Below are 53409 nucleotides of genomic sequence, written 5' to 3'. Positions count from 1 at the left end.
TCTGTCTGTCGCCACCGACCGAAATCGACCCTTCGGCGTCATCAAGCAGGTATAAAACTAAGGAATTGCTCAAAGTAAATTCCTTGTTCACGGATATACCTGAGAGTTAGCATCATATTATCTGCTGCAAGGTGGTTGGAAGTGCACGGCGCCTTACCTCTTTCCCTCCTAGCACTCGCTGCAAGATCGCAACTGGCAATACGCCTTTTTCCGATAGCAAATATAGCATTATAAATTTCGACGAGTCGCGGAGCTAGCGCGTAACAATTCGCGACAGAGCAGCAGCCTTTAGACTAAGCACAATTTTTAGTTAGACATTAAAAATACGAAGCCATTTCGGAAACAAAACAAAGAAGAACTTGGATAAATACGATAACCTAGGACAACATTCTTTATAACATCAGGGGCGGGAATTAATTATCAAATGGCTTGCTACCCAAGACAATGATGAAAATTCGAAATCTATTTTAAAAAAACATGATCACAAACTTAATAGACTCTCGAAGTCATTCCTGATAAATTCAGCTCGAAAAAAATCAAATTGACACGTGAACGGATGTTGAAGTGATTGATAAATCCTTGATTTGCGAACTTTGCGCTAGCGATAACGAACTTCGACTAGAAATTCAAGAACGAGGGGTACACGCTAAGCGCTGTCCGACATGCGATAAAAAAGATGTCAAGACACTTAGCGCAAATGACCATAGGCTTAAAAGGATAGTGAGAGCACTTGTTAGGGTTAACTACTCAGAGTGGGATTACAATAACCACATTGGTGGCAGCTCACTCTACTCTCTGCTATGCCGGGACAAATTCGTATTTGATTTTGACGAGGCTACTGAGCATCCTCTTCCAGACGAGGTCTGGTGCCCAATCGAACAAGAGTTAGGTTGGTACCCCAAGTCCGCGGAAGATATTACCTTAGGCGGGGGATATTGGGATGGCGGCATTCTCAGTTCAGTACGCGGAAACCATAGTGGTTTTGTGCCCGGTTTAGTAAACCAAGCTCTCAAAGACAACTATTTTGAAGTAGAGTCGGTAGTAAGGAAAAAAATAAGAAAACTTTCTCCTTATTTGGTACAGGTTATCTCAGCCGGCGCTGAGTATTACAGAGGGCGTGTAGGCGTAAGCATGCGGCTCTCTCCGAAATTCGTCGAGCCTGGCTACCCACCAGAGTATAAATATCAGCCATATCGATCAATCGAGATTGAACGCCCGCCGCTACATCTTGCGACTGAGGGGCGATTCAACCGAACAAGAGTTTCAGTATTATATCTAGCATCTGACGCTCTTACTGCTGTTTCTGAGTTGCGCCCCCATCCTGGCCATCTCATCTCCACCTCAAAGTTTCGTTTAGTACGCGACCTGACGATTGCGAATTTTTCCAGCTTTGATGTGAGGAACTTTCTTAGCGATGAAAAACTTGAAATATTGAGGGACTTAATGTCCATCGCAGACATCTTGAATGTTCCTGTTCAACCCGAACATAATTATCTCTATAGCCTTACGCAATTATTTGCAGACTCCCTGAGACTTGAAGGATTCGAAGGACTAGCATTTCAAAGTAGTGTGGGAACGGGGGTTAATCTGACCTGCTTTTCGTCCGATGCATTTACTCCAATAAAAGGGAGTGAAGCAGTATGTAAGATTACTTCTCTAACATATGAGACAATTGAAATGCCGGTACTTGGCGATGATTATGATAAGCAAGAATACGAGCCTGATGAAAATAGTCCACTCTCGACACTTCTGCATAGCATGACAAAGAAAAAATAGCAGAGCTTTTTAATATCTTCGCGGAAATTTGGAAAATGACAGCTGGTCCAAATCCGCTGTGGAGGTGTACGATTAGCTTTAAAGAGCCAGGGCATTTTCACTACGAGGAGCAAACCTCTTTCCTACAGACCTTATACGACCATATCAAAAATGTGATGAGAGCTTGCAGTTTACTGATTTCTTGTGCATGTGATTATCGAGAGCCTTAATAAACAAAGTACTTTCCCAATAGTGCAGGCTCGAATTTTCGAACGCGTGTCCATGGTGCATAACATTGAGATTTCACAATGGAAGGAGTCATGGTCAGGACGGAACCTTAAGGAATGTGACCAGTCAGTACCACCGTCGTTGGCGTCCACTTTTATTCCGTTTAGAAGGGTTTTAATGTTGGCCGTTATGGGGCGATGGCGGTCAGTCATGACCTGCCTCTATCGATCCATAACTGCCTCTCGTGAAAAGTTGCACTGGGGCAGAAATTGTTTGCCGATGAATATCGGAGAGAATTAAAAGCTAAGAACGACGGGGTAATACTGCGAAGAATTGCAAGAAAGAATGGAAGTGGCCCACGATCGTCTTTCCTAGCGCAGCCCTACTCCATTGATACTCCATTCGCGATGAACCCAGTCATCTGATTAAAATCCCTATTTTGAGTTTCTTAGTTTGCAGCAAGCTGAATCTAAAAAAACGATTTCATGCGAGCAATTAACTCCGCATCCTCAAGATCATCCACATATTGAAGTATGTCATTGAAGAACTTCTCTGCGTATTCGATCAGTGGATTTTGATCGACTACATCCTTCGGCATCATCTGTTTGAGCTTGGCTAGGCGATCACTGGGGCTGGGGTGACTGTGATTTTTTGGAACAAACGAGCAAATATTCGACAACCGTGATCTCATTCTGTCTCCAGCTTTGTCTATAAACGACATGTAAATGAAAAGTAGCTGAACAGGATTGAAGCCACGGATGTATTCCTTTAATTCGCGTTTTTCCTCTATTGTGGAGTCCTCAGCTACAACTGAATGTGACTGCGTTGCGCTGATTTCCATCTTCAGCATCGATGCCGCAAATGCGTCAGCCTCATATTCAAATTGATGACGAGCTTGTATATTATCGACAGCGGGGTCCACTCCAGCCAATCGCTGAGGATGGCGATAAAAAAGATGGCCAAGCTCATGTTTAAATATGAATTCCACTTGATCCGCTGTAAGCCATTGCACTGATGTTGCACTATCAACTCCGTATATCACAGAGTATGAAAATATATTGTTGGCGGGAACATTGCGAATGAAGTGAAAAATAATTGCCGCGATTTCGTCCAGCGCACGTTGAGTTCGTTTTGGTCCCGCGAAATTTTCGCGCGTTGTAAAAAAGTGCACTAAAAATCTGTTCATAAACTTAAGTATTGGCTCTAGCGCATAGTTCATCGATATATAATAATTTCCGTCATATACTATTGAGCTAGCATTGAAGACTGTATTTTTAACGGGTATACATGCCACTTTGTCGAGCCGGTATTCTACTAATACCTCCTTTGGTATTTTGCTGAGTGCGTTTAAATAGCTCAAACGCATCCAGTAAGGAAGTAGCGTATCTTCTTTCCAAAAGTTGTAGTCTATCGTATCAGCTATGTGGCTTATTGCAGTTTGTAATGCTATTTCGTGGGCGGCTGCGATTTGTACGTCTCTGATAGATTGTGGGAGTTCCCAAGCGAAGGAAACCAGAGAGCGCAACCCAAAGAAAATCAGATCTTGTGGGTCCGCTTTTACTTTTCCTAATGATTGATTTATATAATTTATTTGTTCTGGCAAAAGAGAGGGTAGCTTGGAGTAGTCTAAAACCTGTAGTTGATCGAGGTCTAAGATCGTCTTGGGTTTGGAATAATCAGAGAAGCCCATCGCTTTGATCATGGCATCAACATTGGCGAGCAAATCGTAGATTTGTTTTTGATTTATGACGGGTATGCAGAGGTCGTTGTCGTCTGCCATGCGATCTATATATTCGTTGCCTGTTTTCTGTGTCATACGTGCTCCATGTAAGAATTTGCGTAAAGACTAAATGGTCAGGTCGCCGTGGCTAACGGAAGTCGTATAAGGGATAGACATTAAACTTCAATCGTAAAGCATACATGGCTTCATAAATCTATCCTAAACGAATTTGTCAAAATAAATGCATCAAAAAAACTGGGTGGTGGTTAAACACTGCTTTCACCAGCCTCTTGATGTGAGCGAGCGATCCTGGTTGTTGAATTTTAATTCTGGCTCTGCTGGGTGATAGCTCTTGCTCTATCTCAGTTCATCAACCTAGGGAGTAATTACCTTAGAAGACTCACATAGTCTTTCGATTGCTATATCCAAGCATTTTTTCACGCTTATACAAATGAAACTGAACTGCGAAAAATCTGGCTTGATAGTAGCTTTGGTTTTGCCTTCTGTATCTTTCTCGAAGTAGCAACCTACACTGACAGCAGTCGCATGTGCTCCGATGAGGCTAAGCCCTCTGTAGGAAACCTGATAATCAAGCAAAAGGCCAGAGTCATTGGCTGCGTCATATGTAGACCATTTCTTGCCATCTGTCAGTGAATCGAAAAGAAGTTCCATATTTTCAATTTCTATGCTTGTAAATGTACTCTTACCCTCCTTAAGCACTCCTTTTACTTGTGTCCTTTGTTCTTTTTCGGTCCACTCTTTCCAATCTTTTAGTCTCTCTGGCTTTCGCCACAAAGCAGCTGCGTAGAAAAGGCATTCGTATGCAGTACGCAAGACCGAAACTGCGGATGAAGCCATACCCAGATCAGCCAGTCTGATGGCACCCTGACAGGCTTCAAGAGTTCTTACCCACAATCCTATTGCGGCCCACCAAAATTCATCCTCACGTTCCAGTGCAGTAACCTCTAACACATCCAGAGCGTTCATTACATGTTGCTGTAATTCGAGAAATTTTGGAGAGAGATCGTGCCGTTGCGAAGCTCTCATCTGATCAGCCTCGGCTGATAAAAAACCAAAATTTCTGAAGTCATCCTTATATGGACTTTGCATAAGCCTCCCGTCGTAAAAATCAGCAAGGAATTTTACTGGAAAAATTTGGTTTCCTATTCGCTGGTCGCATGTTCAGCCTCTGTGGGAGGCCATAACCTGAAGCCTACTATGACAACAAGGTGACAGACTACTGTCGGGTACTTTGACATCACTTTGTTCCAGCATTTTCAGGAAATTTACCCTTGATCCCTTAGATACCTTACGGTGCTTTCAGCTTCGCATGACCAAACAGGAAGTGGGCTGCTTGGAGACTCATCTGAATGACCACTCTTGGCTGTTAATTCAACCGGACGACGCAGCAGACTGACTAAGTTGTTCAGTGAGCATATTTCGTATTTAGTGCTTAGTGTTTTCCGAGGACGGCTATTTAGGTGCCAAACCACTTCATTGGGCGTGTCTCGCGAGTGATCAGCTAGGTCGGTTCCTTTCGGGAAGTACTGCCTTAACAACCTGCTGGTGTTCTCATTCCTACCCCGTCGCCATGGACGATGATGATCGCAGAGGTAGACCTTGAGACAAGCATCGGCTCATAAATATCATGAGCGAGTAGAGTTGTAGGGCAGTCGTGGCCAAGTCGGCATCAGTTGTTAACAGCTATGCGTCGACCGCCCACCCAGCAGTCGCGCTGTCAAAGAATACGACCTCGACCTCACCTAGCTGATCTCTGAGAGTTCGATATGCTCCATCGCAATACCGCTGGTTGCCTGCATAGACCGAGCATGCAACTCGGTTCACATTCGCTCGACCAAGTCGTTGGAGTAAGTGCATTTCCTGCTCCCCTAATCCCCATCCGAAGAGGGTGAGACTTCCGGTCAACGAGGGGATGACCTCTCGATACACGGTAGAGAGGTAGTAGCTGTTCTGGATCGCCGATAGTTTCTGTGCCGCAGTTCCTTCGCTCACAAAAAGAGGGATATAACGGCCCCTGATCCACGCATTTAGAATCGCCTCGAGAAGTCCAGCACCCTGGTCATGTATTTTGCTTTCGTTGTCTACAACGTCACGACACAGCGCCAAGCTGCCGTGGGGGTAAAAAACAAGAGTATTTGTCCGCTCCCGAAAGGGTTCTCTAAAGCGTGCCCAGTCATCATCAAACTGCCCATTTACGAAACAGTCCTTGAATTGGTGACGGTCTGGAACGTCTAGTCCGTATGTCATTGTCCAGTAAACGAGAAGGTCGTAATTCAGCGACAACACCGTACTGAACTGCTTCAGGAAGCCATACATGCTTGGCAAACGAGAGGCCACTTCACCATGATCTGGATGCACTTCGCGTACGGTTTCGATGAGCGCTCGTCGAACATCTTGGTAAACCCGACGCGTTAGACCATCTGGGATGGTGAGAGCAGCATTGACCTTGGTCGCGTGCCAAACAAGCCTCAGCACCAATTCAAAATCCACCGTATCAAACGACCTGAAGAGTTCCTCGACCTCCGCAGTGAACAGGTTGAGCCTGCGTGCTTCTTCTAATAGAGACCCGTAACCGAAGCCAGTATCGACTGCGATACTTGCACCGTTGCCGATGATAGCGGTGCCCCGCTCAAAATCGCCCGCGATATCTTCCCAATGATGAATTTCGTATGGCATATGCCCTTCCCTGGAACTCGACCTTTTTAGATCTGATTTCGGTGTGTGATCTTGAAACTCAGCGTCATAACATATACCAGCATACGCTGGGGTGGCACTTGGCCGCCAGTATGCCTCGGGTCGAATCCATGTGATACGCCTTTGCTCATAAGCCAGAACTCCGAAGCCGGAATGTAGGAGTGCTCGACGGCTCAAAAGCGCTTCGTACAAAAGCCAATCCCGCGCGCAATCGCTGTTGGAAAGCTTAAAGATAATTGAGCTTCGTGCCGAACGCTTTTGGGCGAGCGGTCACTCACGAGAGACTGCTTTTGGCCGATTCTGTTGAAAAAGTCGGTTATCCAAAACTGCTTGGCCATTGCCTAGTGAGAACGCCATTTTTGCACGCTGCTGCGTGAAATCTGCGTCTGGAAACCTCTGCCAAAAGTAAAGATTTCAATCTCGGACGCGTACTTTTCTGCCGTGGAAACCATGATCGACTTTTTCAACAGAATCGGCCGTTTTCTGACCTTCGTTTAGCGGTTGAACTGCCAGGGTTTTCCTAAGCGAAGAGTGAGTAATTGCATGGTCAGCAAATAGTAATAGCGCGTCGATTCAGTGCGCGGGTTTAGGTGGTGATTCAAAAACCACGCAAGGTGTTTTCTCTGCCAAGTCCATGGATTGTCGCATTGCCAGCGCTCAGCGATTGCTGTTTGGATAGCCTTCGCCTGACGTAGGTGGCGTTGGCGCGTGGTATGCGACCCGGTCAGGACGCCCGCCAGGAACAGATCCATATCGAATGCCGTGCTCATGCTCGACTACCAATGTAGGCGGCGGCCACGACGATACGGTTGTGCCCCAGCTCATAGCTGATTTGCACTCGAGCCTCCTGATCGAGGCGTCGGTCGAGTTGGTGGCAATGGCCACCGTTGATAGGCGCGGGATGCTGGGTGATTTGCTCATAGCGTTCGCATGCAAAGGCCGCCCGTAGTTCATGAAAGCCTTTGAGGTTGTGTTTATGGAGGAGGTCTCGAATGGGACGGACGGTGCCCTGTATGAAATCCAGGTAGCTTTCGTGCGGGGCTAATAGGTTGTGGCTACCGTCAGGCGAGACCTTTTCGGCAAACCTCAGTGCGTCACGAATATGATCATCTGCCGTAATCCAGCGAGGTGCCGACGCACCTGAACGGCCACCTTTGGTGCCATCCTGGATGTTGATCTTGCCGTACTGTTCGGCCTCACGTTTTAGACGGGGAAGGTCGGCCAAAATGGCCTCGCGCAAACGCATACCGGTGGCTCGCGCTAACTGAGCGATGGCCGCGGCGCGCGGCTGCTGGTGTTCGCAAAGCACCTCTACGATCCGCTTCACCTGTTCGCGGTTTTGGCCTTGCGGCACTGAATAACGAACACTGGTGCGCCGCATTCCCAGCGCCTTACTCGGGCTCGGCACTTTCACATACTGATCACCGCGAAGCGCGGCCATGGTCCGATTCACACTGGACAACCGGTTTTGCGCAGTCGCGATGGCCAGCTCACCTCGTTCAACTTGTTGGCGCAGATGTCCGGCGTAGTCCAGCAAGGTCTGCCGATCAATTTGTCGCGCATCGTTAAACCCTGGTCCATCCTCCGACCGACACCAGCGCACAAACGCCTGCCAGCGATCACTGTGCGCCTTGACCGTGCCGTAATGCCCGCCGCCAAACAGATCTTTCAACGCCTGTGGCCCGGCATAACTCAGTTGGCGGCCGTAGCCAAAATTGCGCCCGTCCCGTTTACCGACCAACGCCATGATCAAACTCCTCTCGAAGTCAAAACGTTGAAGCTTCTCCCCACGTCATCCCGCCAAGAATGTTGAGTGTTATCAGGGATCAAGGCCCCTGCGACCTGTGAGGGTTGTCCACTAGCGCGGGACTGGCGGCTCTTTACGACCGGGAGCTTGGGCATCTCATGATCTGGCCTCCTGAACACCGTTACCGGTGGGCGGGTGGAGGCTGCACTGGCTGACGAGACCAGTGCCGCGAGATCCTGAGTCAGGTGAAGGCAGTGAAGCGATGACCGGGGCATGCCTGACTGCCAGTCAGGTGCAGTCCATTCCGTGGACTGCGGCACCATCATCGGCATCGCTATTGCTGGTGACTTTTCGGTGTTTGTCACGCCGATTGTCACGAGGGGGAAAGCCGCAAAGGCCCGTACGAGCAGGGCTGCAGCAGTGTGAGATGCGCCCGTCTCTTTCCGGGAGAAAGAGACGGGCGCAGGTTGGCGCAAGGAAATGGCCAAGCGGATAGGTTGCTGCAAGGCAGCTATGAAAGGGGGAAGTTGCCGCAGTGGGCACACTGGTAAAAGTAGGCATCCATCACATCGCTGTGAGCGTGCGAGCCGCCGGACGCTAATCGCACTTTGGGAGAACCACCACGGTGTGGCGTAGCCTTAAAGGTTCTGGCTACCTGGGTTGCTGTCAACGACAGCACTTGCCCGATCTTTTCTACGCCTGTGGATAATTTGGGTCAAGGCTCGAATTTTCGGGAATTCTGCGGCTGTGGATGAAATTATCCACCGGTGGAAATCTATGGTTTTCCACAGACAATTTGCGTGGGCTTTAGATTTTTTAAATGAGGTCCATCCAAGCAGGGCGGCTTTGCAGCCCCGCTTGGATGGACCCGCGTGGAAGGGCGGACAACGGTGATCTCACAGGCTTACCCACGTTTGGATGCGCCACGGCTATTTTGTAGGGCCGTGATGTTGTCGCCGACTGGGTGAGCGAATTCGTGGGGTGTCACATGCCCATGGCGGTTGGCGTCGATGTAGTTGCTCCACCACGCCATGATCAGTCTGCGCTGCTCCAGAAATTCAGCTTTGTGGATATACGCGGCGCGCACGCGGTTGCGTTCCTTGTGGCTCATTTGTCTTTCGATGGCTGCGTCGGTCCATAACCCGGACTCCAGTAGGGCGCTACAGGCCATGGTCCTGAAGCCGTGGCCGCACACGTCCTTGCTAGTGTCATAGCCGACGTTGCGGAGCATGGTGTTCACCGTGTTCTCGGACATGGGCTTCCAGTACTTATGGTCGCCCGGTAGCACCAACTCTGAAAAGCGACTGAGGCTGCGCAGGCGCTCCAGTATTTCGATGACCTGCGGCGATAGCGGAACCATTTGAATGTCGCCGTTCATCTTGGTCCCTCGTGTGGAGTTGCGTACCCCTTCAATCGGTGCGCGTGTATCGGGGATTTCCCACATGGCGCGTTGGAGGTCGAACTCACTCCATCGCGCGAAGCGCAGTTCGCTGGAGCGGACGAATACATGCAGCGTGAGCAGGACGGCAAGGCGCGTCAGCTCGCGGCCGTTGTAGTTGTCGATGCGGTTTAGCAGTTCGGGTAGGCGATTGAGGGATAGGGCCGGGCGATGGACTGTGCGCGGCGCGTGAATCGAGCCTGCCAGATCCAGTGCAGGATTCATGGTGATCTGCCGAGCCCTTTTGGCCCCGCGCATAATGGTGGATAAGTAGTTCTGTACCCTTAACGCCACATCCATGGTGCCGCGTTCCTTGATGCGCTGGGTGATCTCTAGCAGGTCATGGGTATCGAGTTCAGCGATGGGTCGTTGGCCGATCAGCGGAAAGACGTGGGTACGTAGTCGGCTCATCACGGTTTTTGCGTGTCCTTCGGTCCAGCGACGGGACATGTCGGCGTGCCACTCCAGAGCAACGGTTTCGAAAAGCAGTGCCGCCCGCTGGGCTACGATCTTGGCCTTCTTCTTTTCTTCCATTGGGTCGAGGTTGTCGAGCAGCAACGCCTTGGCTTCGTCTCGCTTACGTCGTGCGACGGAAAGGGTAACGATGGGGTAATTGCCGATGATGAGCGTACCTTCCTTGCCGCTGGGCTTGGTGTACTTCAAGCGCCAGGTCTTCACGCCATTGGGTTTGACGAAAAGGTACATGCCGCCGCCGTCGAACAGTTTGTAGGCGCGTTCGCGGGTTTTGGCCGTGCGGCATTGCAGGTCGCTGAGGGGGATCGCTAGACGTGGCATAGGGGTACGCGCTCCTGACCGGGAAATCGCAGTACCCCTAACATACCCTCGGGGAAGGGGGATTTTGTTGGATCCCGACAGAGGGTCCTGGAACGAAAAAACCCGCCAAAGGGCGGGTTTTCGGGGCTTCCAGAGCATTCGGTGGAATGCAATGGAGCCTAATGTGGTGCCGGCACCAGGAGTCGAACCCGGGACCTACTGATTACAAGGAAGGTGCTTTCAAGAACAGAAACAAGAGGTTAGCGATTTTTCTATTACGTCAGGTTGTGCCCGATCCTGCTGGTTTAAGGAGAGGGGGTGAGGCTTGTTACGTGTAGTCGATCCGCGGATCCTCGCTGTTTTACGCACTGCCTGTAGGCGGCGCTTCACCGGCACGTCTTCTGCGCAGATTCGCTTGCGCGTTCATAACGACCACGGAGAACGGCCGATCAGTGCGGTCTGTAACTGCCAAGCCAAAGGCGAACATACTCGGCTGGGGATCGTCCTTTTTTAGCGTCTTCATTGCTTTTTCCAGATGCGCATTCGCCTGGATGCCTACGGCACCCTTAAAGCACTGGTCCAGGCGGGCTACCTCTTCCAAAATTAGCCTAAACACTACCTCGCCAAATCCGAATGCTTCTTGGAAATCCGGAAAATAGCCTTTGTGAATAACATCATTGCGAAATTTTGACTGAGTGGGAGAAAGCACGGTCGGCTGTTTGCCTTCCTGCAACGTTCTCATGCCAATGTACATTCCAAGCTGGCGCTCTGACTGGGAAACGACTGTCTTCCACGTCGACTCTATCTCGTCGGTACTCACATTCGCGTCTGTCAGTTGGACCCGGATGGAAAACTCATACAGCCGCTCCAATGCAGCGGCAAAGCTGCTCACAGATTCCCGCAGATAGCCGTCCGCTAAGGCTTCTAAACCACTTTGGAAAAGTAACTCAAATGGAAGGTTATTGAGAATTGCTACAAGTTGATGCCCTTCCGGGCAGGTGGATCGATACAGATTTTTATCTTGAACGAGCACTGCTGTATTCCGAAGCACCACGCCGTCTGGTCCAAAGCCACCGTCTTTCATTGAGGCAGCGAGCGCGCACTCACCGCAGGGAATCATTAGTTCCACATTCGTTACTCCATTATCGGCGGGCGACGCTAACTTTTGGATTAGCCGAGCCTACATATCTCAATCAGCGGAAGGCGAAACCAGTGGAATGCTGTGGTCGTAGACGTCCATCATCTTCGCGTCACGATGGCCGCTCGCTTCCTGTTTGTCCGCCCTGGTGCCAGTAGTGTCAGTTATACCCCGCCTTTTTAGATCGTGCAGGGCGAAACGGTCTTCCGGTTCGATGTTTCCGTCCGCGATGGCCAGAGTAATAAATCGTTGCCAGGCAGTATCGAGGCTCGATTTACGAAGTGGGCCACCGTGGCTGGCCACAATGATGAAGCGTTTTGACGCCGCGATCGGAATAGCCGTTTTACGGCTTTCCCAAATCCTCGCCCGTAAAGCCTTCGCATCTTCCCAGACAGTGCGCAGTCGCGGTGTCCATCGAACAATATTGTCCCGGCTGCCCTTGCGGCGATTGGTCAAAAGCCCTTCCTGAAGCTCGTTCGCATCCGTGAGTGTCACCACCTCGATGCCGCGTAGCCGGCAAAGGTAGGCGAGCTCCATGACGCTGGCCAAGTACTCAGGACAGCTTCCTGGTTCGTTACGTGCCAGTCGCCCCCGCGCTGTCGCACGGTCGATTAGGACGTCCATTACGTTCAACCGTGGCAACCGGCGTTGTTTTCGTTCTATGGGCGCTTCGATGCCGAGGGCTGGATTCACTTCAAGGAAACCCCGATTACGTCCCCATTGCAGCACGCGGCGCAGATAACGCAGTGCGTGCGCCGCCTTTGAGGGCGTGCCCTCGTCTGCGATCCGATCGACAATTCGTTGCACCAGGGCGGCGGTGAATTTCTTCACAGCGAGATCGCCAAGCGGCTTGCCCAATTTGGTGGGAATGTTCAGTAGAACGTCGCGGGAGTAGCAGTAGTCGGTGTGGGTTTTGGGGGCAAGCTTTTTATAGCGATCACTTTCATGGAACTGTTCGCACACATAGCGAAGCGTGCCTCTGTCGACATTGGAAGCTTCGTCCATTATGCGGTGCAGTTCAGAGAGTGAAACGTCAGCAGGCGCCACATTTTTTCGGCGTTGTTTTCCCGTTTCATCGTAATGAAGGGTGTACCAAACCCCGCTGCCGCGCTGGTCGAAATAAATGGCCGCCGGAAGGGCGGCCTGGTCGATGTGGGTGGGGATATGCGGATTGTGCTTCCGCTTCCGAGCTTTCCTCATAGGATATCGGCTTCGTATCGCTCTGCTGCGACCGGCTTCATGCCGGCAGCTTGGTTGATTAGATCTAGCGTCGTCCACGGCCCCGTGCGGCCGCGAAAAAGCCGGACACCTTGTTCAATCAGCGTCTTCTCTACGTCCGATCGGCGCTGGTAACCGGTGATGCGCTGCAGGTCTTCAAATATCAAGACATTGCTCGACATGGTCATCCTTCGTTTTGGTGACGCCTTAGCCAGTGTAGTTCTTGCGCTGAGGCGTTGTGGTTAGAACATTGCTGTCCATCTACTAGCAGTGCTTCAGCGTGAATAGCGCTTGCCTCGCGACATCCGTGCAGCAATTCTTTCCGCCATTAACGCGGCCCATTCATCAGCTTTCCGTCTCTGTCGAATGCGGCTACAGCTTCGATGTGTGCGCGTCGATCGCGCTTTTCCGCAGATATCGCAGATGCTCGGCAGATCGAGCCGGTGGCTGGCCATTGTCGGCCGTAGACGAGGTGCGTTAGCCTCGGCGACGCTGCCGTTGTGGGATTGGTCTTGCATGGTTCTCTCCTTTCAGGGGTGGCAGGTGCCATGGGGTTGCAGCCCCATGGCACCGACTTCTCGGTCGCTTAGCTGAGAATCCAGATCATCAAATCCGGTACCTGCACCGCGACGATGGCAATCAACACCACCGTCAAGACGGCGCCTATCAACTGCCCAATCAGTGCTCCGCGTTGGGTTTGTTCAAGCTGCTCTGTGTTGCGCATGGTTCTCTCCTTTCAAATGTGCCGGTTGCAGCCGGCGTTATTGGTAGCTGTCTGGCGATCGCACCAGGTGCAGCACCAGGTCTTCGAATTCGTTCGTGTCCTCGCTACATGACTGCCAGTCCAAAACCGCTTGGATTTGCAGCCGGGAGCAATTCAGCACCAAGATCTCGCGCTGACCATCGGTAGCCCGTACCTCCAAGATGTCGACCAATCCGTTCGCACCGTAGGCTTCAGCCTGCACCGTGTTCCCAAGCTCGTTGAGCAGCTGGGTGATGCGATCCTGCAGACTTTGCGTATCACTACGATCAGTGCCGGCGACGATTTGAATCTGCATGGTTCTCTCCTTTCCTAGCTGTCGACGCGGGTTGCAGCCCTACGCCTGAAACATCCAGCACTTGACCGTGAGTGACTTGGTGATCGTGTTGTTATTGCGCGTGGCCTGGTAAGCGCGCACCGCGCTGTCGACGGCTTTGTTCGATTCCAGGAATTTGCGGCAACGGGATTCCTTCAGGCGATCGCGCAATTCGCTGACGTCGGCCAGCTTTTGGCGGTGTTCTGCGGCGCGCTCAACGAACTCGTTGAGGTTGATAGCGATGACGTTGTCTTTCTTGCTGTGATTGACCACCGGCCCGTCGGCATCAAGCCCCTGCAGGTACTCGTAGACTTCCCAGAATTCCGCGACAACAGGGTGGTCTGCGCTGATCGAGCTCTGGCGCTCGATGGCCATCGAGACAATGCAACGCTGTGTTGCGCTGATCTGGGCATCGGTCAGCGGTACCAGCGAGCGAATGCAGTCCACCAGGCCGAGCAGCTGGGCGTGGTTTTTTACGATGCGCTCAACGCGGATGTACCCTCGCAACTGATTGCCACAGTGCTGGCATGCCGCTTTTTCGTTATTCGCTGGATATTCGTTGTCGCAGCTGATGCAGTGGGTGTGTAGCCGGCGCAGGCGCGCTTCGTGGGCCGGGATTTTGTCGGCAAGGATGGACATGACGTCGCTTTCTCGCTTCACCGCCTGCAGCAGGAAGTAGCTCAACTTGGAGCCATCTAAGGCCGTCAGTCGATCAGCTGCCGCTCGGCTCTCTGGTGTCACGTTCGGCCGCACAAAATGCAGCTTCACGATCCGCGTCATGATGGCTTCGGACGCAATCACTGGCGCGTTCTGGCTGATAGCGATCGTGCCTCTGAATGGTGGCTCGTAGGTTTCGTTACCGGCGGTTTTAACTCCTTTGGTCGCCAGTGTGCCGCCGCCGAAGTAGTCCTTCAGTTCGTCCCATTCAAAGTTTTTTGCGTGTGATTTGTCGTCGCCGCTCCGATCCGATTCAAGCAAAACCACAGGCATGCCGGATACTTGGCCCATCAACCGGCTGCGGCCGGCTTTGGTGGATTTGGACGGGTCGAATCCTTCGTAGCCGGCGCGGCCGAGCAACTTCCAAAGCAGGTTGAGCAGGGTGGTTTTACCGGCCCCGGCCTCGCCGGTGGCTTCCAGGAAGGGAAAGGACTGGTAGCGAGCGCGGATCTGCTCGGCGAACAGCGAGCCGAACCAGAAGGTCAGCGCGACAACGCCCTGTGCTCCAAAGCATGTCCACAGCAGTTTCGCCCATTCGTCGCTGTATTCCTTCGGGTCGCGTTGAATCCGCACCGGCACCGCACGTTGCAGGGTTTTTAGGCGCAGCTTGCCGAACTCGAAAAACTCTTCGTCATTGACGTCGACCACCTGGCCATCTTTTACGGCCAGGTCGCCGTACACGTAGCAGCCGTACTCCTTGCTGTACCCAACAAAGTCGATCGTCTGAACCGTTTTGATCGCGAACAGTTGGTCCTTCATGATTTTGTCGAGCTGTTGGCCGCTGCCGGTGAACACTGCACCGGCGGCCATGCCGAGCAGTCGCTTCTTGAATTCGCTCGCGGCCGCGACCTGGCCACCGGTGAAAGTGTTCTTCACTGAGCCGCCGTCGTGGGGGAAGTCGACGCGAAAGAAATACCAGGATTCGTCCGTGATCTCATTGCGCTGGAAGTACAGCGCCTGGGGATAGCAGTTGGCGATCTCAACCACGCAGCCGGACATACGCAACGCTTTTTCACGCATCGCCTTGTTGTTCAGCTGCTGCTCTTCGTGGTTCTCGCTCGTTTCCAGCGCCTGCATGGCGTTGTTGAACTTGCTGATGTCCAGCTTCCACCAGTACAGACGAGACTCAAACCCGAAGTGGAACTCTTCGCGCTCGCGCCAGTTGTACATCAGCATCGCTTTCTCGGAAGCGCTTTCCGCAATCAGTAGGGCGCCTTGGTGGCGAGCCTCGTTCAGATCCGCTTCTGTGCGCCTACGCCGTTCGGCTTCGTCACCGATAAAGGCCCACCGCTGATGCAGGTCATTCCAATCCACTTTCCGCGCGTCGCGCTGCGGTATTTGCGCGGCGGTGCATTCAAAGCCCATGGATCGAGCCATGGCGACCCATTTAAGCGTGTAGCGGTGCGCGCCAGGCTCGTTATCCAGAGCCCAGACCAATCTTGGCAAGTTGCCGGCCCGATCAGCTGCAAGTGCTTTCAGCGAGGCCTCGGGAAAGGCGTTTGACGACATCGCTGCTACCGCGTCGATCTCGTTATGCTGCAGAGCGATCGCGTCGAAAATCCCCTCAACGATCCAAAGCTCCGAGGTCTGTGTGAGGTCGACGTAGGGGGAGCACCACCAATACCCTTTGTATGATTCGCCCGGCTTGAAGCGTGCCTTCTTTTTACCGAAGCGCTGAGGCTGGTCGATCAGGCGTTCCCAATACCCGCCGTGCTCGAGCGCAAACCGCACTGTGGCCGAGCCGATATTCAAAACGCGATCGAAGTAGTTCTCCTGGGTGAACAGACCCGCCACCAGATCGATCTTGAAGCCGCGAGCGAACTCCATGTAGGCGCGGGCGCTTGCGGTCGGTTGGTCATCTGTTGCCGGCGCACGTTTGCTCCAGTCGTCAAACAGATCGGCATACAACTCTTTGACGTGCCACTGCTGACCACACTTGCTCTCGCGGCCACACTTGATGAAGAACGGGTTTGCAAAGCTGGAGTACAGCTCTTTCTTGTTGCAGGCCGGGCAGGTGCCACCTCGCATGAAATCGGTGCCGACCCGGTGTTTCAGGCCGTAATCGAACTCAAGTCGGGTCAATACGTCGGCCCGGATTTTCTCTTCCATCGTCATGCCTGCTTTCTGATGGCGACCCGGAGGGCGCCGAGAGTTGTCTTTTGAGCCGCCAGTGCGGGGTAGGCCGAGAGAATGGCGCTGGTGCGCAGACCATCAGGAACGCAGCGAAACTGATCCGAATACCAGTGCTCCTGAATGCCCATTCGCAGGCGCTCACGGAGCTCCTGCAGCAAGGCTTCGGCGAGGCTTTCGCTCAGGCTCATCTGTATGGAAAGTGCTGTGTTCATGGCTTTCTTCCTGATTTCGGGCGCAATTCACCCAAACCCACACGCAAACGGTGGAGCGATTCGGTCAGTTGTTGAGGGTTTTCGGTCGGGGCTCCGAGGCCTGGACCAGGTACTGGAATATCAGCGCGACGGGGATGGCGTACGATTTGCCGCTGGCTGGATCGGCGAAGACTGCAACCGATTCACTGCTGTTTTTCAGATCAAGGCGTCGCTGGCCAGCGCCTGCGCGCAGTTGTCCGTATGCCAAGCCCGTCAGGTTCTCGGCAAGAAAGTTGGGTACATCCAGAGTTGTCTGCAGGTGGGCGACCGTTCGGGTAAAAAGCTGTTGATCGTTGCCAAGGTGCTCTGCCTGGTGGCGCTGCATGTAGCAAAGCGCGGCGTCTTGCATAGAGGCGCGGTATTCCCGTTCGGGATTTTGCTCGCTGATCAATGTGTTCATCAGGCCGTCTCCAGTCCAAGTAGGTCCATTTGCTGCTCGCCTTCCTTTTTCATTGCCTGCCGGCGAATAGCGACGGGAGCCACTGGCAAACAAACAGCCGGGTTCGGCATGCCTGATGGGCTCATTTCGTGAGTCATTTCAAACTCAGCCCGGACCGACCAACCGCATGCCTCGTTGATGCATTGCAGGTAGGCAATACGCAAAAAGATATGCGTGCCCTCACTGGTCCGGATGCGCATGCGCTCACGGCAGTGCGGACATACCAGCTTATAAGTGCTCACTTTTTTCTCCCTGCCGCTAATCGCGGCCCTCGGCTGACGCCGAAAAATGGCGACGCTTCCAGCGCCTATTTCGATTCCTAGCTGCCCGGGTTTTCCCGATGCAGAACGATCACGGCAGTGATCTCTTCGTGTCTGGCTGCTACGTGCGCACGGTGCGCCGCAAGAATGGCCTGCACTTCGTCGTCCTCGATGACGCCGTCTTGGAGTGCTTTGGAAATGATCGCGTCGACGAGGCCACGCTTTACCGCTGTGTTGATCGAGCGGGCATACAGGTCGAGGTTGTCCAATTGCTCGGCTTCGGCAACCGGAACGAACACACCGCCGTACAGGTTGCAGACGAAGTCAGGAAGGTGAGTGGTCCCGGTCTGCAACTCCAGCAGGCAGATCTGCTCGTCAGTAAGCGGCCGGCTGCCCGCGTTCTCATAGGCATGGTTGTCGAACTTTTTCACCGACATACCCAAGCGCGGGGCTGCGCAATCACGACCGCCCGGATACGCACAAATCACTGCGCTTACGACTTGCCGACGGGTTTCTAGAACGGTGCGTTTCATCTTCTGGTTTCTCGCGTAGCCAAATGCCATTAATTTGAAATCACACCGTCTTTGATTCTGAGGAGCACAGCTGCTCGTCGGGCCTCGCCTCGCACGCCCTTCTTGCGACCGTTCAACAAATCGCTGACCAAATTTTTGTTCAGGCCGTGTTCACGACAGAAATGCGCAATGGTTATCCCGTTGCGGTCAAGTTCTGCGCGGGCTTGCTCGGCTGTAAGGAGGACGGGCATAGTGTTCATCTGTGTTCAATCGTGTTGTGTGTGCCATCATTATGCCCAAGAAATTGGCTGTGTAAAGCGGCACATGCCAAAAATTTGTGTAACTGGAGACTCCTTGGAAAAAACTTTGGGCGAGCGGCTCCGGGAAGAGCGCGACCGGCTTGGCATTAATCAAAACCAGCTGGCAGATATAGGTGGGGTGAAACGCAATTCCCAAGGAAATTACGAGAACGATCGCCAGCGGCCTGATACTGCTTATCTGCTGGCTGTCTCGAAGATTGGTGTGGACGTGGTTTACGTGCTTTTCGGGCGACGCGACACAGCTGTCAGTACCCACACCACGATTGAAAATGAAGTGCTGAACTGCTTTCGCTCGTTGAGCCCTGGCGATCAGATTGCTGTGCATCGGATCGTTACAGGCTTGGCCGACATGACAGCTAAAGAATCGCAAAGCTCGCTCCCGCTTGAGTGAGATAGGGCCGCTCCGTCCGGTGGCGCTACGGGGGATCGGGTTCAGTTGATGCATCAAAATGCCAAGTTTTAGACGATCCTCTGCGGCTTTTAGGAGTTGTAAGCATGTTGGATCGTGGCGTTTTGGAGCAGCTTGAACAGGACGTTCAGGAGAGCAAAGCTGCTCAGCATTTGACGCAGATGGAGTGCATATTGCTGAGTATGTACCGGAGGATGTCCGAGGCGGATCAGAGCCATCTTCGGCGTATCGCGGAAATGATGGCGCAAACGGATTATCGCTGAACCCGCTTGCCGCATCCCGGCAGGTCATGTCGGGATGCCTGCAGCGGCTGATCCGCTTTTCGCTTGCAGTCGCTTGTACTCCCTATCCACCGCCCGTTGTGCTGACGCCTTGCTCTCGTAAAGGTGGGTCAACCGCTTAGGTTTGCTCTGATCACCCTCGCTCAACTTCTGCTGCTGACCACTCTTCGCGTCTCGGTACCACGCCACAAGTCCTGTGTAGTCGCCGGCATCGTCCGCCAGTTCGGCTACTTCGTCGCCCTCAGGAAGCATCGATTCGAGCTCGAGGCTAGTGGTGAACGAATCAGACGTGAAACTGTGTTTAACGTTGCCGCCAAGCCAGATCACGTCCGCAATTTCCTGCTTGATACCGATCAGCGAATAGGTGAGCTCTGGTGTCAGTTCTGGCCGGCCGCGTGCCAGCGAGTAACTGAGCGTCGCGCTTCCGCGTTGCAGCTTGTTCCACTCAGCACGGGCAGCCACCAGAGCGCTTTTCTGATCCGTGTATGAGTGACGCAGATCCTTGATGTTGTCGCCGCCTCCAGAGATAGCCTCTTTTTTCTCCGCGCTGTTGACGTCGTAATAGAACGCCCGCACACCCGTGTAGCTGTCTCGGTCTGCCTGCAGGAATCGATGCTGATCACCGTCGCGGCGGGTCAGGGTGATGTGTGGCAGTGCCAAGCCGCTGGCACTTGTGCCGTTGCCGATCGGCATGAAAAGCAGCTTGCCCGCTTTTACCGTTGCGATCGCATCGTGCTCTTGCCCCAAGCGAGAAAGCAGATTCGCGTCTGACTCGTTGGCCTGATCAAGGTGAACCACCTGGATGGCACTGAGCGCGGCGCTGACCAAAGGACCAAGGCCGTAGGCACCGGCAATGGCTTGCACCACGGTCTCGATCGTCTCGTTGTGCCAGCTTCGCTCCCGTTTGGCTTTCAGCCCTGCTGTCAGATCCACGCTGCGAGCCCGGATGTTCAACTGATCTGGCGCGCCACTGTGCTCGGTTTCGTCGACAGTGTATGTGCCTTTATCGACCAGTCCGGTGTCGCCCCAGCCAAGCCATAGCCGTAGCGTCGCACCTTTCGGTGGGATTGCCAGGCGACCATCATGGTCCGATAGGGTGACGTCGAGCTGGTCTGCGGTGAGCCCGCGGTTGTCAGTGAGCTCGATGCTCATCAGGCGCTTCTCGATCGCCGCTGTGATGTCGCGTCCGTCGACCTCCAGCCGACAGATTGGACGGGGGTAGGCCCTCGCTTCGCGGATGGAGGCCTGCGCGTCGCTCAGATAGCCGTCGACCCGACTCAGTGCTTGGTCGATCACAGGATTTTCCTCAGGATATTGCCGGCTGTACTCACGCCGGCGCCGAGCAGATCAACCCGGCCGTCATCGATCCGTTTGAGCGCGATGGTGAATTCGATGCGGCGTGCTGCGCCATCCGAGAAGAACAAAGTTTTGTTCTCTGTAATGTTGTCGATCACCCAGATACCCAAGATCCTGCCGGTGCCTTCGATCAACGGCCATGCTTTGCCGGTATCGGCCATCGCGCGGAGCGTGTCGAGGCTCAGCGGCGTCCCGGCGAGTGCCGGCAAGAGAATGCCTGGCATGCTGATTGAATCTTCACCACGGCCCAGAAACTGGCGGGATGGGTTAGTGCCTATACGCGACGTCGAGCCGTGACGCCATTCCGTCTGCCGCTGCAGCTCCTGGTACGCCAAGGTTTCGAGACTGAAGATGAACATGCCGAGAGCCATCATCATTGCCGTTTACTCCTGGTCAAAGAGGGCGCTGCGCCCCTTCGCTTGTTTTGCATGTTGGCGTTTGTCGAGTTCGGCAGACACCGCACGTGCGATCGTCGCCGCGTCCATTCCCGGGGCAGGGTGAATGTTGATAACAATTTGTTGGGGGGCCATCTGCACCGCTGCAGGAGCTGCAGCGGGAGCGATCGGTGGGCGGTTATCGATAGCGATCGCTTGCTGAGCGCCGCCGATACCGACAGCCATTGCGCCGGCTTGAGCCAGTTTTTTGCCCATTCCGACAATGGATTCCAGCATGCCGCCGCTTTCAGGCTTCGCTCCCACCACGGACGCGGCGGGCTTGAGTGCAGCAGCTGCTGCTCCGGGCAGGGCTGCGGCAGGTGTCAGCGCTGCTGCAGCCACACCAGGCACGGCAGAGGCTGGGTTTAACAACGCTCCAGCGTTGGTAACGGCACCGATGGTCACGGTTCCCGCCTGTGTCATAAGCTCGCCCACGGCTTTGACTGCTTCCATCGGGCCGCTCTGGCCGTCATTTACACCCTGTGCCAAGCCGGCCATCGTGAAGCCGCCTAGCTCGGCAAAGACACGGGAGGGGCTGTGGATACCGAGCTTTTCCTTGAACCAGTCCACCGTGCTGCTGCCAGCATCCGAGATTGCGGTCTTAACCGCGCCCATCGCCCCGGTAATGCCATTGACGAGGCCTGAAATAATCATTCCTCCGAACGCGGTGAACCTGCTCGGAAGCTCAACGCCCATGTAATTCATCACGGCCGAGAACGCTTGGTAGAACAGCCCAATCGGGCTGAAGTTGACGATCGTGCGCAGGATTCCGCTTATGCCACCACTGAATCCGAGTTTTATCTCTGCCCAGGCGCTGACGAAGTAGGCCTTCACCTTGTCCCAATTTGAGTAGATCAAGTACGCCGCAGCGGCAATCGCCGTAATTGCCAGGCCGATCGGATTGGCCAGGAACAGTCTTCCCAACCACATGAATGCCTGACCCACGAAGGGCAGCACCTTGGAGCCCAAATTGAAGAGCAGGCCGATCACAGAGGGCAGTCGGATCCCTATAAGGGAAAGTCCATACCGAACGGCGAGGAAGGGGCCGAGGGTGGTGGCCAGTGCCAAAGCCACAGTGCTGAAGCCGATCGATAGCGCCGCAATGCCTGCGGCAACCTTCAGGATGCCCAACACTAAACCCGGGTTTGCGGTCGCCCAGGCGTTAACTCGCTCGAGGACACCGTTAAATCCGGTGACGAGCTGGATCAGGGCTGGTCGCAGAGTGGCGCCAAGTGCGCTGCTCAGGTTGAACATGCGGTTCTGAGACATCTCCCATCGGGCTGACAACTGGTCCGCACGAATGTCTCCTTCGCGCTGCATCGAGCCATCGCGCTTCGGTGCGTTATCTGCGCCGTTAACCAGGTCAAGCTGCCGACGATACTCTTCGATGTTGGACGCAAGCTTCGCGGCGTCATCGCCATATTCTTTGCCAAAGAGCTGGGTCATCACACCCAACTGCTGATTTTTCGGCAGCTTGTTCACCGCCTCGAGCACTTTCTGAATGGTGCCCGTGGCGTCCTTGCTCATGCCGTCCTGAACCGCTTTCGCCTCTAAACCGATCGATTTCAGGCCTGTGACAAATCGCTTTGGCTGCTGGGTAGCGATAGCCAATTCGCGAATCATTGCGTTCGTAGCGGTGGCAGCGATTTCTGATGAAGCCCCGAGTGTCAGGAATGTCGAGCCCAACGCAGCGGCGTCTTTAAACGACATTCCCACCGACGCCGTAATGCCTGCCGTGCGCTGCATGACGTCGATGATGTCGCCGCCTTTCGACATTGCATTGTCGTCAAGGTAGTTGATCGCGTCCCCGAGCTGGCTCACGTTTTTGATTGGCAATTTATAGAGGTTGGCGATGCGCGCCAGGCTTTCACCGACCTGATCTGCGGGCAGTTCAAACGCGGTCGCTGCAGTTGCCGCGACTCGCGCAAATTCCAGCAAGTCATCTTTACCCTGGATGCCCATTCGCGCGCCGCCTTCTACCAGGGCGGCGATGTCGGTAGTAGCCATCGGGATTGTTTCGGACATCTTTTTGATCGCGTCTCCCATTTCGTAATACGTCTGGGTGAGCTGACCGTTATCGTCGCGGGCGCCGGCGACCTGCTTCGCTACGCCTGCCATCGCGTCTTCGAAGCGCGAGTAGTTCTTGATCATCCCGAGGATGGGCATGCCTGTCGCCGCACCAACTGCTCCCGCACTTGCGCCGGCGACGGCGGCATTGCCAGCGAGCTCTCTTCCCTTGGAATAATTTCGCTGTGCTTTAGAGACTCGTTCCTGCTGCTTGGCAAGGGCGGCGAGACGTTCCCGCTGAGTTTGAATGGCTTTGTTCGCCGCCTCGATCTCGGTTTTCAAGCGGCGCTCGGTGGTACCGAGATTGCGGGTGTCAGCACCGGTTGATTTCATGAGGGGTATCAGGCGCTGCAGCTCCGATCGTTGCGCCGTGTGTTTGTTTGTCAGCTTTTCCACCGAGGCGGAGGCATTAACGAACGCCTTCTGAAAGGCTGATGTAGGGGCGTCCATCTTCTGCAGCTGCTCGCGCAGGCCGCGCAACTTGTCCTGCGCCTTTGCCAGCTCCTCAGACGACTGGCGGACGGCTTCGCGCTGGCGGGTGTAGCTGGAAATATTGGACTGCTGGGCGTTGAGCTCTTTCAACTGATCCCGCGCCGCCTTCAAGGCGCGGGACGTCGCAGTGCTCCCAGCGCTGATTTGCTTGAGGGGCGCGGTGACCTTGTCGATCGCCGACAGCATAAATTCCAGCCGCAGCTTGTCAGTCATCTTTCGCCCCACTTCGCTTGCGAGCGCGTTCGCGCCATTCCATCAGTTCGGTCAGGGGGAGCGGATCCATCTCCACTGGCCCCCAGTGAAAAATCACGGCGATGTCCGCCATGGCGTCATCTACGCAACGAGGGATGCATCCACCTTCGCCGACTTCGGCAGCAAAAAACCGGCAACCTCGGTGGCCATCTGCACCAGGTCAGCCGGATCCATTTGGCCGATATCGTGATCAGTCAGGGTTGGTGTGGTGATTCGCGGCAGTACCTTGCGCAACGCGAGCACGTCCATCTGCAGCAGATCGGTCAGCGAAACGCCGCGCAGTTCACCGGAGACGGGTTTGCGAAGTGTCACCTCGGTGATTTCGGTCGAGCCTCGAATGATCGGCGTGTCCAGGGTGATGACTGGACGGTTTGGGTTCTTCAAAACTGGTGCTTCTGCAGCTTCGTTCTTTTGGGCAGTGCTCATGTCGCATTCCTTCAATAGATTGGGGCCAGCGGAGCCGGCGGGGAGGGCTGGGTTTACAGGCCGATCGCCTTACGATGTTCTGCCAGCATGTCTTTGCCGTTGACCTTGAAAATGAAGTTGAGCAAGTCGATTTCGATCTCTTCATTGCCATCAATGGTCAGCTTGTAATAGCTGCAGGTGGTGGTGAACTTGTGCTCGGTGTCTTCACCGCTTTCCGAGTCGCCCATGTCGATCTCTTCATGCCGGCCGCGCACAACAACCTCGACAGCCGACACTTCGCCGGTGTCGTCGCGCTGGATCGATCCGGCCCAGCGCAGCATCACACCGTTGGCCGACACCGCACCGTATTGGCGCAACGCCGTCAGATCCCAGCCACCGAGGGTCCATTCGAGCTGGATCCCGTCGTCGCCATGACCGAGGTCGACCTTTACCGCACCGTCCATGCCGCCACCTCGGAAGGCCTCGAGCTTTCGGGCAAGCTTGGGCAGGGTGACGCTCTTGCATGCACCGACGTAGCTGACGCCGTCGTTGTACAAATTCATGTTCTTGAGCTTTTTGGGCAGAGCCATATGGGCGCTCTCCTAAAGGCGCGGCCGTTGCCGCGCGGATGAATGATCAGGCGTTTACGCGACTGGCGAAGTCGACCAGGTAGCGGTCGGTAATGCGCTGGCGAAGCCCCAGATTCTCCAGAGGCGGCACTGGCGTGTAGTCGTAATCGAGGTACAGCTTGCCGGCCTTGAGGGTGTCCTTGTCGTTGGCGGCTTCGTCGTACCAGCACTCGCCACCGATCAGGTAGCCAAGGCGTACCAGCTCGCGGAGTTTGGCGTTGATACCCTCAACAATGTCGCGCACCAGGCTCGGGTGCATCGGCTTGTCGATCGCCCAGAATTGCCCCTCTGCCATGGTGTCAGCCAGCACCTGGGCGGTGCGGGTGTAGTTCTCGAAGGCGAACAAAGGGTCGTCGCTGCAGGTGCGCGAGCCCCAGAAGCGGAAACCGTCGCGACGAATCAGCGTGGTAACGTCCGCCGCGTTCAGCAGGCCCGCATCGGTGGCCGGATTCTGCAGATCCCAGTAAATATCGCGGCTCAGTCCGGACACGCCGTTAACGGCCACGTTGGACAGTGTTTTGTGCCAGCCAACCTGCTCATCGAGCTTGGCGCGCAGACCCAATGCGCGGGCGATCGCCGACGCCGGCGCATCGGCATTCAGGGAGGTGTCCCAGTTCACGAAGTCGGGCCAGATGGTCATCAGCTCGCGCGCGCCGAAGTTTTCTCGGTAGGCGGTGGCCTCGGAGACGGTGCTGCAATCCCAGGCGCTGGCATATGCGAAGCCGCGCAGCTTTTGTGCGGTGAGTACCAGTTCAGTTGCCACCGGCAACGAGTCGAGGCCAGGCACACCGAGGATGCGCGGCCGCACTCCCAGTTGCGCTTCTGCGGCCAGCAGAGCTTTCATGCCCATGTACTGACCACCGGCGGTTACACCACCAATAACATTGGTAGTGGTCTCCGCCGCGTCCTGCCCCTCGGCAACACGAACGACGACGGTAACCGGGCTGGCTTGATCAGCGATGGCATCCAGACTTTTCGCAAGCGTGCCTTTAACACCTGCCTTACCGCTGGCGGTAAGCACGTCGGTTAGCAGTACTGGGCGGTTGAGCGGAAACGCGATCGGATCAGCATCTTCGGCGGTGCAGACCATGCCTACGACGGCGGTTGCTACGGTGCGGATGGGGCGGGTGCCTTCGTTGATTTCTACAACTCGGACGCCGTGGTGGTAATCAGTGGCCATGGGAGAACCTGCGCGTTGGTGACAATGAAGCGCAGGGTGACGCGCGCGCGTTGATCGGACGAGCACTAGGGGTTGTGCGGAGCGGCGCTACAGGTGCGCCAAAACAAAAAACGCCCACGGAGGGCGTTTTTCAGGGAGGTTTACATTAACCAGGTGGGGGCGACTGGACGTTTTTCAGTTGTGGGGAATCCCAATGCTAGCGGCCAGTCGCGTAGCTGCCGGCGATAAGCTTGCAGCTCTGCATATTGATCGGGCGTGAGCGAGGTTGCGCCGCCCTCTTCAACCTCGTCGCGGTGCCGTGAAACCAGCGGATCCGTCAGCAGCAATTGCGCATCACGCCAGGCGCGCTCAACGGCGGCCAACGCCTCAGCATCCAGCGGCGGCGGATCAATCAGCACCGGTTGACCATTGGACCGTGACGACATCATTTTTGGACTGGTCGACAATTCAATCAGCAGCGATTGCCAAACACTTTCCGGCACTTCAACCACATCCGCCGGCATGTCCGCGCCATGGATGTCAGTGCGATAAGCCCCGCACGTAGACGGACTGAAAAACACGACTTTGTTCATCATCAATTTCCTACTGCTCGCCATTGGACCGTCCAGCCCGCTTGGGCACCACCCGACGCGTTTTGCACGCGTAGTGTGCAACTGGCCGAACCTAACCCGGCCCCCATGAGTGCATGCATCAAGCATTGCGACCCAACGTGCGTAAGCGCGATGCTGCGCGGCGCATTCGGGAACGGAATAGGGAAGGTCACGTAAACGTATCCGCTTGCATCCGTAACGCCTGTGCCCCACTGCTCTATCGCTCCGGATGGCAATCGCTGGTAGCCAGCGTTACCCCAAGCACCGGCAAACTCTGCAGAGTATTTCAGAGCCGACGTACCAGAAATAAAGTAATTCGTACCCTGTAAAACCAGTTCGACCGACGAGCCGGGGGGAACGACCAAACTGGTCATTGGCTGCGTTGCAATTACGCCCAAGGTATCGCCGGCCGCAGGCACGATCGTCACTGCAGCCGAGCCGACGTTTTGTACCGCGATCGAATTACCAGCCACTTGAGAGCCAACGGTAGAAGGCGGAAGCGTCACGGTGAAGGAGGTGGACGAATTGAGCAGAAGCAACTTACCGAAAACACTGGCTGCCAGTGCTGTGTTGGCATTAGCGATCGCGGCCCCCGCACGATTACCCAGCGCCCTTTGCACAAACTCGGTAGTTGCCAGCGCCTTAGAGTTGTCGTGCTGAGGCCGGGTTGTGAAGCTCGGCCCCGCCAAGACACCAGCAAAGGCGAGCGCGGCCGTCCCTCCCACGAGCCGCCACTGATTTTCCAATCGGATGAATTCCGCCGTGTCGCCCAAGGCAAGGATCAGCGGCCCAGCCACACCGGTCGAGGTGTACACGACGTCAGCGCCGGCCGGGACAATTTTCAGCCCACCATTGCCGGCACAAACAAGCGTGATGGTAGCGGCCTGCGCTACGCCTGCCGTCGGCGGCAAAGTGGCCTGAAGCTGCGCGACACCGGAAAAACTGTGAAGGCCGCCGACGTGCGCGGCCGTCAACGCCAAGTTCGCGGCGTTCGTGGTAAATCCTGAGAATTCGACACCACTACGCTTTACAAACTCTGCCGTAACGATCGACTTGCTTTCGTCGAACTGCGCCGGCGTCGGGGCCGTGGGGTTTCCGGCAAAGCTTGGCGACAACAGCCGGGCAAAGCCATCTGTAATGTCCTTGAACGTGAGCGCCGTGGTGCCCACGACAATCGGACCATCCGTCACCAGTTGCCAGATCGTGTCGGCCTGCGTTGCGCCCGCCTCGATCGCTACCGTTAGATTCGGCGTGACCTTCGCGTTATTGTCGGCATCCTTTGCGCGCGCCCAGGCCCCCACAGCCACCACATACGGGCCGTTATCCTTGGCGGCCGCCTGATTCTTCACCAGCACGCGGTCGCCGGCATTCAGCGAAACACCGTCCACGACCTGCAAACCGACCAGGGCGATATTGCCCGTGGTAGCCGCGCGTACCGACTGTTTGATGTCGAGCTTGCTCAACTCGTCGAATATTCTCGAATCAACGTACTCGCGGGTCGCTAGAACCACTGCGGGGTCGATCTTGAGAGTAATGTTGGCCGTGCTGGAAACGATCAGGTTCATGCGCACCACTTGGGTACGGCCCGAACCCTGCGACAGGATCGGTTTAAAGCTCGGTGCGCAGTTGGCGACGGCTACCAGGTCGCCGTCTGCGTCGTACAACCCGACCTCACGGATCCAGTGTCCGCCTTCGTCTGCTGGGATAACCTGCTCGGCGATGATCACCGCCGGGTTAACCGGGTCAATTACCAGCTGGTTGAGTGGCCGGCGCCGCCATTCGTTGATGAGTTTGCTTTGCTTTGCGCTCGGCTGGGGGTCGGTGCCGTTGGCATCACCCAACCCCATTTGTGAGATGTTCCAAGGAATGCCTAGCACGTTGGCATTCGCCAACTTGGCCGCCCCGACGTCCGTCAGGATCGCGAAAAATTTGGAATCCGCATCGATCATGAATATATGTCCAGAGTGTCAATTGAGTGCTCGCGACCCACAACACCGAACGTTCCGGTGATGTCGATATCGAGCGTTGCGGGCGGATAGATGTCGATCGTGTCACCGTCATACAGACAAACACCGACATTGAAGTCGCCTTGCGTTTCGAGGCTTATCGCCAGCCCCGTCAGGTGGCGTGAAACTGGTTTGGCGTCATCGATCAGGCGCTCCAGTTCCTGATACATCTCCTCGGTGATACCGGTGTCCAGCACGCCGACTTTCAAGGCAAAGGTGCCCGGCACGCCCTCCGGCATGGTCTTGAACCATTCCACGATCTCGATCAGATATCCCAATGGCTCGACTACGCGCCTAAGCGCTCCGATCGTTCCTTTCCGGGAGTGAATGAAGTACGAGCCTTTAATGACCTGTCGTTTGGTGGACTCTGACCAGGAACTGTCCCAGCGATCGACTGAGAATGCCCACGCGAGATAGGGCAGCAACTGGACTGGGCAGCGGTCAGGGTTCAGCAGATCCCTTATTGGGACTGGCACGCGCTCGATTTCAGCGAGCGCCTCGGCCGCCAGACGTTCAAGCTGTTGGGCATTCGGCGGAAGCAGACTCGTCATGTCAGCGCACCAATGGTCACGCTATAGCCAGTGCAATACGCGGCCTCGGCTTCATTCGGGGTGATATCGACCCAGTCGTGCAAGACGACCTTGCGTACGCCCTCGACGTGCAGCGCGGCATGTATGGCTGACTCAGAGATTTCCACGCCGAGGCGTCGACGCTGGCTGATGAACGTGACCAGGCGCGCCTGCGCCGCTTCGCGTATGGGCTCCGCTTCTGGTCCCGTTGTAGCGAGGTAGAGAACGGCGTCGACCTGGTAGGGCAGTACAGTTGCCGATTGCACCGTCAGCCGATCGGCGACAGGACGACGGTCATCGTCGCTCAGGTATTGGCTGACGATATTGAGCAACGCCTGGTCGACTCTGCCATCTCCGGTCAAGCCCTGAACAGTGACGACTACCTCCGCCGGCGCTGGGCTCTCTGCCGTCGCATCGGCAACGCGGCCGTCTGCGCTGCGGGCGTGCAGGATGTAGCTGTTGCGAGGGCCAGCCGTGGAAAGGCCTTCCCATGCCATCTGCGCCCGTTCGCGCAGCGAATCATCCGACTCCATCACCGCGATGATCGGCGGAACGGCGGTGCTATTACCCGGTGTAACGACCAAGCGCTCGACGTTGACGTTGGCAGCGAGCTGCTCAAGATCTTTGCCCTTGGCTTTGGCCAGCATGTTGGCCAGGGATGCTTCGTTCACGCGTTGACGTAGCAGCATTTCGCGATAGGCGTTCTCCTGCAGGAGCTTGGTCAGAGGTTCCGACTCCACGGCCAATGTCGCGGCGACTTCGGCCTGCTGCTCTGCTGGCCAGAGGCTGACCGCGTAGGCCTTGCGCTCGGCGAGGATTTGCTCGTAATCAATCTGCTCGACGACGTCCGGATCCGGAAGTTGCGCCAAGTCGATGGGAGTGAAAGTTTTCATGCTGTTGCTCCCAAACTCAGCGGAACGCGAAGGCTCAATGGTTCATTTGTGTCCACCAGGCTGCCTTCGATATCGAGCATCGCTTGGCCAGCGATATCGCCGAGCGTCAGCTGGACACGGCTCAAGCGGATCCGCGGCTCCCAGCGCATGAGCGCGATGGTGGTCGCCGCATACGCCTGCAGGCGGGTCGCGTTGTTAAGCGGCCAATCAATCAGGTCGGCAAGCTGGCTACCGTATTCACGCCGCATAACGCGCGTGCCGATGGGGGTGGTCAGAATGTCGGCGATCGATTGCACCAGGTGATCGTTCCCAACGACGCTGCGGCCGGTCCTGCTGTTCATGCCGATCATGGGACAGGCCCCTGCGAGGTGCCGTTACCTGCCTGAACGCCAGATGTGCGGTGATTAACCAGGCTGATTTTTTGGGCGCCGGCGACGACGTCCTTGGTCACGATCACTAGGCCATCAATCACTACATCACCGGTGACATGTACGCCACCTGGCGCGATGAGATTGGCTTTGCCGCCCCCGGGCAGCGTGGCGGTCAGTGTGTGGCTAGCGGTGTCATAGTCGACAATTGCCCCGTCGCGGTACTTGCGCCGGCGTCGAGTTGGCACGTTGTCCGGAGCCGGGAAGCGATCGCTGTACAGACCGAAAATGACAAAGCCGTGAGCCGGGTTACCTGATGGCGAAAGCACCAGGCACTGCTCGTCCACGCTGGGCGGATCCCAGTCGCTGTCCTCGCCGGCACGCAGGGCGAAGAACGGCAGCCAGTCAGTCAGCAGGCCGCCGGTTTTCACACGGCAACGCGGTTTGCCCGCATCGAGCTCGGCGATAGTGCCGGCACGAATCAGGTTTTCGAGGCGTCGGGTCAGTTCAGTAAGAGAGTCCATGCCGCCGATGTTGCAGGTCGCGCGTGCGAGCTGCATCGACGGTGGGCTGTAGGGCGGGTTTGTACAGGAGGGAGTTAGCCAGCGAGGTGGTCGATGAGCAGGTTTCGGATGTTTTCCAGCTCGTCGCCGCTGAATCCCAGTAACTGGCGTTTTTCGTACTTCACGTCCGCTTGGCCACGTTCTGGTCGGTCCTTGAGGCCGTACTGGTGAACCCGGGCAATGCGACTCACCCGCCCAACGAATCCCACCGACATACCGTTTGCTGTGCTTTCGGTGCGCAGGTAGCGGGCCGTCTTCAATTTGCCGAACATCGTGCCCTTGATACGGCCCTTCTTTCCCCGTAGATCTTTCGGCTTGCGCGGCGCGAATGTCGAGCCGTCCGGATTGCGCTGGGTCGTGATGCGTTTCGACTGGCTACGGCGCAGATCCCGGGCGACAGCACCGAGCAGTTTGCGGCGTTCGCCCTCGCTCAGCTTCGCGATTAATGCAGCCGCCCAAGTTTCTAAGGCCTGCAGATCGTCGCTCATGGCGCCTCCCAACGTGTAATGAACTCGCCGCCAGCGGTCCATAACTCAAGCCCCGGCATGGTGAACGGATCATCATCGACCACAGGCTCTGGCGGATGGTTAACGACCAGTTTGCCGTCGTCTTGGCGCTTGACGATAACCCGCTCGGTGAGCGGCAGTTTGATCGACAGGTCGACCTTGCTGTTGTCCAGGACATCTGCCTCGAAGGCGACGGCAGTTTTGCTGCGCTCGACGTTTTCCATCAGTTCGCGCTGATTCACCAGGATCCATGCAAACAGCGGAATGGCGATCGCATCGGGGTGGCCAGCGTAGTCCGTGAAAATCAGATTCAGCGTGTAGCTGTATTCGAACGACAGGCCGAAGGCGGCGGTACTGCGCATGGTGCCGTTGTCGATGAAGACCATCAGGCGATCGGGATTTTTCTTTAGTTCCGGTACCGAGGCGAGTAGGTGCGCGCGTAGCGACTCTGGTTTGTTCATGGTTTACGCGCCTGTGCCTGCTGATGCTGGTAGACCATGTCTACTTGAGCAGCACATTGGGCCCAATCATTCTCGATTACCTCCTGGTCGTTGAGCAGGGTTCCGTTCTTGTCCGGTTTGGTTGCCGACAGGGTGCAGGGCACCACGGCCGGACAACCAGTCGCGATAAGCTGCGGCTCCGGTGATGGCGGGGCGCTCACGCATCCGGCGAGCAGCGTCAGGCAGATGCTGGTCAGCCCACAGGCGAAGTTCGGCATTTTCATGTTTCAAGTCCTCGATCATTCGTTGACTGGCAGATAGCCCTTGGCGCAGTTGGTCTTGCACGCCACGCAGAGTGGCCTGAGCGGTACGTTCTTTCTGCAGGGACGACTGGAGTTGAGCGGCCGTCTCCTCGCTGCGCGTCGCTCGATCACGGGCGGTTGAGGCCGCTTGATCGGCCAGCTTCACCTTTGTATCGGCGACCTCGATCCGCTGAGACTGGCCCCAGATGAGAAGCGCGATCGAGGCGAGCAAGGCGGACCCGTAGAGCGCCTGGCGCAATGTGCTCATGCGCGGTACCAGCCTGCGGCATTCATATCTTCCACCGTGAGCCGGTGCAGATCGCCCCGAAACACAACGGCCTTCACCCCTGGCGCCGCGACAGCGATGGCCTCGGCTAGCGCTTTGCACAGGTCTATCGGTGTTTCTTCCGGCACCACATAGACATCGCCATCGGCGGGACTGAGTTTTCGGATTTGCTCCTGATCGATCATGACGCCTCCGGAATAGGACAGCCTTCAGCGTGACGCTGATAGGCGCGCTCCAGCTTGATGTCGTACAGATTGCGGGCGAAGTTGGGGCCGTTATAGGCCTTGGCGAACGCTGCCCATTTTTTACCCTTCAGCGACTTGAGTAGCGCGGGATCCGCTTCGATAAAGCGCACGAACGCTTCGAACTGCTCGCTTTCGTCACGGGCCATTCGATCGGCAAAATCTGTAACGCTCGCGTAGCCGAGGCGCTCAGCGTGATAGCCCATCAGCTGGAAGGCGCCCCAACTGGCTGACTCTAATGCGCAAAGGTCATCGATTAATCGAGCATTGGCCAGGCGCTGGTGCTCGGCCGTGCCGCCCGCGTAACCACCGGGATTTGGGTTGACCAGGTTGGGCTGCTCAGTAGCCAGTTGATCGGCGTGCGCCTTCAACTCGACAGCGTCATCACCAGGAAGGCGCGGCGTGCCGAGCTGGCGATACATGATGTGGCGTTCGAATAGAATCTTGGGTTTGCCGTTGTCCAGGAAACCGCTGCCTTGGCTCTCGACTTCGTTGACCGCCATGACCGCGGCTAGCTCAACGCCCAGACGTCCGGCGGCGCTCACCAACAAGGCATGCTGCAGCAGGTTCGAACAATCCGCGCCGGCCAATGCCTGAGCGGTTTTCGAGCCCGCGATACCATCAATTACCAATCCAACTTTTTGCTGGTAATTACGCACCGCCGACTCCGTGGCATCACCGAAGTCGCCGTCCGGATTCAAACCAGCACCGTGTAAGTTGAGGCGCTGCTGCAGTGTGCGGACCGCTTGCCCGCGATCGCCGTGGCGCAAAGTACTCATAGCTGGTCCACCTTGCGGTTAAAAAACTGCTTGGCGAGTGCGCGAGTTCCCTCAACTCCGAGCAACCCGATCACGCCGCCGAAGAACGGGCCGGTTGTCGCAGGGATGCCCAGCAGAAAGAGCCCGTGGCTTGCCGAAAGCGCGAGCGTGCCGCACAGCGGCGCTTCAAGCAGAACTCGGCGCCAGGTGCCGCCGCCATAGATGATCCGCAGCGCAGCGATCACGCAGGAGAGTCCGCCTGAGTAAATAGCTGGCCAGTTGAGTTCGAGCCAGGCAGCTAACCAGGCCCATGTATCCGGTTTGTCAGGCATGCGCTTGATTCCGCTGTCCAAGGTTGAAGGTGGTGGTATGTCTGTTTGGGTGGTTCGGTGGCTCAATCCCATAGGTTCACCATTTGCAGTTCCGGGGCTTGTGGCGCGATATCCGGTAGCGACACCAAGGTGCCGTGGGGAATGATCGTGCCGAGATCCGAAAGTCCGGGGTTTGCCTCAAGCACCGCCTCCGTGATGCCGGCGGTGCGGCCGTAGACTCGCCAGCAAATGGCGTCGACGGTGTCGCCCTGAGCGGCGTATACCGAGGTCGTCATCAGAGTCAGTTTTCCGGTACTGGAACGGGGCCGATGTCTTCGGCGTAAACAAATGGTTCATCTAGCGAAACAATTGCTCCAAGCGACATGCCTGTTTCAGGATCCCGGCAAATAGCCAAACCCAACGGATGCATGATTTCCCGGTTGATCCGCACGAGAAGCCCGCGCCGCGAAATTTCGTTCCAGTCAATCGTTTCGTGTGTGGTCATCAGATCAGCTCCACGGTGGAATGGCCGATGCCCAGCAGGTCGCGGATGGCGAAGCGCGCATCACGCCGGTACTCATCGACAGAAGGCGTCAGTTCGTCGGCATTCTTGTTGCCTTCGACGCTGGTGTCGTAGCTGCGGTAGCGCTCAGCGAGTTCAGCGCCGACGCCGCAATAAATGGAGCGGCGGTAGAGGTGGACAAAATGGCTTTCGCCGTTGACCTCTAATGCCGGCACGGCTGCGATGGTGGCGTAGCCGTTGGCCAGATGGTTCGCCTTCACCTTGGCGAGTTCGCCATTCACCTGGATCAACGCGTTGACGGTCACGACTTCAATGCGCGCGTCGGTGATGCTGCCATCAAGGCGGATCGCCTTGCGCAGGTGTACGACATCGATGTCAGGCCAGAATCCATCATTGGTAATGACGAATGGATCTTCGGTGTTGCCGGTGGCAATAAATCCGCTCATGGTTCAGCCCTAAGTCGGCGGTGGCCGGGGCGTCACAGCAAAGAAAGGAGGAAACCTGCTGTTCAGCCCCGGGCCGCCGGGGTTGCGGGGTACGCTCTGTCAGCTCCCGGTAGGGGGAGCAATCTTTTTCAGGAGGCGCTCAGCACCTTCCAAATCCTTTTTGCCGCCGCAACTGCCGTTCAGCTCAATGGCGCGTTTCAGCAGTTCGATACCGGCCATTACCTGGCCGGGTTGGCCCGGGTTATCAGCCGTCAGTCCCGCCACAGTGGCCCGTCCCGTAGCCAGGTACAGCTTGGCGCGGACTTCGTCTGGCATGTCCTGCTCCGCTGTCAGCTCCATGGTGCGGTGCAAAATAGCCAAGTCGAATCCACCGCTGGCTTTCTGAGAGATCAGCGCACCTTCGGCAATCTCCTCGGCCACCAGGCAGCCGGTAGTCCGTTCGAAGCGATCGGGCATCAGCAGGTTGTGCTGCAACACATACGCTGCGATATCGAGCGCACCGGTGTAATCACCAGCGTCGATGCGCCAAATCATGATGGTGGTGAGTACTTCGTCCTGGGCGCCGTTGCCCGCAGCGAGAACCCCGTCGACGTAAGGCACGTACTCCGGCAGGAGCTGCAACTTCAGCGCAGCTTTGCCTTCGTTCGACTGGATTTGCTTGAGGCGAAGACGGTGCTGAAGCAGCTGGGCCAGCTGCATTTCATAGGCCGTCCCGCCCGCCATCGAAACAGCGGGCGACGCAGCGGCAGCCTCTTGCGAGGCAAGCGCTTTCAGCCGGTGACGTTGGGCGAGCGAGAGGGCCATAGTTATGCGGCCTCTTCGATGTTTTCGACCAGGGCGCCGAGACCGAAGTCCTCGATCACATAGTCCTCGTTCGACGACTGATAGTCGGCGATGCGATCGCGCTCCGGCTCGTCCCGGGTCATGCGGCGACGGCTGCTGATCTGGAAGTAGATCGACAGGTTTTTCAGCGTGGTGATCATGATGCCGCCGTCGATGAAGAACGGAGCATCCTCGATCGGCAGGCCGCCCAGCGTGCCGTTGGCGAGAATCCGCGCGGCCGCCAGCTCATTTTCGTTGTCTGCAGCGCCTTCGATGTTTGCCAGGAACTTCGCGTGCAACAGGTTGCGGTCGACCAGGACTACCAAATCCGGACGCTTGCGGTGCCATGGGTCCAGCAGCTGGATGGCGTCGTAAACCAGACCGTCGAGAGTCTTGTAGTCGCCGGTCGGGCCGATGGTGACCTTGCCAGCAACCTTGCCGCTGCTGAGCACGCGCTCAGGCGCTTTGGTGCGGTACTTCTCCAGCCAGCCAACGTTCACGTCCTGCAGCAGTTGGTTGGTTGCGCGATCGGTCGTCGCGGCCGCGCTGGTGCCGTTGAAGCCGATCATGATGCGGTCCAGGGCTTGGCGCTCGACGATTGCACCGGACAGGCGAGCCTGGAAGTCTGGGAATTTTGCCCAGGCATCGAGCAGCGCGTACGGAATCGCGGTATCGAAGTCGGTTTTCTTGCAGCTGTACGTGTCGTTTTTGAGCGAGCTGACGCCGCGAGGGTTGCGAGCAGCCAGGCTGGTGTCGGTGCGGCCGGCGATGGTTGAACCAACGCCCAGAACGATGGCTTCACCGTCCTTTTCGTCGACGCCCAGCACGTTGATTTTTTTCAGGAAGGCGCTGGATTCCTGAATGGCCGTTTCCAGCTTCTGCTGCACCGACGGGGTGACGGTGAATTTTTCCGCCACGGATCCGACGGAGTTGATCGCCGCGACCTGTTTGGTGAAGCCGTTGAAGGCAAGACGTGTTTCGTTACGCATGGTGTTCTCCTGGGAGCTTGTAAGGGCCGATGATCAGTAGTCGGTCAGCACAGCGCCGTTGCCGCCGGTCACGGATGGGCGTTTGGTTTGGCTGTGGTCTTGGGTATCGCCCAGGCGCTTGACCAGTTCGTTGAGGTCATTGCTGAGCTTGTCCACGCTGGTCTTGAGGTCTGCGGAGAATTTTTTCTCGGCCGCCAGTTGGTCTGGCAGATCCTTGACGTGCTCGGCGACGGCTTCGACCGCCTGACTGATTTGGGCAAACTCGCCGTCATCCTTGGCTTGTTTGCCGGAGAGCAACGCCTGCACCTTGCTGAAGAGTTTGGCGCCCACACTGGGCTTGTCTTCGATTTCTTCGAAGGTGAGTTCGGTTTCCACCGCCTCGGTGAACATTGAGGTCGCGGAATAGTGGCGATCTTTGAATGGGCTCGATTCAGGTTTTTGAGCTGAGAACGCGAGCACGTCGGTGCCGAGGCTGGCCGGGGAGTCGGTTACAGCGAGACCGACGATATAAGCCTCACCGGTGTCGGAAAAGTTGTCGTCGATTTCGATGGATGTGTAGATCTTCTGTTTCGCCTTGTTCAGGGCGATCAGATCCGTGGTCGGTTCGATTTGGGCAAAAAGGGCGAGTTTGGTCTGGCCGTTGATCTCGACCTCTTCAGCCTTGACTGCTGTTACGTCCCCGTAGGCCTTGAACGGACCATCTGGCAGCAAGCTACGAAAATGCTCCAGCCAGATCCGAGCGCCGTAGGTGGTCGGGTTGAAGTTTTTGGCAGCCTGTTCCAGCCAGCTGCGTTTGATGGTGCGCTTGTCCGAGGTAGCGCCCTCAACGGCGACACGGAACCAATTGCTGCGAAATTTCTTCATGTCGGGAATCCTCAAAGCTGTGCTGCTGGGTGCAGTTACGTTGAGGTACATCCTCGGCAGTCGCGTAATTCCGGGCAATCAGCGCCAGTTGTAGGCGCCTGAGCTACATGGCACATCGCTACGCCTTCACGCGCGCGAGGCGTCAGCATCGCCGCCATGACTACAACCGACGCCACTCCTATCCGCGATAACCGCCGCCAGGCCAAGTTCCTCTACTGGACCGGCCTGCGGATCTGCGCGATCGCAGAAATGCTGGATGAAAAGGAAAAGACCGTTCATGCGTGGAAAACGCGGGACGAGTGGGATCGGGCCGATAATGTGGAGCGCATCGGCGGCGCTCTGGAAGCGCGGCTGGTGCAACTGATCCTCAAGGAAGGCAAGACCGGCGGCGATTTCAAGGAAATCGACCTGCTGCATCGTCAACTGGAACGGCAGGCGCGGGTCGAGCGATACAAGGCCGGTGGCACCGACACCGACCTCAACCCCAATCTGGCCAAACGCAACGAAGGCCCGAAGAAGAAAGCGGCTCGCAACGAGTTCAGCGAAGACCAGATCGAGCTGCTCACTGAGGCATTTAAAGACGGGTGCTTTGGCTATCAACTGGACTGGTACCGGGCTAGCAATCAGCGCACCAGGGCGATCCTCAAAAGCCGGCAGATCGGCGCCACTTACTACTTTGCCCGTGAGGCGTTTATTGATGCCTTGGTCACCGGCCGCAATCAAATATTCCTTTCAGCGTCGAAGAACCAGGCGCACATCTTCAAGGCCTACATTCAAGGTTTCGCCCGCGAGGTATGCGGCGTCGAGCTCACCGGTGATCCGATCATCTTGGCCAACGGCGCCGAGCTGCACTTCCTCGGAACCAATGCCCGAACCGCTCAGGGTTACCACGGTAATTTTTACTTTGACGAATTCTTCTGGACGTTCAAGTTCAACGAGCTGAACAAGGTCGCCAGCGGCATGGCGATGCAGAAGCAATACCGTCGCACCTACTTTTCCACGCCATCGAGCATGGCGCATGAGGCCTACACGTTCTGGACCGGCGAACGCTTCAACAAAGGCAAGCCGGTCGCTCAGCGGCTGAAACTCGACGTGTCGCACGACGCGCTGCAGCAGGGCCGACTTTGCGAGGACAGGATCTGGCGCCAGATCGTCACCATCCTGGATGCCGAGCAGCGCGGTTGCGACCTGTTTGACCTTGAGGAGCTACGCCTCGAGTACAACGCGGACGCCTTTGCCAACCTGTTGATGTGCCAGTTCGTCGACGACGGGGCCAGCATCTTCCCGCTCAACGTTTTGCAGCCTTGCATGGTCGACAGCTGGGTCGAATGGTCCGAAGACTACAAACCTTTCGCCGCGCGTCCGTTCGCCGATCGGCAGGTTTGGATTGGCTACGATCCGGCGGAAACCGGTGATAGCTCCGGCCTGGTGGTCGTGGCCCCGCCAACCGTACCCGGTGGGAAGTTCCGCGTGCTCGAGCGCCACCAGTTCCGAGGTATGGACTTTGCCGCCCAGGCCGAGGCGATCCGCTTGGTCACGATGCGCTACTGGGTGACATACATCGGCATCGACATCACGGGCATGGGCTCTGGCGTGGCCCAGCTGGTGCGCCAATTCTTCCCCAACGTGACGACCTTCAGCTATTCCCCCGAGGTCAAGACGCGCCTGGTGCTCAAGGCCTACGACGTGATTCACAAAGGGCGCTTGGAGTTCGACGCCGGCTGGATCGACATGGCCCAGTCGCTGATGGCGATCCGCAAGACCATCACTGCCAGCGGCCGGCAATTCACCTACACAGCAGGCCGAACCGACGAGACCGGGCACGCGGATCTCGCATGGGCCCTTTTCCACGCATTGCAGAACGAACCGCTTGAGGGCCAAACCTCAACGAATACCGGCTTCATGGAGATTTACTGATGAGCAACAGCGGCAGCGAAACCACGCAATCGTCCACTTCAGCCCCGGCTGCGGCCGAGGGACAGTTGCTGCCGGCAACGGGCGGCAAGATGGAAGCCTTCACCTTCGGTGACCCTACGCCGGTGCTCGATGAGCGGGGAATTCTGGACTACTTGGAATGCTGGCTGAACGGTCGCTGGTATGAGCCGCCAATGTCCCTCGATGGGCTGGCCAAGTCCTCCCGGGCCAGCGTGTTCCTGCAGTCGGGTTTGAATTTCAAGCGCAACATGCTTGCCCGCACCTTCATCCCCCATAAATGGCTGTCGCGGCAGACTTTCGAGCAGTTCGCCCTGGACTTCCTCTGGTGTGGCAATGGCTATCTCGAAAAGCGCGAGAACATGCTGCGCGGTACGCTCGGCCTGCAGCCCGCTTTGGGCAAATACATGCGCCGCGGCGAGGATCTCGAAACGTACTACCAGGTACGCGGGTGGCGCGATGAGCATGAATTCAAGCGCGGTACGGTTTACCACCAGCGTGAGGCGGACATTAACCAGGAGATCTACGGACTTCCTGAGTGGTTGCCGGCCCTGCAGAGCGCACTGCTCAACGAGTCCGCCACGTTGTTCCGTCGTAAGTACTACAACAACGGCAGCCACGCAGGTTTCATCATGTACATGACCGACACCGCGCAGAACGAGACGGACGTGGGTGCACTGCGCGCCGCACTCAAATCCGCCAAAGGGCCGGGAAATTTCCGAAACCTGTTTATGTACGCCCCAGGCGGCAAGAAGGACGGCATTCAGCTGATCCCGGTCAGCGAGGTGGCGGCGAAGGATGAATTCGGCTCGATCAAGAACATCAGCCGCGACGACATGCTCGCGGCGTTGCGCATTCCCCCTCAACTGATGGGGATCGTGCCGCAAAACGCCGGCGGTTTCGGCTCGATCAAAGAGGCCGCCCAGATCTGGGCCATGAACGAGCTCGAACCCATCCAGGCACGTCTGCAGCAGGTCAATGAATGGTTGGGCGAAGAGGTGATTCGCTGGAGGCCGCTGGAGCCTGTTTCCGACAAATGATCAGCCCGGGCGGCTGCTCATTGAAGCTGCCGCCCATTTTCAATCCGAAGTAAGGACCACCAATGTCTGCACCGATTTTCCCTTGGATGGGCGGCAAGCGCCGCATGGCGAAACACATCCTGCCGGAGTTTCCAGATCATGATTGCTACGTTGAGCCGTTCTGCGGCGGCGCGGCCTTGTTTTTTATGAAGGAGCCCAGCCGCGTCGAGGTGATCAACGACTTCGACGGCGAGGTGGTGAACCTCTATCGGGTCGTTGCCAATCACCTGGAAGAGTTCGTGCGCCAGTTCAAATGGGCACTGGTGAGCCGCACGATGTTCGCATGGGCAAAAGAGCAGGCGCCGCGCACGCTGACCGATATCCAGCGCGCAGCGCGCTTTTTCTATCTGCAGAACCTGTGTTTCGGCGGCAAGGCAAAAGGCCGATCTTTCGGGACCGCGACCACTTCGGCGCCAAGGCTAAATTTGCTGCGTATCGAAGAGAAACTCAGCGACGCCCATCTGCGCCTGGCGCGAACCACTGTCGAACACCTGGATTGGAAGGAGTGCATCCGCCGGTACGATCGGAACCACACGCTGTTTTATCTGGATCCGCCTTATTGGGAGACTGCGGGATACGACGCTGGGGATTTTGGTTTTGAACAGTTCGAAGCCATGGCGGACCTGGCGCGATCGATCCGGGGGAAGATGGTGATATCGGTGGGTGACCATCCGAAAATTCGCGAGGTGTTTGCGGGGTTGCGCCTGAAGGAGGTGCCGTTTCGGCATACCGTAGGTGGCAAAGGGGGTGTTGAAGTTAACGAGCTCGTCTTCTTCAATTGGTGAGAAAGCCTGCGGGTTCGATAGCCAATCGAGCCCGCTAACTCGTGGTGTCTATTTTCTCACCTATTTTAGGAAAACGCTCTCCGGGGAAAATGGTTGTCGCAATGGCATGCAACTCATTATGAATGTTGTAAACGGATTCGAGATGTAATGTTAGTTGCTCGTATGCCGCGTTTGCCATATTTAATGAAGTGAAATAAATTTCATCGCCCAACTCCGGTCTGAGCTCCGAAAAAGTGAGCGATCTTCCGTTCTTCTGTCGATCCGCAATAGCAGGTTGAAGTTTTTCGATAGCATGTTCATTTCGTAGGTTTACGGCATATATGGCTTGTTCGAATCGCTCTTGCTCTATGCTGAGTTGGAATAGGAAGTCGACGTGTTCTTCGTTAGCAAGAAACATTAAATCGTCAATGTTGATTTTGAGGTCTTTGTAGTCGGGGGGTTTTATCGCGGGCATGGAAAAAGCTCGAGCTAATTCCTTTGGATGCCGATCGTAGACCGTTTTCAATAAGCCAATAGCATTATGCTGTCGCGCCATTATAAAAAGGCAGACGTCCAAAGCTGTTTTTCTTTTGGCTCTTTTGTTTTGATTTTCTTCATGCTGTCTAAGTTTGAATGCACAATAAGCGCCGAAGAACGCGCCGAAGGCTGAGCCACATATCGTGATTATGCTTTGGAATGAGGAAGGAACCACAACCTCATCGATTGCCAAACTCGAAAAGTACCAAAGCGTAAGCGCGCCCATCCCGATAAGTACACCAAGAATTTCAGGTGTATAGCGCTCTTTTGAAATGTTGATTTTTTCTTTCATTTACCAACCTCTAGCATCCGTCTTCCAGAGTTCCGGAAAGCCCATGCGCTGGAAATGGGCAGCTCCATATCTTTCTTCCATTGAGGCGAGCCTTGCCTTGAATGTGCCGTTGAAACCTATGGCGCTCAGCAAGACATGTATCACTGTCAAAGAGGCATAGACTGTCTTGTTGTCGGTAAACTTTATGTTTTTGAGCTTTAGATTGGTTGGGGAAACCCCTATTTTAACGTCGATGAATCGATCGTGATGTGCTGCCATATTCCGAAGAACTGTTAAGGCATGAAGCCAACTCTCGAACACTTCCACCTGTTTAATACCAAATTTAGAGGAAATGACTTTCCGATCAATCGGATCTCTAAGCATAGCAAATATTTTCGACCAAGTGCCCAATGTCACACATTCACTCATCGCCCAACTTGGGGGAAGGTAGGGGTCGTCGTAACTGTCGTAGTATGCCTTTATATAAAGTCGTGATGATGCCCGATCTACCTCGCTCTCGATTTTCGATAGCATTTGCCCTATTCCTATGCGTCCTTTTGGGGCAAAAATCTCATTTTTTAGATACCAGTGTGGCGAATATTTTAGGCTCAGCAGATTGCAGATTACTGCGCGCACTGCAACCTCGAGTCTTTCCGCTGACTCCATAATAATGGCGCGGATTTCTCGATCGCATTCGTAGCGCTCGGATATATGCTCAAACGTGGTGTTTGGCAGGAAGTTTTTGGTCGCAGGATCTTGTAACTGGAACCAGTATCCTTTCAGCCTGAAATGCCCGACGTAGGCGATGTATTTGAGGGCCATGTCGTCATCGTTGACGATCAGACCTTGAGTTTTCAGCTTGGCAAGCAGAGCCTGGGGAGTGAAAGCGGTTTTCGCAAACGGGAGCTTTGCTGCGGAAGCCGGCTTGGCCATGGTCAAACTCCAGGCAAAAAAAACTCGCCTTTTGCACGCCTGCTTTGAGGCAGGACCCTACCCGGTGGGCAGGACGTGTGGCGAGTGTGTTGATTCAAGGTTATTCGTGTTTGATCGTGTGGTCAATCACTATGTCACGCTCTGATCATCACTTTGCGGCGAGGTGGTGGTCAAACCTGATCATAGCGCTCCGATGTGCAATGCGCCCAGCGGCGCTATACCCACCGCTCACAGCGTGCAAAAATACTGGTTGTCTATCCAGTATTGGTCGTTGTTATGCCTCGCGATCTTCCTCCATTTAAGCCTGTAACGCAGGCCGAGCTGCGCCATATTTGGGTAATCCATCCCCAATGTCGACGGCTGGTCCTCGAGGTCGAGCGTTACCGGCGTGTGATCGCAAAGATCGATGATCTCTACAAGGTCACCCACCAGTCGTGGCGCGATAATTTAGGCGGCAACCTCACAGCGCTACATCTGCTGCAGCAAATAATGACTGAAGAGCGCGGACGCTCACCGGCGCAGATAGGCGATGCAGATTCCGCCCAATAAAAAGGCTCCCATCCTTCCGGTGGGAGCCTTATGAGCTTTATGCCGAGCCTATCAGAGCGGATCGAAGCCGGAGCGTGAAAGGACGCTCTGCAGCTTATCGACGGCCTGCTTAAGCAGGTGGGCCTCATCCTCGTTTATCGCGTGGCTGTTGAACTCAAACCAGCCGACGCGTTTCACGAAATGAGCGAGCGCAGACGTTTCAGCCTCCGTCAAAGATTCGCTTTCAGAAACACCGGTAGGGGTGGCAATGGTCAGGGTTATTGGATTGCGAACTACCAGATCGTCATTCATATTGGCCTTCCTCATGAAAATAGGAAAGGTATAACCCTTACCGCTCACTTACCTAGACGGTAAGCGAGCATGCATCCACTGGATCAGCCCCTAAGTGCCCAGGTTGGCCACTTCTCACCTTTGCAGCCACCGTAGAACTGAGAAGCAGCCTCGTGTGCGGACAGCTTTGCTGGGATTCTTTCTGCGGCATAAAACGCGTTATCCATGCTGATCATCAGGCCGGTACCGGAATAGTCGTGTCTCTCCGTGCCTTCATCGTCATGTTTGGCGGTATTGATGGCATTGGCGATCAATGCTGTCTGGACTTCGGTAATGAACTGATATTTTTTCCAGTCGAATTCTGTCACTGCTTATGCTCCATCTGACCAACTTGAGTGTCCCAAGCGCCATATCCTACGGTCGATGAAGGCCAATTGCTAGCAGGCCTCCGCGTCCGCGAGGTGCGGCTAGATCATCCTTACCGTCTGCTTACCAACACGGTAAGGGCTGCTTTAAGTGGGAGCCTTGTTCAGATAAAAAAGCCCCCACGCTCTCGCAGTGTGGGGGCTTTTTTGACCTAAGCGCCGTTATTCGTAACCCGGCAGTCACTCGCTCATCTTCTTCCAATCGGTTTTCGATTTCTCGGCCGGTTTGCCCAACACATAGGCCACGTGCACCTTGCCTTCGTTGTTCGCGCTCGGCACCACTGCCAGCAGCTTCCAGCCATCGGCTAGCCGCTTGTTGGCATTGTCGGCGCCGGCCACCTGCACCACTTCTGCAGCTTCACTCATTTGCATCTGTCTTACTCCTTGTGATTGCGCCGTGATGGCCAGGCCAGCGTAGCGTATAGGCTAGGCCGCCGATGTTCTTTTACGTTCGGGGCTTACCAGGACGGGAAGTAGCCCTCAACTCACTGGACATGAGTTCGGGCTGCCTTCTTGAATACCAAGCACTTGGTCGTAGTCTTGCGGATAGTGCTGTCCACCACCTTCCTATGAAGTCAGAACGCACGTCATTTACCGATGCCAGTCATGTGATGCCTAGTACTGCCGTAATCGCGTGATCGCGTCTGTAATTGCCGCCGCATTCCTGTCCAGGGTCTCTAAGGCCACTACAGCATTATCGGCGACAACATCTGCGCCAGCCCCTGAGATCCAATGAGTGATCTCTTCTATAGCCGCACCCAGCGCATGCTGATTGTGCAACAGCAGAGTCAGGGCATCGGCGGTGGTGATATTGGAATTCGAGTTATCTGGCATTGGAATCGTCCTTGAGCGAAAGCCTCCGAAAGGCTAGTTCATGAGTGCCGGATCATATTAGCTCAAGCATTTATCTCTCGATGAGGGACGGCCATTTAGTCATTGTTAATGATGCGGCGAACTCGCCTTACCGCCAGATCACTCAAGCGGTAAGGCACCACCATTTATTGGGCTCGAATTTGGGTCGGCTTCTTGAAAACCCAGCACTTGGTCGTGGTCTTGCGGATAGTGCTGTCCACCGCCTTCATCCCCACGAATTGGCGCTCGGTGCAGCGCTTCAGGGCATTCGTCACCTCGGCGCTGATGATGGCCTGAATGCCATTTGCGGCGAACAGCTCAACCAGGTGCGGCATGTTCAATGCGACCAGTTGCGAGTCTTTGGAGTGGTTGTACGCGATGCCCTTGGAATCCAGCTGCTGGAGCGCGGCCCAGAAGTCGGCAACAAGGTCGGCCTGGGGAGGCTCGACACTGCCGATGGTTTCCAGATCCGGTACCGGCAAACCCATGGCGGTGGACAGCTTCGTGATCTCGATACCGAGCAAATCACGCACAGTTCGATTACGGGTGCGCATCAATTCCTTGACCAGCCCAAGACGATGCTTCGACATGCTGATCTGCTGATTGACCGTGAGCTTCTCGCCGAGGGAATAGCTGCCGGTTTTACGCAGCGATGGTAGGACGTCGTGAGTCACCCAGCGCTTGAACCGTTTCGCTTGAGGTTTGCGACTGCTGAACAACAAGTTATATAGGCCTGCCTCGTTGACGATCATCATTTCCTGCAGTCCGCCAAGGGTGTCCATAGTGCGGACCCCCTTTTCGTCCTCCTCCAAGCGGGCATATGCATTGCGTGGGTTAGCGATTTCCAAAACCCTGCATACATCCGCAGCAACAAACCAGGTCTCACCATCTTGTTCGTCAAGGATCCGTACCGGCTGTGTTTCGAATTCAAAAAGCGAAGGCGTTTTCATTTTTTTACCTGCTCAATAATTGGTTGGCGAAAGGGGGGGGGGTACTACACCCCTCCCTTTTCACGTTCAGATCCGGCGATGGTTGTTGTTGGCGGAGCGAATGACGCTGTCCAGGTCAGCGCAGATCCGGTCCAGGAAGCCAGCCAGCATCTGCGGCGTGTACAGGCCGGGGTGGTCGGCCTGCTGAGCGAGCGCATGCACCAGGGCAAGCGAATCCCGCACCCGTTCCAAATCAAACAGATCGTCGTCAGTGAGGCAGTAGGGCTTTCTCATACGGCACCACCGTGCGTTTCAAGAGCGCGCACCTGGTGCATGTGGTGGTTGTAGCGCTTGAGGCGAGTAGCGAGGGAGGAGTTGGCGTGCAACGCGGCGAGAGCCATGCGGCGATGGGCAAGTGCGCGGATTCTGGACGGAATGAGGGCGGTCATAGTGGAGCTCCGTTTACAGATGAGGAGCTGCCGCCGAACGTCGCCAAACGTTATGGGTGGCAGCTGTACGCAGGTTGGCGAACCGGGGTAAACGGAACCCGGCAGACCCGAAGGTCTCCCACGCACAGCCGCCATAACACGTAACTGCGGGCACAAAAAAAGCGCCTGCAGTTGTGAAGATGGGCGCTGTTGCGCCGTTTACTGATCGGGTCGCCAAACCCGGTCGCTGAATTGGCAGCGACGACCGCACTCTACGCCCCTCAATGGCCGGGGATCAAGTGTCCCCGGACAATATTTCATATCACTGTACGTTGTCGCCGCCGGCGGCTGACGTGGCTCGGCTGTGGTGCCCAGCGACGTAGGGGCGAGGCGGCGGACGAGGCGCGCACCGTTTTGGGGCGATCCGGCAGCGGCAGGGGGGTTCTGCACCTGGCGCGCGCCGTCGTCCCCCCGCCACGCCTGCGGGCTAAATGGGTATCAATTTCTGCACACCCGCAGCGATCCACCAGCAGCGCCCGCTGGGCTTCTCCTGAGCGAACAGGGTTAGTGAAAACCCTACAAAACCCCGCACACCCCACTGCTTTTTCGAGCGGCCGGGAGCTCGATTCTGAGGACCTTTTTTCAGGTGACCCATGGGAAACAAGTAATTTAGGTATGGACAGGTAAGGAATCAGCTGGAGCCCGCTTGCGATGCGGTTTTGAGCACTTACTTTGCACTGGCTTTTTGAAGTAAGGAGAGGAGTAATTTTTTGCTAACTATATGATTTATATAGATATTTTATTTTTGATTTCTGACCTAGGTAAAAGGTAATGTTATTTCTATATATTACTTAAAACTTACCTAATCCAATAGCCTGGAAGCCTCGTATCTTAAGGCTTTCAGAGCGATCACGGAAAAACTTACTAAAAATACCTATTTCCCGTGGTTCAACATAAAAAGGGAACTGGCTTGGCGGGGAGGGTGGCTGCAGGCACTTCACACCTGTCACGGCTCTCTCTCACGAAAGCCGTCATCGCACTTCCCAATACACGCAGCGGACTCAACTCGCGCGTCTTGACCTTGACTTGAAATTATTCGAGCAAATGCTGGTGTGGTTTAGGCGCACCTTGATAAGAGGGCTGGGGCGGCGCTGGCACACTCAACCCGCTCATTCGAATCAGCATCGGAACGAGCGCTCTGTTCTGAAAGACCGTGTGGTCTTTGCCCCAGTGAAGACTGATCAATCGTGGTTGGATTGATGATCCAGCTAACGGAAGTCCGTTTGGATGGATAGTGGTGGTACCGCTCGCGGTATACACAAAAATCCAGTCACCCGGGTTCACAAATCCATTGCCGAACCAGAGCATATTGTCTTTCAACGGTGTAGTGGATCCATCTATAGAGGGCATCCCGAGAAACAGACAGTACTCGCCGAGATCGCACGCCTCTCTCACATAAATAGTAATGCGTTCAAGGTTTGCTACCCCATGATCCATTACGTTGTTGATATAGAGACTATCGATAGAGTCAAAGATCATCTGCGCTTTCCTCGACCGGGTATAAAGTTCGTCAGGAGCAAAACTCCTGCAAAAACGAAGATGAGATAAGACTGGTTGGGGTAGGTTTTGTAGACGTCAACGGCAATGCCAAACAGGAAAGGGCTAATGAACGTACACGCTCGCTGAGCGAGACCTAGCCTAAAATTTTGACCTAACCCTCCCTCCAGCCTGACTATTTCTAATCTTTCTGCATGAAGTTCAGCCAATGCTTGATCAAGCTTGGATTGATTTTCTTCGGCGAGAAGTTTTGCACGGTCTCTTTCATTAACGAGGTCATTCACCCACGCGTCAAAAATGCGAGCGCTCTGAGTACCACCGAAATTTTTCGGGTTTTCGGTAGCCAATCCTCGGAATGTATTTGGCAGGAGCTCTCCTACCAATGGAGGGCCAGCGTCCGGTGGGATGTCGACAGAGCCGACCGTTTGATTCCCGGTAACACCATTGTCGGTAGGTTCTGGAGCGTCGGCCATCAGATTCATTGCCAATCCCTGGAATGTGGCGGGGCGTTGAATGGCGCTACGAACTCGCTGCCGCTCCCGGTCGTATCAAATCACATCGCTTATTACGTCGCTTATTACGTATTTCGGATAAACAAAAGGCCTGCATCGCTGCAAGCCTTTGTTTTATATGGTGCCGGCACCAGGAGTCGAACCCGGGACCTACTGATTACAAGTCAGTTGCTCTACCAACTGAGCTATACCGGCGTGTGGGCGACGATTATAGCGATTGGGAGGATCCTGTAAACCCCTGAATTCAGACTATTTTTGTGGCCACTGCAATCACGCTCTGCGCAGGGTGTTACGCAGCTTTCGCAGCAGGCGCACGGTGCGGCTGTTTTGCAGTGCGTGCAGTTGCATTTCGGCCTGTTCGGCGCGGTGCAGGGCTGCGGCGAGTTGTCGGGCAGTGTCGGGTTCGGTGTAGGGGAGCGGATGGGCGAGGGCGTGGCCGCGGCAGAGGTGGAAGTTGTCGAGGTTGCAGGGTGGGATGTCGAAGGCGGGTTTGAGGTTGAAATGTTCTTCGGCGAGGAACCAGGTATTGAGACCGTCGAACAGGATCGACTGGTAGCCCGCCTCTATAACCAATGGCTCCCAGGTGTGGTCGCGCAGCCATGGGGTTTCGATCACGATGATCCATGGGCGGAAGCGGCCGAAGTCCATGCCACGCAGGACGGTTTCTTCGTGGCCTTCGACGTCGATCTTTAGAAAGTGGATCGGCCGGTCGGCGGCGTGTTGTTCGCAGATTGAGGTGAGTGTGCGCGCCTGGACCGTGAGCGGCTGCACGTTCATGCCGAGATCCTTGCGTTGCTGGGCCACGGCGGGATCGGCGGTGGACAGGCCGGTGCCCGGGATACCATAGAACATCACTTCGCCGGGCTGGTCGCTGGCGATGCACTGCACGGTGGTGTCGCGCGGGCGTTGCTGGCAGAGCGCGTCGTAGAAATTCTGCATCGGTTCGACGTTAACGCCTTGCCAGCCGTGGTCGTAGAACGCTTTGGTGACCGAGTCGTGGCACGGGTCATTGGCGCCGACGTCGATGTAGAAGCCGTTTTCGAATTGCTTGAGCGCGCGCCAAAGGCGGACGTCTTCAAAGTTCTGTGCATAAGAGATGAACACGGTCGCTTCCTGTCGGTCGGTTTTTCTTGTTCTGGCGTGCGCGGGCGGCGCGTTCAGGCTTTGTATAGCAAGGCTGGCGGACGCTCGCAAATATTCGCTGTGCAGGCTGCGGATTCGGCGGTTATGTCGTTTCGATTGGCGCCTTATGCACAACTCGCAGGCGCGATGGGGCGCTTAGGCCTGTTTTTGCGGAGCCGTTCTCATTTTGGGCGCAAATCCCTGTTTTGCAGGTTTTTTATTCATGTGAACAAAAAGTGACCAATGTCGATATTGCCGTGAAACAGGCGTGGATATTGGATCCAGCGAAATTTCATCAACAGAGTTATCCACAGGCTGCCGGCCGTCTATTCGCGTTCGGCGAGCAGCAGCAAGTTGCGCGGTGTGAGCGGTATTTCGCAGAAGGTGCCGAGGTGGACGTTGTAGCCCTGCTCGACAAGGAAAAGTGCTCGATCCAGGTTCAGCCAAAGCTCCAGCGGACGTCGGAAAAGTCCGCGCAGTAATTCCAGATTGCGTACTTCGGCCAGGCGCTGCCAACCGGCGGTTTCCAGCGCCTCCCAATCTGGCGAACCGACGGTGGATAAGTTTTTCAGTGCTGCCAGATCCCGGCAGTAGTCGGCGAACGGCTTATCTAGCCACGCACTTGGCAGCGAGGGGGTAGGCAAGTACTCGTCGATGCCGCGCGATGTTCTTTGCAGCAAATCGAAGGCCAGTCGTCGGGCCATGGAGGTGTCGCGCTGGCGTCGGACCCGTGCACCGGCGGTTACGGTTTCGCTCATTGGCAAGGCCAGATCTTCCAGCGAGAGCTGTAGGACTGATCGCCGGCCCGCCGCAGATAACGCGTGATATTCGTTGCGGCTGATGCGGTTGTAGCAGCACGGGGCAATCGCCATTTGTTGGCAGCCGACCGCGCTGGCCAGTCGCATCAGCCGCACGTGCAGATCGCCGCAAGCGTGGAGCGCGACGGGGGTGTGGGCCGCGTTCAAGACCGCAGAAGCATCCGCCGCCAGGACATCCTGCTCCACATGCAAGGCATGTAGATGATGACGCTGGCTCAATGCCTGACCGCTGGCAACGAGCGCGGGATCGTATTCGACACAGGTCAGCTGTTGCGCGCCACTCAACAAGCGCCGCCCCAGATGTCCCTTGCCCGAACACCAATCCAGCCAATGCGTCGGCTGCGCAGAAAAAGACAAGCGACTGGCAAACGCCTCGATCTGCTGCCACTTGCGTCCCGGTACATCGACATTCAAGCGATGGCCGGCGGCGTCCAGTGGATGCCCCGGCAACTCACCGACAGCACTCAGCTCGGCCGACAACCTCGCCAGAGAAGCGAACGGCTCCGGAGCGTCGATGAGATCGGCAGGATGATTATGAGCTTGCTCGGCGTCTTCCAGCGATCGCCCGCGTAGCCACGAAGACAACTCGGGGCAGGACGCTTCCCAAGCAAGCGAAGGATGAGTGAACGGTCGGGGTTTCCATAACGCCTGATGCGTCGTAAGAAAAGCATCTAGCGCGGTGAAGCGGGCGAGTAAGTCCTCGCCCGTCAGCACGTGGGAAGTTTTAGCGGCCTTGGCAGGCATCGACGCGCAGCCAGCGCTCCAGCAGCTTGAAGCCGCGCACCAGCACATAGGCCATGACCAGATAGAACACGCCCGCCGCGAAGAAAATCTCCACGGGCAGGTAAGTGCGGGCAATGATCGTGCGCGCCATCCCGGTCAGTTCGAGCAGGGTGACGGTGCTGGCCAGTGCGCTGGCCTTGAGCATCAGGATCACTTCGTTGCTGTAGGCCGGCAGGCCGATGCGCGCCGCGCGTGGCAGGATGATGTAGAACATCGCTTTGGGTCTGGACATGCCCAGAGCCCGCGCCGCTTCGATCTCGCCCGGTGGAATCGCCTGAATGGCGCCACGTAGAATCTCGGCGATATACGCCGCCGTGTGCAGCGTCATGGTCACCGTGGCGCACCAGAACGGATCGCGCAGGTATGGCCACAGCGAGCTTTCCCGTACGGCGTCGAATTGCGCCAGACCGTAATAGACCAGGAACAGTTGAACCAGCAGCGGAGTGCCGCGGAAAAAGAAAATGTAGGCGTAGGGCAGCGAACGCACGTACCACAGCTTCGAGGAGCGGGCGATGCCCAGCGGAATTGCCAGCAGCAGGCCGGCTATTACCGCGATGGCGACCAGTTCCAGGGTCAGGGTCGCGCCTTGTGCCAGTTTCGGCAGCCATTTGATAATGACTTCCCAGTTCATTGAGCGCTCCTCGCAAAGCCGCGGGCGGCGCGTTTTTCCAGGAAGTGCATGCCGGTCATCGCCAGCACTGTCAGGCCGAGGTACATCACCGCCGCCACCATATAGAAGGTGAACGGTTGTTTCGACACGGTCACGCCGATTTGCGCGTGACGCATGATCTCTTCCAGGCCGATCACCGACACCAGCGCGGTGTCCTTCATCAGAATCATGAACAGGTTACCCAGGCCCGGCAGGGCGATGCGCCACATCTGCGGCATGATCAAGCGGGTGAAGATCCGCCATTTCGACAGGCCCAAGGCCTGGCCGGCCTCACGGTGGCCCTTGGGAATGGCGAGGAGCGCGCCGCGGAACACTTCCGTGGCGTAGGCGCCGAAGCACAGGCCCAGTGCGATTACACCGGCGGCGAAGGCGTTGAGTTGCAGGTCGGGGTTGCCGAAGTACTCACCGAGGGCGCGCATCAGGTTGACCGTACCGAAGTAGATCAGCAGCACCCAGAGCAATTCCGGGACGCCTCGCACCAGGGTCGAATAGGTGCCGCCAAGCCATTGCAGCGGCTTGTACGGGGAGGTCTTGGCCAAGGCGCCGAGCAGGCCGAGCACCAGCCCCAGGCACAGGGCCGTGAGCGCCAGCTGGACAGTCATCAGCGCGCCGGCAGCAAGGGCCGGGCCGAATCCGTAGAGGTTGATAATCATGGATTTCTGTTCAAATCGCGGCAGGCAAGGTCGGGAACCGACGCCGAACGATCTCGGCGCCGGTCCCGCAGGTCAGAATCAATAGATGCTGAACGGGAAGTACTTGTCGTTGATCTTTTTGTAGGTGCCGTCGGCGACGATTTCCTTCAGCGCGGCGTTCAGCTTCTCGCGCAGTGGATCACCCTTGCGCACGGCGATGCCAATCTTGTCGCTTTCCACGACCGGATCGCCCTTGAACTCGTAGTTCTTGCCGGCGTCGGTTTTCAGCCAGTCATAGTTGGCGTACTTGTCGGCGAGGATGGCGTCGACACGACCGGAGGTCAGGTCGAGATAGGCGTTTTCCTGGGTATCGTAGAGGCTGACTTTGATGTCATCGCCATAAGTGTCTTCCAGCCAGGTGCCGGCCAACGTGGCGCGCTGGGTACCGATGGTCTTGCCCTTGAGCGAGTCCTTATCGGTTTTGAAGTCGACATTTTTCGGTGCGATGTACTGCAGCTTGTTCGAGTAGTACGGGTCGGTGAAATCAACCGCGCCCTTGCGCTCTTCGGTGATCGACAGCGAGGAGATCAGGAAGTCGAACTTCTTCGCGTTCAGGGCCGGGATGATGCCGTCCCAGTCGGACGTGACCACGGTGCATTCGGCTTTCATCTTCGCGCACAGGGCGTCGCCGATGTCTTTGTCGAAGCCGACAACCTGACCGCTGGCGTCTTTGTTGTTGAACGGCGGGTACGCCGCTTCGATGCCCATCTTCAGGGTTTCAGCCATGGCACCGGCGCTGAACGCGAGGGTGACGGCTGCGGCCAGGAAGACCTTTTTATAGTTCTGCATGCATGTTGCTCCGTTAGCGGTTGCTGGACATGAATTGTTTGCAGCGCGCCGAAAGCGGGTTATCGAACACCTG

At 56.1% G+C, this 53409-nt stretch carries 67 protein-coding genes, 1 tRNA gene and 2 pseudogenes (1 of these 70 running past the window's edge); 7 read left to right on the top strand and 63 right to left on the bottom strand.

The window, feature by feature from the left end; all coding sequences use genetic code 11:
* Nucleotides 1–564 precede the first annotated feature (564 nt).
* Nucleotides 565–1776 (top strand): RES family NAD+ phosphorylase, encoded by a 1212-nt coding sequence (locus HU743_RS27435; RefSeq protein WP_186646318.1) that lies wholly within the window; start codon nucleotides 565–567, stop codon nucleotides 1774–1776.
* 676 nt (nucleotides 1777–2452) lie between these two features.
* On the opposite strand, the gene HU743_RS01305 is transcribed toward HU743_RS27435, so the two are convergent.
* The 19 genes and pseudogenes from HU743_RS01305 to HU743_RS01220 form a co-directional block, all read right to left on the bottom strand.
* Nucleotides 2453–3799: a hypothetical protein gene (locus HU743_RS01305; RefSeq protein WP_186646316.1), complete on the bottom strand. Its 1347-nt coding sequence runs from the start codon at nucleotides 3797–3799 to the stop codon at nucleotides 2453–2455.
* Nucleotides 3800–4078: 279 nt separating this feature from the next.
* Nucleotides 4079–4813, bottom strand: a complete 735-nt coding sequence (locus HU743_RS01300; RefSeq protein ID WP_186646314.1) for a DUF5677 domain-containing protein — start codon at nucleotides 4811–4813, stop codon at nucleotides 4079–4081.
* Nucleotides 4814–4989: 176 nt separating this feature from the next.
* Nucleotides 4990–5328 (bottom strand): annotated as a pseudogene (locus HU743_RS27090) (hypothetical protein); the annotation flags it as partial.
* Between the two features lie 79 nt (nucleotides 5329–5407).
* Nucleotides 5408–6400, bottom strand: coding sequence for a DUF4917 family protein (locus HU743_RS01290; protein ID WP_186646312.1), 993 nt, complete (start codon nucleotides 6398–6400; stop codon nucleotides 5408–5410).
* A gap of 512 nt (nucleotides 6401–6912) precedes the next feature.
* Nucleotides 6913–7188, bottom strand: coding sequence for a hypothetical protein (locus HU743_RS01285; protein WP_186646310.1), 276 nt, complete (start codon nucleotides 7186–7188; stop codon nucleotides 6913–6915).
* Nucleotides 7185–8165 (bottom strand): integrase domain-containing protein, encoded by a 981-nt coding sequence (locus HU743_RS01280; RefSeq protein WP_186646308.1) that lies wholly within the window; start codon nucleotides 8163–8165, stop codon nucleotides 7185–7187. The genes HU743_RS01285 and HU743_RS01280 overlap by 4 nt, the downstream gene beginning before the upstream one ends.
* A 904-nt stretch (nucleotides 8166–9069) precedes the next feature.
* Nucleotides 9070–10398 carry an integrase arm-type DNA-binding domain-containing protein gene (locus tag HU743_RS01275; RefSeq protein ID WP_186646306.1) on the bottom strand — a complete coding sequence of 443 codons (1329 nt, stop codon included), beginning with the start codon at nucleotides 10396–10398 and terminating at the stop codon, nucleotides 9070–9072.
* Nucleotides 10399–10738: 340 nt separating this feature from the next.
* Nucleotides 10739–11506, bottom strand: a complete 768-nt coding sequence (locus tag HU743_RS01270; RefSeq protein ID WP_186646304.1) for a hypothetical protein — start codon at nucleotides 11504–11506, stop codon at nucleotides 10739–10741.
* Between the two features lie 60 nt (nucleotides 11507–11566).
* Nucleotides 11567–12715, bottom strand: coding sequence for an integrase (locus HU743_RS01265; RefSeq protein WP_186646302.1), 1149 nt, complete (start codon nucleotides 12713–12715; stop codon nucleotides 11567–11569).
* Nucleotides 12712–12921 carry a hypothetical protein gene (locus tag HU743_RS01260; RefSeq protein ID WP_186646300.1) on the bottom strand — a complete coding sequence of 70 codons (210 nt, stop codon included), beginning with the start codon at nucleotides 12919–12921 and terminating at the stop codon, nucleotides 12712–12714. Before HU743_RS01260 ends, HU743_RS01265 begins: the two co-directional genes overlap by 4 nt.
* An 87-nt stretch (nucleotides 12922–13008) precedes the next feature.
* A complete protein-coding gene (locus tag HU743_RS27085) occupies nucleotides 13009–13251 on the bottom strand; it encodes a hypothetical protein (RefSeq protein WP_238351669.1) in 243 nt (80 codons plus the stop codon).
* Nucleotides 13252–13319: 68 nt separating this feature from the next.
* Nucleotides 13320–13457, bottom strand: a complete 138-nt coding sequence (locus HU743_RS01255; protein ID WP_186646298.1) for a hypothetical protein — start codon at nucleotides 13455–13457, stop codon at nucleotides 13320–13322.
* Between the two features lie 37 nt (nucleotides 13458–13494).
* A complete protein-coding gene (locus tag HU743_RS01250; RefSeq protein WP_114881044.1) occupies nucleotides 13495–13791 on the bottom strand; it encodes a hypothetical protein in 297 nt (98 codons plus the stop codon).
* A gap of 39 nt (nucleotides 13792–13830) precedes the next feature.
* A complete protein-coding gene (locus tag HU743_RS01245) occupies nucleotides 13831–16635 on the bottom strand; it encodes a toprim domain-containing protein (protein ID WP_186646432.1) in 2805 nt (934 codons plus the stop codon).
* 2 nt (nucleotides 16636–16637) lie between these two features.
* Nucleotides 16638–16871 (bottom strand): hypothetical protein, encoded by a 234-nt coding sequence (locus HU743_RS01240; protein WP_186646296.1) that lies wholly within the window; start codon nucleotides 16869–16871, stop codon nucleotides 16638–16640.
* 64 nt (nucleotides 16872–16935) lie between these two features.
* Entirely contained in the window at nucleotides 16936–17310 is a 375-nt protein-coding gene (locus HU743_RS01235) for a hypothetical protein (protein WP_186646294.1), read from the bottom strand.
* The gene (locus tag HU743_RS01230) at nucleotides 17310–17591 is read right to left on the bottom strand and encodes an ogr/Delta-like zinc finger family protein (RefSeq protein WP_186646292.1); all 282 of its coding nucleotides are present in this window, start codon (nucleotides 17589–17591) and stop codon (nucleotides 17310–17312) included. The genes HU743_RS01235 and HU743_RS01230 overlap by 1 nt, the downstream gene beginning before the upstream one ends.
* Before the next feature lie 77 nt (nucleotides 17592–17668).
* A complete protein-coding gene (locus HU743_RS01225) occupies nucleotides 17669–18142 on the bottom strand; it encodes a YmfL family putative regulatory protein (RefSeq protein WP_186646290.1) in 474 nt (157 codons plus the stop codon).
* Nucleotides 18143–18171: 29 nt separating this feature from the next.
* Entirely contained in the window at nucleotides 18172–18372 is a 201-nt protein-coding gene (locus tag HU743_RS01220; RefSeq protein WP_186646430.1) for a DNA-binding protein, read from the bottom strand.
* A gap of 103 nt (nucleotides 18373–18475) precedes the next feature.
* Between HU743_RS01220 and HU743_RS01215 the strand changes: the two genes are divergently transcribed.
* Complete coding sequence (locus tag HU743_RS01215) at nucleotides 18476–18832, top strand: helix-turn-helix transcriptional regulator (protein ID WP_238351668.1); 357 nt, start codon at nucleotides 18476–18478, stop codon at nucleotides 18830–18832.
* A gap of 104 nt (nucleotides 18833–18936) precedes the next feature.
* Nucleotides 18937–19113, top strand: coding sequence for a hypothetical protein (locus HU743_RS01210; RefSeq protein ID WP_186646280.1), 177 nt, complete (start codon nucleotides 18937–18939; stop codon nucleotides 19111–19113).
* Nucleotides 19114–19137: 24 nt separating this feature from the next.
* On the opposite strand, the gene HU743_RS01205 is transcribed toward HU743_RS01210, so the two are convergent.
* From HU743_RS01205 to HU743_RS01085, 26 genes and pseudogenes are all read right to left on the bottom strand, one after another.
* The gene (locus HU743_RS01205) at nucleotides 19138–20427 is read right to left on the bottom strand and encodes a contractile injection system protein, VgrG/Pvc8 family (RefSeq protein ID WP_186646278.1); all 1290 of its coding nucleotides are present in this window, start codon (nucleotides 20425–20427) and stop codon (nucleotides 19138–19140) included.
* Nucleotides 20424–20864, bottom strand: coding sequence for a phage tail protein (locus tag HU743_RS01200; protein WP_186646276.1), 441 nt, complete (start codon nucleotides 20862–20864; stop codon nucleotides 20424–20426). The genes HU743_RS01205 and HU743_RS01200 overlap by 4 nt, the downstream gene beginning before the upstream one ends.
* A gap of 6 nt (nucleotides 20865–20870) precedes the next feature.
* Nucleotides 20871–23693, bottom strand: a complete 2823-nt coding sequence (locus tag HU743_RS01195; RefSeq protein WP_238351667.1) for a phage tail tape measure protein — start codon at nucleotides 23691–23693, stop codon at nucleotides 20871–20873.
* A complete protein-coding gene (locus HU743_RS01190; RefSeq protein WP_114881052.1) occupies nucleotides 23686–23805 on the bottom strand; it encodes a GpE family phage tail protein in 120 nt (39 codons plus the stop codon). The genes HU743_RS01195 and HU743_RS01190 overlap by 8 nt, the downstream gene beginning before the upstream one ends.
* 8 nt (nucleotides 23806–23813) lie before the next feature.
* Entirely contained in the window at nucleotides 23814–24158 is a 345-nt protein-coding gene (locus HU743_RS01185) for a phage tail assembly protein (RefSeq protein ID WP_202883915.1), read from the bottom strand.
* A gap of 53 nt (nucleotides 24159–24211) precedes the next feature.
* Nucleotides 24212–24727 (bottom strand): phage major tail tube protein, encoded by a 516-nt coding sequence (locus HU743_RS01180; RefSeq protein WP_186646267.1) that lies wholly within the window; start codon nucleotides 24725–24727, stop codon nucleotides 24212–24214.
* 46 nt (nucleotides 24728–24773) lie between these two features.
* Nucleotides 24774–25946 (bottom strand): phage tail sheath protein, encoded by a 1173-nt coding sequence (locus HU743_RS01175; RefSeq protein ID WP_186646265.1) that lies wholly within the window; start codon nucleotides 25944–25946, stop codon nucleotides 24774–24776.
* 140 nt (nucleotides 25947–26086) lie between these two features.
* On the bottom strand, nucleotides 26087–26518 hold the full coding sequence (locus HU743_RS01170; RefSeq protein ID WP_186646263.1) for a phage tail assembly chaperone: 432 nt from the start codon (nucleotides 26516–26518) through the stop codon (nucleotides 26087–26089).
* Nucleotides 26519–26520: 2 nt separating this feature from the next.
* Complete coding sequence (locus HU743_RS01165) at nucleotides 26521–28485, bottom strand: phage tail protein (protein WP_186646261.1); 1965 nt, start codon at nucleotides 28483–28485, stop codon at nucleotides 26521–26523.
* Nucleotides 28482–29093 carry a phage tail protein I gene (locus tag HU743_RS01160; protein ID WP_186646259.1) on the bottom strand — a complete coding sequence of 204 codons (612 nt, stop codon included), beginning with the start codon at nucleotides 29091–29093 and terminating at the stop codon, nucleotides 28482–28484. The genes HU743_RS01165 and HU743_RS01160 overlap by 4 nt, the downstream gene beginning before the upstream one ends.
* Nucleotides 29090–30004 (bottom strand): baseplate J/gp47 family protein, encoded by a 915-nt coding sequence (locus tag HU743_RS01155; RefSeq protein WP_186646257.1) that lies wholly within the window; start codon nucleotides 30002–30004, stop codon nucleotides 29090–29092. The genes HU743_RS01160 and HU743_RS01155 overlap by 4 nt, the downstream gene beginning before the upstream one ends.
* Complete coding sequence (locus HU743_RS01150) at nucleotides 30001–30354, bottom strand: GPW/gp25 family protein (RefSeq protein WP_186646255.1); 354 nt, start codon at nucleotides 30352–30354, stop codon at nucleotides 30001–30003. Before HU743_RS01150 ends, HU743_RS01155 begins: the two co-directional genes overlap by 4 nt.
* Entirely contained in the window at nucleotides 30351–30932 is a 582-nt protein-coding gene (locus tag HU743_RS01145) for a phage baseplate assembly protein V (RefSeq protein WP_186646253.1), read from the bottom strand. Before HU743_RS01145 ends, HU743_RS01150 begins: the two co-directional genes overlap by 4 nt.
* Nucleotides 30933–30970: 38 nt before the next feature.
* Nucleotides 30971–31423, bottom strand: a complete 453-nt coding sequence (locus tag HU743_RS01140) for a phage virion morphogenesis protein (protein WP_186646251.1) — start codon at nucleotides 31421–31423, stop codon at nucleotides 30971–30973.
* Complete coding sequence (locus HU743_RS01135) at nucleotides 31420–31902, bottom strand: phage tail protein (RefSeq protein ID WP_186646248.1); 483 nt, start codon at nucleotides 31900–31902, stop codon at nucleotides 31420–31422. Before HU743_RS01135 ends, HU743_RS01140 begins: the two co-directional genes overlap by 4 nt.
* The gene (gene lysC, locus HU743_RS27080) at nucleotides 31899–32165 is read right to left on the bottom strand and encodes an Rz1-like lysis system protein LysC (protein ID WP_346656497.1); all 267 of its coding nucleotides are present in this window, start codon (nucleotides 32163–32165) and stop codon (nucleotides 31899–31901) included. The genes HU743_RS01135 and lysC overlap by 4 nt, the downstream gene beginning before the upstream one ends.
* Nucleotides 32092–32451: pseudogene (locus HU743_RS01130) on the bottom strand (LysB family phage lysis regulatory protein); the annotation flags it as partial. The pseudogene HU743_RS01130 and the gene lysC, both read right to left, overlap by 74 nt.
* A complete protein-coding gene (locus HU743_RS01125; protein WP_186646244.1) occupies nucleotides 32448–32654 on the bottom strand; it encodes a hypothetical protein in 207 nt (68 codons plus the stop codon). The pseudogene HU743_RS01130 and the gene HU743_RS01125, both read right to left, overlap by 4 nt.
* Nucleotides 32651–33490: an N-acetylmuramidase family protein gene (locus HU743_RS01120; protein ID WP_186646242.1), complete on the bottom strand. Its 840-nt coding sequence runs from the start codon at nucleotides 33488–33490 to the stop codon at nucleotides 32651–32653. Before HU743_RS01120 ends, HU743_RS01125 begins: the two co-directional genes overlap by 4 nt.
* The gene (locus HU743_RS01115) at nucleotides 33487–33801 is read right to left on the bottom strand and encodes a phage holin, lambda family (protein ID WP_186646240.1); all 315 of its coding nucleotides are present in this window, start codon (nucleotides 33799–33801) and stop codon (nucleotides 33487–33489) included. The genes HU743_RS01120 and HU743_RS01115 overlap by 4 nt, the downstream gene beginning before the upstream one ends.
* 62 nt (nucleotides 33802–33863) lie before the next feature.
* Nucleotides 33864–34076, bottom strand: a complete 213-nt coding sequence (locus HU743_RS01110; RefSeq protein WP_186646238.1) for a tail protein X — start codon at nucleotides 34074–34076, stop codon at nucleotides 33864–33866.
* Between the two features lie 5 nt (nucleotides 34077–34081).
* Nucleotides 34082–34285, bottom strand: a complete 204-nt coding sequence (locus HU743_RS01105; RefSeq protein ID WP_186646236.1) for a hypothetical protein — start codon at nucleotides 34283–34285, stop codon at nucleotides 34082–34084.
* Entirely contained in the window at nucleotides 34285–34749 is a 465-nt protein-coding gene (locus HU743_RS01100) for a head completion/stabilization protein (RefSeq protein WP_186646234.1), read from the bottom strand. Before HU743_RS01100 ends, HU743_RS01105 begins: the two co-directional genes overlap by 1 nt.
* Before the next feature lie 99 nt (nucleotides 34750–34848).
* Nucleotides 34849–35553, bottom strand: a complete 705-nt coding sequence (locus HU743_RS01095; protein WP_114886550.1) for a terminase endonuclease subunit — start codon at nucleotides 35551–35553, stop codon at nucleotides 34849–34851.
* 2 nt (nucleotides 35554–35555) lie between these two features.
* Complete coding sequence (locus HU743_RS01090; protein WP_186646232.1) at nucleotides 35556–36560, bottom strand: phage major capsid protein, P2 family; 1005 nt, start codon at nucleotides 36558–36560, stop codon at nucleotides 35556–35558.
* Nucleotides 36561–36593: 33 nt separating this feature from the next.
* On the bottom strand, nucleotides 36594–37424 hold the full coding sequence (locus tag HU743_RS01085) for a GPO family capsid scaffolding protein (protein WP_186646230.1): 831 nt from the start codon (nucleotides 37422–37424) through the stop codon (nucleotides 36594–36596).
* 156 nt (nucleotides 37425–37580) lie between these two features.
* Here HU743_RS01085 and HU743_RS01080 point away from each other — a divergent pair, with 156 nt between their 5' ends.
* The 3 genes from HU743_RS01080 (at nucleotide 37581) to HU743_RS01070 (ending at nucleotide 41220) form a co-directional block, all read left to right on the top strand.
* On the top strand, nucleotides 37581–39341 hold the full coding sequence (locus HU743_RS01080; RefSeq protein WP_186646229.1) for a terminase ATPase subunit family protein: 1761 nt from the start codon (nucleotides 37581–37583) through the stop codon (nucleotides 39339–39341).
* Nucleotides 39341–40396: a phage portal protein gene (locus HU743_RS01075; protein WP_186646227.1), complete on the top strand. Its 1056-nt coding sequence runs from the start codon at nucleotides 39341–39343 to the stop codon at nucleotides 40394–40396. The genes HU743_RS01080 and HU743_RS01075 overlap by 1 nt, the downstream gene beginning before the upstream one ends.
* A gap of 62 nt (nucleotides 40397–40458) precedes the next feature.
* Nucleotides 40459–41220 (top strand): DNA adenine methylase, encoded by a 762-nt coding sequence (locus HU743_RS01070; protein WP_186646225.1) that lies wholly within the window; start codon nucleotides 40459–40461, stop codon nucleotides 41218–41220.
* Nucleotides 41221–41254: 34 nt separating this feature from the next.
* Here HU743_RS01070 and HU743_RS01065 read toward each other — a convergent pair whose 3' ends face one another.
* Both HU743_RS01065 and HU743_RS01060 read right to left on the bottom strand, forming a co-directional pair.
* On the bottom strand, nucleotides 41255–42028 hold the full coding sequence (locus tag HU743_RS01065; protein WP_186646223.1) for a hypothetical protein: 774 nt from the start codon (nucleotides 42026–42028) through the stop codon (nucleotides 41255–41257).
* Nucleotides 42029–42940 (bottom strand): Abi family protein, encoded by a 912-nt coding sequence (locus tag HU743_RS01060; RefSeq protein ID WP_186646221.1) that lies wholly within the window; start codon nucleotides 42938–42940, stop codon nucleotides 42029–42031.
* Nucleotides 42941–43216: 276 nt separating this feature from the next.
* On the opposite strand from HU743_RS01060, the gene HU743_RS01055 reads away from it, so the two are divergent.
* Nucleotides 43217–43489 carry a hypothetical protein gene (locus HU743_RS01055; RefSeq protein WP_238351666.1) on the top strand — a complete coding sequence of 91 codons (273 nt, stop codon included), beginning with the start codon at nucleotides 43217–43219 and terminating at the stop codon, nucleotides 43487–43489.
* 51 nt (nucleotides 43490–43540) lie between these two features.
* Here HU743_RS01055 and HU743_RS01050 read toward each other — a convergent pair whose 3' ends face one another.
* The 16 genes from HU743_RS01050 to HU743_RS00975 form a co-directional block, all read right to left on the bottom strand.
* On the bottom strand, nucleotides 43541–43780 hold the full coding sequence (locus HU743_RS01050; protein WP_238351665.1) for a hypothetical protein: 240 nt from the start codon (nucleotides 43778–43780) through the stop codon (nucleotides 43541–43543).
* An 83-nt stretch (nucleotides 43781–43863) separates the two neighbouring features.
* A complete protein-coding gene (locus HU743_RS01045) occupies nucleotides 43864–44127 on the bottom strand; it encodes a hypothetical protein (RefSeq protein WP_186646219.1) in 264 nt (87 codons plus the stop codon).
* Nucleotides 44128–44364: 237 nt separating this feature from the next.
* Complete coding sequence (locus tag HU743_RS01040; protein WP_186646217.1) at nucleotides 44365–44556, bottom strand: hypothetical protein; 192 nt, start codon at nucleotides 44554–44556, stop codon at nucleotides 44365–44367.
* 243 nt (nucleotides 44557–44799) lie between these two features.
* A complete protein-coding gene (locus HU743_RS01035; protein ID WP_186646215.1) occupies nucleotides 44800–45018 on the bottom strand; it encodes a hypothetical protein in 219 nt (72 codons plus the stop codon).
* Nucleotides 45019–45182: 164 nt separating this feature from the next.
* Nucleotides 45183–45986: a BRO family protein gene (locus tag HU743_RS01030; protein ID WP_186646213.1), complete on the bottom strand. Its 804-nt coding sequence runs from the start codon at nucleotides 45984–45986 to the stop codon at nucleotides 45183–45185.
* A 66-nt stretch (nucleotides 45987–46052) separates the two neighbouring features.
* Nucleotides 46053–46259, bottom strand: a complete 207-nt coding sequence (locus tag HU743_RS01025) for a hypothetical protein (protein ID WP_186646211.1) — start codon at nucleotides 46257–46259, stop codon at nucleotides 46053–46055.
* Nucleotides 46256–46414, bottom strand: coding sequence for a hypothetical protein (locus HU743_RS01020; RefSeq protein ID WP_186646204.1), 159 nt, complete (start codon nucleotides 46412–46414; stop codon nucleotides 46256–46258). Before HU743_RS01020 ends, HU743_RS01025 begins: the two co-directional genes overlap by 4 nt.
* Before the next feature lie 1071 nt (nucleotides 46415–47485).
* Nucleotides 47486–47932, bottom strand: coding sequence for a hypothetical protein (locus tag HU743_RS01015; protein ID WP_186646202.1), 447 nt, complete (start codon nucleotides 47930–47932; stop codon nucleotides 47486–47488).
* Nucleotides 47929–48432: a hypothetical protein gene (locus HU743_RS01010; RefSeq protein ID WP_186646200.1), complete on the bottom strand. Its 504-nt coding sequence runs from the start codon at nucleotides 48430–48432 to the stop codon at nucleotides 47929–47931. Before HU743_RS01010 ends, HU743_RS01015 begins: the two co-directional genes overlap by 4 nt.
* Before the next feature lie 149 nt (nucleotides 48433–48581).
* A tRNA-Thr gene (locus HU743_RS01005) sits at nucleotides 48582–48657 on the bottom strand.
* A 75-nt stretch (nucleotides 48658–48732) separates the two neighbouring features.
* Nucleotides 48733–49566, bottom strand: a complete 834-nt coding sequence (locus tag HU743_RS01000; RefSeq protein WP_186646198.1) for an FkbM family methyltransferase — start codon at nucleotides 49564–49566, stop codon at nucleotides 48733–48735.
* A gap of 344 nt (nucleotides 49567–49910) precedes the next feature.
* Complete coding sequence (locus HU743_RS00995; protein WP_186646197.1) at nucleotides 49911–51146, bottom strand: methyltransferase; 1236 nt, start codon at nucleotides 51144–51146, stop codon at nucleotides 49911–49913.
* Entirely contained in the window at nucleotides 51127–51816 is a 690-nt protein-coding gene (locus HU743_RS00990) for an ABC transporter permease (protein WP_064363372.1), read from the bottom strand. The genes HU743_RS00995 and HU743_RS00990 overlap by 20 nt, the downstream gene beginning before the upstream one ends.
* Nucleotides 51813–52508: an ABC transporter permease gene (locus tag HU743_RS00985; protein WP_186548469.1), complete on the bottom strand. Its 696-nt coding sequence runs from the start codon at nucleotides 52506–52508 to the stop codon at nucleotides 51813–51815. The genes HU743_RS00990 and HU743_RS00985 overlap by 4 nt, the downstream gene beginning before the upstream one ends.
* A 78-nt stretch (nucleotides 52509–52586) precedes the next feature.
* Nucleotides 52587–53336, bottom strand: a complete 750-nt coding sequence (locus HU743_RS00980; RefSeq protein ID WP_186548467.1) for an ABC transporter substrate-binding protein — start codon at nucleotides 53334–53336, stop codon at nucleotides 52587–52589.
* A 13-nt stretch (nucleotides 53337–53349) separates the two neighbouring features.
* On the bottom strand, nucleotides 53350–53409 hold the 3' end of the coding sequence (locus HU743_RS00975; protein ID WP_186646195.1) for an ABC transporter ATP-binding protein. 714 nt of this gene lie beyond the right edge of the window; 60 of the gene's 774 nt are visible here — the last part of the coding sequence; its start codon lies off the right edge, out of view — the gene reads right to left on this strand; its stop codon occupies nucleotides 53350–53352.

Origin of the sequence: Pseudomonas sp. SWRI99 (assembly GCF_014270125.1) — a bacterium.
In the GTDB taxonomy this organism is placed as follows: Bacteria; Pseudomonadota; Gammaproteobacteria; order Pseudomonadales; family Pseudomonadaceae; genus Aquipseudomonas; species Aquipseudomonas hamedanensis.
The sequence above is the reverse complement of the archived record's forward strand: the minus strand, read 5'-3'. Positions and strand labels throughout refer to the sequence as shown.

What these genes read in the sequence shown, in the direction of transcription:
- HU743_RS01305 (WP_186646316.1), bottom strand. Translation starts at nt 3,799, where the DNA reads ATGACACAGAAAACAGGCAACGAATATATAGATCGCATGGCAGACGAC.
- HU743_RS01300 (WP_186646314.1), bottom strand. Translation starts at nt 4,813, where the DNA reads ATGCAAAGTCCATATAAGGATGACTTCAGAAATTTTGGTTTTTTATCA.
- HU743_RS01290 (WP_186646312.1), bottom strand. Translation starts at nt 6,400, where the DNA reads ATGCCATACGAAATTCATCATTGGGAAGATATCGCGGGCGATTTTGAG.
- HU743_RS01285 (WP_186646310.1), bottom strand. Translation starts at nt 7,188, where the DNA reads ATGAGCACGGCATTCGATATGGATCTGTTCCTGGCGGGCGTCCTGACC.
- HU743_RS01280 (WP_186646308.1), bottom strand. Translation starts at nt 8,165, where the DNA reads ATGGCGTTGGTCGGTAAACGGGACGGGCGCAATTTTGGCTACGGCCGC.
- HU743_RS01275 (WP_186646306.1), bottom strand. Translation starts at nt 10,398, where the DNA reads ATGCCACGTCTAGCGATCCCCCTCAGCGACCTGCAATGCCGCACGGCC.
- HU743_RS01265 (WP_186646302.1), bottom strand. Translation starts at nt 12,715, where the DNA reads ATGAGGAAAGCTCGGAAGCGGAAGCACAATCCGCATATCCCCACCCAC.
- HU743_RS01260 (WP_186646300.1), bottom strand. Translation starts at nt 12,921, where the DNA reads ATGACCATGTCGAGCAATGTCTTGATATTTGAAGACCTGCAGCGCATC.
- HU743_RS27085 (WP_238351669.1), bottom strand. Translation starts at nt 13,251, where the DNA reads ATGCAAGACCAATCCCACAACGGCAGCGTCGCCGAGGCTAACGCACCT.
- HU743_RS01255 (WP_186646298.1), bottom strand. Translation starts at nt 13,457, where the DNA reads ATGCGCAACACAGAGCAGCTTGAACAAACCCAACGCGGAGCACTGATT.
- HU743_RS01250 (WP_114881044.1), bottom strand. Translation starts at nt 13,791, where the DNA reads ATGCAGATTCAAATCGTCGCCGGCACTGATCGTAGTGATACGCAAAGT.
- HU743_RS01245 (WP_186646432.1), bottom strand. Translation starts at nt 16,635, where the DNA reads ATGGAAGAGAAAATCCGGGCCGACGTATTGACCCGACTTGAGTTCGAT.
- HU743_RS01240 (WP_186646296.1), bottom strand. Translation starts at nt 16,871, where the DNA reads ATGAACACAGCACTTTCCATACAGATGAGCCTGAGCGAAAGCCTCGCC.
- HU743_RS01235 (WP_186646294.1), bottom strand. Translation starts at nt 17,310, where the DNA reads ATGAACACATTGATCAGCGAGCAAAATCCCGAACGGGAATACCGCGCC.
- HU743_RS01225 (WP_186646290.1), bottom strand. Translation starts at nt 18,142, where the DNA reads ATGAAACGCACCGTTCTAGAAACCCGTCGGCAAGTCGTAAGCGCAGTG.
- HU743_RS01220 (WP_186646430.1), bottom strand. Translation starts at nt 18,372, where the DNA reads ATGCCCGTCCTCCTTACAGCCGAGCAAGCCCGCGCAGAACTTGACCGC.
- HU743_RS01210 (WP_186646280.1), top strand. Translation starts at nt 18,937, where the DNA reads ATGTTGGATCGTGGCGTTTTGGAGCAGCTTGAACAGGACGTTCAGGAG.
- HU743_RS01200 (WP_186646276.1), bottom strand. Translation starts at nt 20,864, where the DNA reads ATGATGATGGCTCTCGGCATGTTCATCTTCAGTCTCGAAACCTTGGCG.
- HU743_RS01195 (WP_238351667.1), bottom strand. Translation starts at nt 23,693, where the DNA reads ATGACTGACAAGCTGCGGCTGGAATTTATGCTGTCGGCGATCGACAAG.
- HU743_RS01190 (WP_114881052.1), bottom strand. Translation starts at nt 23,805, where the DNA reads ATGGCGGACATCGCCGTGATTTTTCACTGGGGGCCAGTGGAGATGGAT.
- HU743_RS01185 (WP_202883915.1), bottom strand. Translation starts at nt 24,158, where the DNA reads ATGAGCACTGCCCAAAAGAACGAAGCTGCAGAAGCACCAGTTTTGAAG.
- HU743_RS01180 (WP_186646267.1), bottom strand. Translation starts at nt 24,727, where the DNA reads ATGGCTCTGCCCAAAAAGCTCAAGAACATGAATTTGTACAACGACGGC.
- HU743_RS01175 (WP_186646265.1), bottom strand. Translation starts at nt 25,946, where the DNA reads ATGGCCACTGATTACCACCACGGCGTCCGAGTTGTAGAAATCAACGAA.
- HU743_RS01170 (WP_186646263.1), bottom strand. Translation starts at nt 26,518, where the DNA reads ATGAACAAAGTCGTGTTTTTCAGTCCGTCTACGTGCGGGGCTTATCGC.
- HU743_RS01165 (WP_186646261.1), bottom strand. Translation starts at nt 28,485, where the DNA reads ATGATCGATGCGGATTCCAAATTTTTCGCGATCCTGACGGACGTCGGG.
- HU743_RS01160 (WP_186646259.1), bottom strand. Translation starts at nt 29,093, where the DNA reads ATGACGAGTCTGCTTCCGCCGAATGCCCAACAGCTTGAACGTCTGGCG.
- HU743_RS01155 (WP_186646257.1), bottom strand. Translation starts at nt 30,004, where the DNA reads ATGAAAACTTTCACTCCCATCGACTTGGCGCAACTTCCGGATCCGGAC.
- HU743_RS01150 (WP_186646255.1), bottom strand. Translation starts at nt 30,354, where the DNA reads ATGATCGGCATGAACAGCAGGACCGGCCGCAGCGTCGTTGGGAACGAT.
- HU743_RS01145 (WP_186646253.1), bottom strand. Translation starts at nt 30,932, where the DNA reads ATGCAGCTCGCACGCGCGACCTGCAACATCGGCGGCATGGACTCTCTT.
- HU743_RS01140 (WP_186646251.1), bottom strand. Translation starts at nt 31,423, where the DNA reads ATGAGCGACGATCTGCAGGCCTTAGAAACTTGGGCGGCTGCATTAATC.
- HU743_RS01135 (WP_186646248.1), bottom strand. Translation starts at nt 31,902, where the DNA reads ATGAACAAACCAGAGTCGCTACGCGCGCACCTACTCGCCTCGGTACCG.
- lysC (WP_346656497.1), bottom strand. Translation starts at nt 32,165, where the DNA reads ATGAAAATGCCGAACTTCGCCTGTGGGCTGACCAGCATCTGCCTGACG.
- HU743_RS01125 (WP_186646244.1), bottom strand. Translation starts at nt 32,654, where the DNA reads ATGATCGATCAGGAGCAAATCCGAAAACTCAGTCCCGCCGATGGCGAT.
- HU743_RS01120 (WP_186646242.1), bottom strand. Translation starts at nt 33,490, where the DNA reads ATGAGTACTTTGCGCCACGGCGATCGCGGGCAAGCGGTCCGCACACTG.
- HU743_RS01115 (WP_186646240.1), bottom strand. Translation starts at nt 33,801, where the DNA reads ATGCCTGACAAACCGGATACATGGGCCTGGTTAGCTGCCTGGCTCGAA.
- HU743_RS01110 (WP_186646238.1), bottom strand. Translation starts at nt 34,076, where the DNA reads ATGACGACCTCGGTATACGCCGCTCAGGGCGACACCGTCGACGCCATT.
- HU743_RS01105 (WP_186646236.1), bottom strand. Translation starts at nt 34,285, where the DNA reads ATGACCACACACGAAACGATTGACTGGAACGAAATTTCGCGGCGCGGG.
- HU743_RS01100 (WP_186646234.1), bottom strand. Translation starts at nt 34,749, where the DNA reads ATGAGCGGATTTATTGCCACCGGCAACACCGAAGATCCATTCGTCATT.
- HU743_RS01095 (WP_114886550.1), bottom strand. Translation starts at nt 35,553, where the DNA reads ATGGCCCTCTCGCTCGCCCAACGTCACCGGCTGAAAGCGCTTGCCTCG.
- HU743_RS01090 (WP_186646232.1), bottom strand. Translation starts at nt 36,560, where the DNA reads ATGCGTAACGAAACACGTCTTGCCTTCAACGGCTTCACCAAACAGGTC.
- HU743_RS01085 (WP_186646230.1), bottom strand. Translation starts at nt 37,424, where the DNA reads ATGAAGAAATTTCGCAGCAATTGGTTCCGTGTCGCCGTTGAGGGCGCT.
- HU743_RS01080 (WP_186646229.1), top strand. Translation starts at nt 37,581, where the DNA reads ATGACTACAACCGACGCCACTCCTATCCGCGATAACCGCCGCCAGGCC.
- HU743_RS01075 (WP_186646227.1), top strand. Translation starts at nt 39,341, where the DNA reads ATGAGCAACAGCGGCAGCGAAACCACGCAATCGTCCACTTCAGCCCCG.
- HU743_RS01070 (WP_186646225.1), top strand. Translation starts at nt 40,459, where the DNA reads ATGTCTGCACCGATTTTCCCTTGGATGGGCGGCAAGCGCCGCATGGCG.
- HU743_RS01065 (WP_186646223.1), bottom strand. Translation starts at nt 42,028, where the DNA reads ATGAAAGAAAAAATCAACATTTCAAAAGAGCGCTATACACCTGAAATT.
- HU743_RS01060 (WP_186646221.1), bottom strand. Translation starts at nt 42,940, where the DNA reads ATGGCCAAGCCGGCTTCCGCAGCAAAGCTCCCGTTTGCGAAAACCGCT.
- HU743_RS01055 (WP_238351666.1), top strand. Translation starts at nt 43,217, where the DNA reads ATGCCTCGCGATCTTCCTCCATTTAAGCCTGTAACGCAGGCCGAGCTG.
- HU743_RS01050 (WP_238351665.1), bottom strand. Translation starts at nt 43,780, where the DNA reads ATGAATGACGATCTGGTAGTTCGCAATCCAATAACCCTGACCATTGCC.
- HU743_RS01040 (WP_186646217.1), bottom strand. Translation starts at nt 44,556, where the DNA reads ATGCAAATGAGTGAAGCTGCAGAAGTGGTGCAGGTGGCCGGCGCCGAC.
- HU743_RS01035 (WP_186646215.1), bottom strand. Translation starts at nt 45,018, where the DNA reads ATGCCAGATAACTCGAATTCCAATATCACCACCGCCGATGCCCTGACT.
- HU743_RS01030 (WP_186646213.1), bottom strand. Translation starts at nt 45,986, where the DNA reads ATGAAAACGCCTTCGCTTTTTGAATTCGAAACACAGCCGGTACGGATC.
- HU743_RS01025 (WP_186646211.1), bottom strand. Translation starts at nt 46,259, where the DNA reads ATGAGAAAGCCCTACTGCCTCACTGACGACGATCTGTTTGATTTGGAA.
- HU743_RS01020 (WP_186646204.1), bottom strand. Translation starts at nt 46,414, where the DNA reads ATGACCGCCCTCATTCCGTCCAGAATCCGCGCACTTGCCCATCGCCGC.
- HU743_RS01015 (WP_186646202.1), bottom strand. Translation starts at nt 47,932, where the DNA reads ATGATCTTTGACTCTATCGATAGTCTCTATATCAACAACGTAATGGAT.
- HU743_RS01010 (WP_186646200.1), bottom strand. Translation starts at nt 48,432, where the DNA reads ATGAATCTGATGGCCGACGCTCCAGAACCTACCGACAATGGTGTTACC.
- HU743_RS00995 (WP_186646197.1), bottom strand. Translation starts at nt 51,146, where the DNA reads ATGCCTGCCAAGGCCGCTAAAACTTCCCACGTGCTGACGGGCGAGGAC.
- HU743_RS00990 (WP_064363372.1), bottom strand. Translation starts at nt 51,816, where the DNA reads ATGAACTGGGAAGTCATTATCAAATGGCTGCCGAAACTGGCACAAGGC.
- HU743_RS00985 (WP_186548469.1), bottom strand. Translation starts at nt 52,508, where the DNA reads ATGATTATCAACCTCTACGGATTCGGCCCGGCCCTTGCTGCCGGCGCG.
- HU743_RS00980 (WP_186548467.1), bottom strand. Translation starts at nt 53,336, where the DNA reads ATGCAGAACTATAAAAAGGTCTTCCTGGCCGCAGCCGTCACCCTCGCG.